Annotated in this window: 57 protein-coding genes (2 of these 57 only partly in view); 17 read left to right on the top strand and 40 right to left on the bottom strand. The window is 69.0% G+C overall.

From position 1 onward, the window contains the following. The 17 genes from ACIBG8_RS18685 to ACIBG8_RS18765 form a co-directional block, all read right to left on the bottom strand. Positions 1–376, bottom strand: partial view of a YifB family Mg chelatase-like AAA ATPase gene (locus ACIBG8_RS18685; protein ID WP_397344078.1) — the 5' portion only. Its footprint begins 1,160 nt before the window's first position; the window shows 376 of its 1,536 coding nt (coding positions 1–376); the start codon lies at positions 374–376; its stop codon lies off the left edge, out of view. Next, positions 377–730, bottom strand: coding sequence for a YraN family protein (locus ACIBG8_RS18690; RefSeq protein WP_397344079.1), 354 nt, complete (start codon positions 728–730; stop codon positions 377–379). 96 nt (positions 731–826) lie between these two features. Then, positions 827–2,317 (bottom strand): amidase, encoded by a 1,491-nt coding sequence (locus ACIBG8_RS18695; protein ID WP_397344080.1) that lies wholly within the window; start codon positions 2,315–2,317, stop codon positions 827–829. Then, a complete protein-coding gene (locus ACIBG8_RS18700) occupies positions 2,317–2,640 on the bottom strand; it encodes a DUF2469 domain-containing protein (RefSeq protein ID WP_397344081.1) in 324 nt (107 codons plus the stop codon). Before ACIBG8_RS18700 ends, ACIBG8_RS18695 begins: the two co-directional genes overlap by 1 nt. A 39-nt stretch (positions 2,641–2,679) precedes the next feature. Beyond that, positions 2,680–3,363 carry a ribonuclease HII gene (locus ACIBG8_RS18705; protein ID WP_397344082.1) on the bottom strand — a complete coding sequence of 228 codons (684 nt, stop codon included), beginning with the start codon at positions 3,361–3,363 and terminating at the stop codon, positions 2,680–2,682. Between the two features lie 632 nt (positions 3,364–3,995). Further along, positions 3,996–4,595, bottom strand: a complete 600-nt coding sequence (gene lepB, locus ACIBG8_RS18710; RefSeq protein ID WP_397344083.1) for a signal peptidase I — start codon at positions 4,593–4,595, stop codon at positions 3,996–3,998. A 5-nt stretch (positions 4,596–4,600) separates the two neighbouring features. Continuing rightward, positions 4,601–5,461, bottom strand: coding sequence for a signal peptidase I (lepB, locus tag ACIBG8_RS18715; protein ID WP_397344084.1), 861 nt, complete (start codon positions 5,459–5,461; stop codon positions 4,601–4,603). 136 nt (positions 5,462–5,597) lie between these two features. Continuing rightward, the gene (gene rplS, locus ACIBG8_RS18720) at positions 5,598–5,951 is read right to left on the bottom strand and encodes a 50S ribosomal protein L19 (protein ID WP_397344085.1); all 354 of its coding nucleotides are present in this window, start codon (positions 5,949–5,951) and stop codon (positions 5,598–5,600) included. Between the two features lie 139 nt (positions 5,952–6,090). Continuing rightward, complete coding sequence (gene trmD / locus ACIBG8_RS18725; RefSeq protein WP_397344086.1) at positions 6,091–6,870, bottom strand: tRNA (guanosine(37)-N1)-methyltransferase TrmD; 780 nt, start codon at positions 6,868–6,870, stop codon at positions 6,091–6,093. Continuing rightward, complete coding sequence (gene rimM / locus ACIBG8_RS18730) at positions 6,870–7,352, bottom strand: ribosome maturation factor RimM (RefSeq protein WP_397344087.1); 483 nt, start codon at positions 7,350–7,352, stop codon at positions 6,870–6,872. Before rimM ends, trmD begins: the two co-directional genes overlap by 1 nt. Positions 7,353–7,424: 72 nt before the next feature. Further along, positions 7,425–7,670, bottom strand: coding sequence for an RNA-binding protein (locus ACIBG8_RS18735; protein ID WP_020546537.1), 246 nt, complete (start codon positions 7,668–7,670; stop codon positions 7,425–7,427). Position 7,671: 1 nt separating this feature from the next. Continuing rightward, positions 7,672–8,184: a 30S ribosomal protein S16 gene (rpsP, locus tag ACIBG8_RS18740; protein WP_397344088.1), complete on the bottom strand. Its 513-nt coding sequence runs from the start codon at positions 8,182–8,184 to the stop codon at positions 7,672–7,674. Positions 8,185–8,579: 395 nt separating this feature from the next. Further along, a complete protein-coding gene (gene ffh, locus ACIBG8_RS18745; RefSeq protein ID WP_397344089.1) occupies positions 8,580–10,145 on the bottom strand; it encodes a signal recognition particle protein in 1,566 nt (521 codons plus the stop codon). Between the two features lie 43 nt (positions 10,146–10,188). Continuing rightward, entirely contained in the window at positions 10,189–10,752 is a 564-nt protein-coding gene (locus ACIBG8_RS18750) for a GTP-binding protein (protein WP_397344090.1), read from the bottom strand. Between the two features lie 7 nt (positions 10,753–10,759). Next, the gene (locus ACIBG8_RS18755) at positions 10,760–11,158 is read right to left on the bottom strand and encodes a DUF742 domain-containing protein (RefSeq protein WP_397344091.1); all 399 of its coding nucleotides are present in this window, start codon (positions 11,156–11,158) and stop codon (positions 10,760–10,762) included. 72 nt (positions 11,159–11,230) lie between these two features. Continuing rightward, positions 11,231–11,653 (bottom strand): roadblock/LC7 domain-containing protein, encoded by a 423-nt coding sequence (locus ACIBG8_RS18760; RefSeq protein WP_397344092.1) that lies wholly within the window; start codon positions 11,651–11,653, stop codon positions 11,231–11,233. Then, positions 11,650–14,358, bottom strand: a complete 2,709-nt coding sequence (locus tag ACIBG8_RS18765) for a nitrate- and nitrite sensing domain-containing protein (RefSeq protein ID WP_397344093.1) — start codon at positions 14,356–14,358, stop codon at positions 11,650–11,652. The genes ACIBG8_RS18760 and ACIBG8_RS18765 overlap by 4 nt, the downstream gene beginning before the upstream one ends. Before the next feature lie 450 nt (positions 14,359–14,808). Here ACIBG8_RS18765 and ACIBG8_RS18770 point away from each other — a divergent pair, with 450 nt between their 5' ends. The 4 genes from ACIBG8_RS18770 to ACIBG8_RS18785 are packed head-to-tail and all read left to right on the top strand — an operon-like array spanning position 14,809 to position 18,352. Next, positions 14,809–15,783, top strand: coding sequence for an ABC transporter substrate-binding protein (locus ACIBG8_RS18770; RefSeq protein WP_397344094.1), 975 nt, complete (start codon positions 14,809–14,811; stop codon positions 15,781–15,783). Continuing rightward, positions 15,780–16,553, top strand: coding sequence for an ABC transporter permease (locus tag ACIBG8_RS18775; protein ID WP_397344095.1), 774 nt, complete (start codon positions 15,780–15,782; stop codon positions 16,551–16,553). The genes ACIBG8_RS18770 and ACIBG8_RS18775 overlap by 4 nt, the downstream gene beginning before the upstream one ends. Then, the gene (locus ACIBG8_RS18780; protein WP_397344096.1) at positions 16,550–17,329 is read left to right on the top strand and encodes an ABC transporter permease; all 780 of its coding nucleotides are present in this window, start codon (positions 16,550–16,552) and stop codon (positions 17,327–17,329) included. The genes ACIBG8_RS18775 and ACIBG8_RS18780 overlap by 4 nt, the downstream gene beginning before the upstream one ends. A gap of 18 nt (positions 17,330–17,347) precedes the next feature. Next, positions 17,348–18,352: a methyltransferase gene (locus ACIBG8_RS18785; protein WP_397344097.1), complete on the top strand. Its 1,005-nt coding sequence runs from the start codon at positions 17,348–17,350 to the stop codon at positions 18,350–18,352. On the opposite strand, the gene ACIBG8_RS18790 is transcribed toward ACIBG8_RS18785, so the two are convergent. Continuing rightward, positions 18,349–19,599, bottom strand: a complete 1,251-nt coding sequence (locus tag ACIBG8_RS18790) for a flavin-dependent oxidoreductase (RefSeq protein WP_397344098.1) — start codon at positions 19,597–19,599, stop codon at positions 18,349–18,351. The genes ACIBG8_RS18785 and ACIBG8_RS18790 overlap by 4 nt on opposite strands. Before the next feature lie 123 nt (positions 19,600–19,722). On the opposite strand from ACIBG8_RS18790, the gene ACIBG8_RS18795 reads away from it, so the two are divergent. From ACIBG8_RS18795 to ACIBG8_RS18810, 4 genes are read left to right on the top strand one after another with little or no spacing between them, the layout of a single operon-like run. After that, the gene (locus tag ACIBG8_RS18795; RefSeq protein WP_397344099.1) at positions 19,723–20,496 is read left to right on the top strand and encodes an ABC transporter ATP-binding protein; all 774 of its coding nucleotides are present in this window, start codon (positions 19,723–19,725) and stop codon (positions 20,494–20,496) included. Continuing rightward, positions 20,493–21,452 (top strand): ABC transporter substrate-binding protein, encoded by a 960-nt coding sequence (locus tag ACIBG8_RS18800; protein WP_397344100.1) that lies wholly within the window; start codon positions 20,493–20,495, stop codon positions 21,450–21,452. The genes ACIBG8_RS18795 and ACIBG8_RS18800 overlap by 4 nt, the downstream gene beginning before the upstream one ends. Beyond that, positions 21,449–22,198 carry an ABC transporter permease gene (locus ACIBG8_RS18805; protein ID WP_397344101.1) on the top strand — a complete coding sequence of 250 codons (750 nt, stop codon included), beginning with the start codon at positions 21,449–21,451 and terminating at the stop codon, positions 22,196–22,198. Before ACIBG8_RS18800 ends, ACIBG8_RS18805 begins: the two co-directional genes overlap by 4 nt. Further along, on the top strand, positions 22,195–22,977 hold the full coding sequence (locus tag ACIBG8_RS18810) for an ABC transporter permease (RefSeq protein WP_397344102.1): 783 nt from the start codon (positions 22,195–22,197) through the stop codon (positions 22,975–22,977). Before ACIBG8_RS18805 ends, ACIBG8_RS18810 begins: the two co-directional genes overlap by 4 nt. Here ACIBG8_RS18810 and ACIBG8_RS18815 read toward each other — a convergent pair. The 10 genes from ACIBG8_RS18815 to ACIBG8_RS18860 all read right to left on the bottom strand — a co-directional run bounded on the left by ACIBG8_RS18815 (position 22,952) and on the right by ACIBG8_RS18860 (position 33,955). Beyond that, positions 22,952–23,953 (bottom strand): nitrilase-related carbon-nitrogen hydrolase, encoded by a 1,002-nt coding sequence (locus ACIBG8_RS18815; RefSeq protein ID WP_397344103.1) that lies wholly within the window; start codon positions 23,951–23,953, stop codon positions 22,952–22,954. The two genes, ACIBG8_RS18810 and ACIBG8_RS18815, sit on opposite strands and share 26 nt — an antisense overlap. Positions 23,954–24,018: 65 nt before the next feature. Beyond that, the gene (locus ACIBG8_RS18820) at positions 24,019–25,278 is read right to left on the bottom strand and encodes an aldehyde dehydrogenase family protein (protein WP_397344104.1); all 1,260 of its coding nucleotides are present in this window, start codon (positions 25,276–25,278) and stop codon (positions 24,019–24,021) included. Positions 25,279–25,403: 125 nt separating this feature from the next. Further along, the gene (locus tag ACIBG8_RS18825) at positions 25,404–25,847 is read right to left on the bottom strand and encodes a hypothetical protein (RefSeq protein ID WP_397344105.1); all 444 of its coding nucleotides are present in this window, start codon (positions 25,845–25,847) and stop codon (positions 25,404–25,406) included. 15 nt (positions 25,848–25,862) lie between these two features. Next, positions 25,863–26,654 carry an SAM-dependent methyltransferase gene (locus ACIBG8_RS18830; protein WP_397344106.1) on the bottom strand — a complete coding sequence of 264 codons (792 nt, stop codon included), beginning with the start codon at positions 26,652–26,654 and terminating at the stop codon, positions 25,863–25,865. 56 nt (positions 26,655–26,710) lie between these two features. Next, entirely contained in the window at positions 26,711–27,289 is a 579-nt protein-coding gene (locus ACIBG8_RS18835; RefSeq protein ID WP_397344107.1) for a GTP-binding protein, read from the bottom strand. Next, the gene (locus tag ACIBG8_RS18840) at positions 27,270–27,674 is read right to left on the bottom strand and encodes a DUF742 domain-containing protein (RefSeq protein WP_397344108.1); all 405 of its coding nucleotides are present in this window, start codon (positions 27,672–27,674) and stop codon (positions 27,270–27,272) included. The genes ACIBG8_RS18835 and ACIBG8_RS18840 overlap by 20 nt, the downstream gene beginning before the upstream one ends. Before the next feature lie 20 nt (positions 27,675–27,694). Then, complete coding sequence (locus ACIBG8_RS18845) at positions 27,695–28,117, bottom strand: roadblock/LC7 domain-containing protein (protein WP_397344109.1); 423 nt, start codon at positions 28,115–28,117, stop codon at positions 27,695–27,697. Further along, complete coding sequence (locus ACIBG8_RS18850; protein WP_397344110.1) at positions 28,114–30,993, bottom strand: nitrate- and nitrite sensing domain-containing protein; 2,880 nt, start codon at positions 30,991–30,993, stop codon at positions 28,114–28,116. The genes ACIBG8_RS18845 and ACIBG8_RS18850 overlap by 4 nt, the downstream gene beginning before the upstream one ends. Before the next feature lie 267 nt (positions 30,994–31,260). Then, entirely contained in the window at positions 31,261–32,658 is a 1,398-nt protein-coding gene (locus ACIBG8_RS18855) for an aminobutyraldehyde dehydrogenase (protein WP_397344111.1), read from the bottom strand. 25 nt (positions 32,659–32,683) lie between these two features. Further along, positions 32,684–33,955 (bottom strand): glycosyltransferase, encoded by a 1,272-nt coding sequence (locus ACIBG8_RS18860; RefSeq protein ID WP_397344112.1) that lies wholly within the window; start codon positions 33,953–33,955, stop codon positions 32,684–32,686. Positions 33,956–34,062: 107 nt separating this feature from the next. Between ACIBG8_RS18860 and ACIBG8_RS18865 the strand changes: the two genes are divergently transcribed. Continuing rightward, on the top strand, positions 34,063–34,665 hold the full coding sequence (locus tag ACIBG8_RS18865) for a TetR/AcrR family transcriptional regulator (protein ID WP_397344113.1): 603 nt from the start codon (positions 34,063–34,065) through the stop codon (positions 34,663–34,665). Here ACIBG8_RS18865 and ACIBG8_RS18870 read toward each other — a convergent pair. The 4 genes from ACIBG8_RS18870 to ACIBG8_RS18885 form a co-directional block, all read right to left on the bottom strand. Then, complete coding sequence (locus ACIBG8_RS18870; RefSeq protein WP_397344114.1) at positions 34,659–35,699, bottom strand: ABC transporter ATP-binding protein; 1,041 nt, start codon at positions 35,697–35,699, stop codon at positions 34,659–34,661. The genes ACIBG8_RS18865 and ACIBG8_RS18870 overlap by 7 nt on opposite strands. Positions 35,700–35,781: 82 nt before the next feature. Then, a complete protein-coding gene (locus tag ACIBG8_RS18875) occupies positions 35,782–36,543 on the bottom strand; it encodes an ABC transporter permease (RefSeq protein WP_397344115.1) in 762 nt (253 codons plus the stop codon). Then, the gene (locus ACIBG8_RS18880; RefSeq protein ID WP_397344116.1) at positions 36,536–37,417 is read right to left on the bottom strand and encodes an ABC transporter permease; all 882 of its coding nucleotides are present in this window, start codon (positions 37,415–37,417) and stop codon (positions 36,536–36,538) included. The genes ACIBG8_RS18875 and ACIBG8_RS18880 overlap by 8 nt, the downstream gene beginning before the upstream one ends. Next, positions 37,414–38,532 carry a spermidine/putrescine ABC transporter substrate-binding protein gene (locus ACIBG8_RS18885; protein WP_397344117.1) on the bottom strand — a complete coding sequence of 373 codons (1,119 nt, stop codon included), beginning with the start codon at positions 38,530–38,532 and terminating at the stop codon, positions 37,414–37,416. Before ACIBG8_RS18885 ends, ACIBG8_RS18880 begins: the two co-directional genes overlap by 4 nt. A 169-nt stretch (positions 38,533–38,701) precedes the next feature. Here ACIBG8_RS18885 and ACIBG8_RS18890 point away from each other — a divergent pair, with 169 nt between their 5' ends. Both ACIBG8_RS18890 and ACIBG8_RS18895 read left to right on the top strand, forming a co-directional pair. Continuing rightward, complete coding sequence (locus ACIBG8_RS18890; protein WP_397344118.1) at positions 38,702–39,721, top strand: phosphotransferase; 1,020 nt, start codon at positions 38,702–38,704, stop codon at positions 39,719–39,721. Then, positions 39,718–40,653 (top strand): SIS domain-containing protein, encoded by a 936-nt coding sequence (locus ACIBG8_RS18895; protein WP_397344119.1) that lies wholly within the window; start codon positions 39,718–39,720, stop codon positions 40,651–40,653. The genes ACIBG8_RS18890 and ACIBG8_RS18895 overlap by 4 nt, the downstream gene beginning before the upstream one ends. Here ACIBG8_RS18895 and ACIBG8_RS18900 read toward each other — a convergent pair. Genes ACIBG8_RS18900 through ACIBG8_RS18915 form a run of 4 tightly spaced genes read right to left on the bottom strand, consistent with a single transcriptional unit; the run spans position 40,647 to position 44,546 of the window. After that, positions 40,647–41,228: a GTP-binding protein gene (locus tag ACIBG8_RS18900; protein ID WP_397344120.1), complete on the bottom strand. Its 582-nt coding sequence runs from the start codon at positions 41,226–41,228 to the stop codon at positions 40,647–40,649. The two genes, ACIBG8_RS18895 and ACIBG8_RS18900, sit on opposite strands and share 7 nt — an antisense overlap. Beyond that, a complete protein-coding gene (locus tag ACIBG8_RS18905) occupies positions 41,209–41,523 on the bottom strand; it encodes a DUF742 domain-containing protein (RefSeq protein WP_397346140.1) in 315 nt (104 codons plus the stop codon). Before ACIBG8_RS18905 ends, ACIBG8_RS18900 begins: the two co-directional genes overlap by 20 nt. Before the next feature lie 60 nt (positions 41,524–41,583). Then, positions 41,584–42,006, bottom strand: a complete 423-nt coding sequence (locus ACIBG8_RS18910) for a roadblock/LC7 domain-containing protein (RefSeq protein WP_397344122.1) — start codon at positions 42,004–42,006, stop codon at positions 41,584–41,586. After that, on the bottom strand, positions 42,003–44,546 hold the full coding sequence (locus ACIBG8_RS18915; RefSeq protein ID WP_397344123.1) for a nitrate- and nitrite sensing domain-containing protein: 2,544 nt from the start codon (positions 44,544–44,546) through the stop codon (positions 42,003–42,005). Before ACIBG8_RS18915 ends, ACIBG8_RS18910 begins: the two co-directional genes overlap by 4 nt. 451 nt (positions 44,547–44,997) lie before the next feature. Between ACIBG8_RS18915 and ACIBG8_RS18920 the strand changes: the two genes are divergently transcribed. The 5 genes from ACIBG8_RS18920 to betA are packed head-to-tail and all read left to right on the top strand — an operon-like array spanning position 44,998 to position 51,426. Then, positions 44,998–45,948: a glycine betaine/L-proline ABC transporter ATP-binding protein gene (locus ACIBG8_RS18920; protein ID WP_397346141.1), complete on the top strand. Its 951-nt coding sequence runs from the start codon at positions 44,998–45,000 to the stop codon at positions 45,946–45,948. Then, the gene (locus ACIBG8_RS18925) at positions 45,945–47,843 is read left to right on the top strand and encodes an ABC transporter permease (protein ID WP_397344124.1); all 1,899 of its coding nucleotides are present in this window, start codon (positions 45,945–45,947) and stop codon (positions 47,841–47,843) included. The genes ACIBG8_RS18920 and ACIBG8_RS18925 overlap by 4 nt, the downstream gene beginning before the upstream one ends. Then, positions 47,840–48,814, top strand: a complete 975-nt coding sequence (locus ACIBG8_RS18930) for an ABC transporter substrate-binding protein (RefSeq protein ID WP_397344125.1) — start codon at positions 47,840–47,842, stop codon at positions 48,812–48,814. Before ACIBG8_RS18925 ends, ACIBG8_RS18930 begins: the two co-directional genes overlap by 4 nt. Before the next feature lie 54 nt (positions 48,815–48,868). Further along, on the top strand, positions 48,869–49,801 hold the full coding sequence (locus tag ACIBG8_RS18935; protein ID WP_397344126.1) for an ABC transporter substrate-binding protein: 933 nt from the start codon (positions 48,869–48,871) through the stop codon (positions 49,799–49,801). Then, positions 49,777–51,426 carry a choline dehydrogenase gene (gene betA, locus ACIBG8_RS18940; protein ID WP_397344127.1) on the top strand — a complete coding sequence of 550 codons (1,650 nt, stop codon included), beginning with the start codon at positions 49,777–49,779 and terminating at the stop codon, positions 51,424–51,426. Before ACIBG8_RS18935 ends, betA begins: the two co-directional genes overlap by 25 nt. Here betA and ACIBG8_RS18945 read toward each other — a convergent pair. Then, on the bottom strand, positions 51,408–52,193 hold the full coding sequence (locus ACIBG8_RS18945; protein WP_397344128.1) for an ABC transporter permease: 786 nt from the start codon (positions 52,191–52,193) through the stop codon (positions 51,408–51,410). The two genes, betA and ACIBG8_RS18945, sit on opposite strands and share 19 nt — an antisense overlap. Next, positions 52,190–53,095 carry an ATP-binding cassette domain-containing protein gene (locus ACIBG8_RS18950; protein ID WP_397344129.1) on the bottom strand — a complete coding sequence of 302 codons (906 nt, stop codon included), beginning with the start codon at positions 53,093–53,095 and terminating at the stop codon, positions 52,190–52,192. The genes ACIBG8_RS18945 and ACIBG8_RS18950 overlap by 4 nt, the downstream gene beginning before the upstream one ends. A 59-nt stretch (positions 53,096–53,154) precedes the next feature. Between ACIBG8_RS18950 and ACIBG8_RS18955 the strand changes: the two genes are divergently transcribed. Further along, complete coding sequence (locus ACIBG8_RS18955) at positions 53,155–53,925, top strand: TetR/AcrR family transcriptional regulator (RefSeq protein WP_397344130.1); 771 nt, start codon at positions 53,155–53,157, stop codon at positions 53,923–53,925. Here ACIBG8_RS18955 and ACIBG8_RS18960 read toward each other — a convergent pair. Continuing rightward, the gene (locus ACIBG8_RS18960) at positions 53,912–54,703 is read right to left on the bottom strand and encodes an SDR family NAD(P)-dependent oxidoreductase (RefSeq protein ID WP_397344131.1); all 792 of its coding nucleotides are present in this window, start codon (positions 54,701–54,703) and stop codon (positions 53,912–53,914) included. The genes ACIBG8_RS18955 and ACIBG8_RS18960 overlap by 14 nt on opposite strands. A gap of 41 nt (positions 54,704–54,744) precedes the next feature. Beyond that, positions 54,745–55,422 carry the 3' portion of an MFS transporter gene (locus ACIBG8_RS18965; protein ID WP_397344132.1) on the bottom strand. Its footprint extends 615 nt past the window's final position, so 678 of the gene's 1,293 nt are visible here — the last part of the coding sequence; the start codon falls outside the window, past its right edge; the stop codon is at positions 54,745–54,747.

Here is a 55,422-nt window from a genome sequence, read left to right on the forward strand (position 1 = left end):
CTGAGGGCAGCACACCGCGGACCGGTCTGAGCTGGCCGTCCAGGCCCAGCTCGCCCAGGAAGTACGGCTCGGCTACGCGCTCGGCGGACACCACGCCCGCGGCGCCCAGGATCGCCACGGCTATGGCCAGGTCGAACTGGCTGCCGCGTTTGGGGAGCGTGGCGGGGAACAGGCTGACCGTGATGCGGGCGTCGGGCCACGGGTAGTGGCTGTTGACCATCGCGGATCTGACGCGGTCGCGCGCCTCGCTCAGTGCGGTGTCGGGGAGGCCGATGAGGTGGATTCCGGCCAGGCCGCTGCCGACGTCGGCCTCGACCTCGACGGTTCTGCCTGCGACGCCGATCAGGGTCACGCTTCTCGTGCGGGCCACGGCCACCTAGATCACGCCCTTGACGTGCTCGAGGCTGAAGGTTGCTCCGAAGCGTTCGAGCGCGACCACGTCGATCCTGATCGTGGGGAAGCTGCGTGGCTGGTCGGCCAGCCATTTGGCGGCGAGCATGCGCAACCGCGCCACTTTGGCTGGCCGTACGGACTCCAGGGCTGAGCCGTGGGAGCGGCTCGATCGGGTCTTCACCTCCACCACGACGAGGGAGGGGCCGTCTTCTGCCAGTACGTCGATCTCGCCGTATTTGCATCGCCAGTTGCGGGCGACGATGTGCATGCCTTGGGTGCGCAGATAGTCGACGGCCAGCTGTTCGCCGTGTCTGCCTAGCTCGTTCTTCGTGGGCATGCCTGAGAGGGTCGCGGAGGCGGGGTGGGGGGATCGTGGCCGAGCGCGGTTCTGTGGATGGGCGTGCGGTGGGGCGGTGGGGCTGTGGAAAAGGTGTCAGTGGCGGGCGGGTGACACGTGGGATTCGAACCATTCGGCCAGGGCCAGGCACAGGGCGTCTTCGCCGCGTCTGGTGATGATCTGGACGTTCACCGGGAGGCCGTCGATCTCGCAGAACGGCACGCTGGCCACGGGGAGACCGGCCATGCTGAAGGGGACCAGCAGGGTGAGCAGGCTGGGGCGGAGCAGCGCTGGGCCGGATTCCAGGTCGATGTGGGTGGTTCCGCGAGGGGGCGCTACTACGGGGGCGGCGGGCATGATCAGCGCGTCCACCTCTCGTAGGGCTTCGTTGAGGGTGGCGGTTAGTTGTCTGCGTTGTTCGGCGGCGCTTTGCCGTACTTCGGGCGAGACGTCGCGGCCGCGGAGGAGGGCTTCGAGGATCACGGGGGAAAAGCCGCCCGTTGTCTCGGGTGAGGGCATATGCCCTTGGGACGGGGCTGGGGTCCCGGATGCAGGCGAAGGTCCAGATGGGGCTGGGGTCCTTGGAAAAGCGAGCGTCTCAGAAACAGGCGAGGGACGGGAGAGGGCTGAGGTCCCTGGCAGGGTGGGCGCGGTGGAACCAGGCGAAGGGTGGGAGGTGGCCAGGGAGCCGACGCTGAGCGAGGCGTGTGGAGGGACAGAAGGCTCTCCACGAAGCAGGGCGTTCAGGGAGGTTTCGTGGATCTGGGCGGATTCGGGCCAGCCCACCTCGATCTGCAGGCGCGACGCATCCTCCAGAACGGGGAACGCCACCTCTTTCACCCGCAACCCGGCCAAGAGTGCCAGGAACGCCTGCCGTACCCCCTGAGAGAGGCGGCCTTCCAGGTACGGCAGAGCGGTGCCGAAAAGGGGGTTCGAGGGCGCCGCCACGCGCAAGGGGGTGCCGAGGAGGACCTCGGCAACTCGGCGGGCGTCCTCGACCGTTCTGGCCAGGGGGCCGGCTGTGTCCAGGCTTGGGGACAGTGCCAGGGCGCCGGTCAGCGGGACCCGGCCGTGTGTCGGGCGGAAGCCTACGACGCCGCAGAAACTTGCTGGAAGCCGGATGGATCCGGCGGTATCGGTGCCCAGCGACACCACGCCCGCGCCCATGCGCACCGCCGCCGCCGAACCGCTGGAGCTCCCGCCGGACATTCTCGCCGGATCAATGGGATTGCGGACGTCGCCCGTCCACGGGTTCTCGCCGGTGATGCCCAGGGCGATCTCGTGCATGTTCGTCTTGCCGATGACCACGGCACCGGCCGCTCTGAGCCTGGTCACGGCGGCGGCCTCCGGTGGCCACAACGCGGGCAGGCTGGCGCGGGTGCCCGCGACGGTCGGCAGGCCGTACACGTTGAAAAGGTCTTTGATCGTGACGGGCAGGCCGTGCAGCGGCCCGCGCTCGCCGGGCGGAAGCCGGTCGAGCACCGCGGCGTCGGCAAGCGCCTGCGACGCGGACAGCGCGGCGAAGGCGTTGCACGTGTCGGCCTGTGCGATGGCCAGGTGCTGCTCGACCAGCTCCGTGATCGTCACTAGTTGGAGAAGCCCTCCTTCGGCATCTCGAGGTCGGCCTTGGCCAGCTCCTCCACGTTCACGTCCTTGAACGTCACAACTCGCACATTCTTTACGAAACGCGCCGGTCTGTACATGTCCCAGACCCAGGCATCCTGCATCTTCACATCGAAAAAGACATCGCCGTTCTCAGCCGTACGCACATCCAGGTCCACCGAGTTGGTCAGGTAAAAGCGCCGTTCCGTCTCGACGACGTAGGTGAACAGGCCGACGACGTCCCGGTATTCGCGGTAAAGCTGCAGCTCCATCTCGGTTTCGTACTTTTCGAGATCCTCTGCGCTCATCGCGCTCCTCCTGTCGCACCCGTTCTCCGGCCTGCCAGATCAGGCAACACCGGCCCCCATCTCATTGTCGCCCATCTCCCTGGCCCACTCGTGCCGTGCCACCGTGACGAACGAGAAGCGATGGTGCTCGCACGGACCGTGCTTCTCCAGCGCCAGGCGGTGTCCGGCGGTCGTATAACCCTTGTGTACGGCGAAGCCGTACGCGGGAAATTTCTCGTCCAGCGAAGTCATCATCCGATCTCGGGTCACCTTGGCAACAATGGAGGCCGCAGCGACGCACGCGGCCACCTGGTCACCCTTCCACACGGCCAGCGACGGCGCGGGCAGCCCCGGCACGGGGAAGCCATCGGTGAGTATGTATTCAGGGACAAACGACAACCGCGCGACGGCTCTGCGCATTCCTTCGATGTTGCATCTGTGCAGGCCGCGTGCGTCGATCTCGTCGGGTGGGATGACGACGACCGCTGTGTGGGCGGCTTTGGCGATCTGGTCGTACAGCTTCTCACGGGTGGCGGGGGTGAGGAGCTTGGAGTCGGCCAGGCCGTCGATCTCGCGGCGTAAGACGACTGCGGCTACCACCAGGGGGCCGGCGCACGCGCCTCTTCCGGCCTCGTCGACCCCGGCGATCGGGGTGAGGCCGCGGCGTGCCAGCGCCCGTTCGTAGGCGTACAGGCCGGAGTCCCGTCGGACAACGCTGGGTCGGGGGCGGAACGCAACTGTCATGACAGAGGCAGCGTACGCCGTTCGGCGAATGTTATCGATTCACTTCTCGATTCCCTCTTCACCGGAGATGCCAGGAACCCTACGGATTGCCCCCACCCACCCCGGTCGGCGGGCGCTGGGAGGCGGTTGTGCCCACGCTGTGGCGCCTAGGCCCCCAGAGGCGGCGCGCGAGGGGGATGGGCCTAGTGGGGTGGTGCGGGGTGTTCGAAGAATCCCGGAGGCGTGCCCGCCCTCGGGGGCGTGGGACCCGGCGCTGGCCCGGGGACGTGGGCTTGGCGGGGGCATGTGCTCCCCGACCCCGGGTGTGCCCGAGGCGGGGGTTCGGGCGCGTGTCCGGCGGTGTGGGGCCAGGGCTGGGGCCTGGCGGCGGCCTGGCGGGGTGGGCCGTATGGCTGGCTGGCCAGGTGTGGGCCTTGAGGAGTGGGCCCGGCGCTCGAGTCGGGCGACGGCCCCTCGTCGTGGGCTGTGGGCCTGGCCGGGAGTGGGCCTTGAGAAGGAGTGGGCCCGGCCAAGGCCCGAGGGCGGTGGCGTGGGGCTCAGAGGCGTGGGCCCCCGCGATGGCCCATGGGCGGGGGCTTGGGGGCCTGGCCCCGGCGATGGGCCGGGGTGAGGCGTGTGGGCTAACGCTGGGGCTACTGGAGTTTGTTGAAGGTGTCTGGGCGGGGGAAGACGGTTAGGCGGTTGAAGGGCCAGTACAGCAGCATCGCCGTACCGATCACGTCGCTCTCCGCGATGAAGCCCTTACCGGGCTCCTGCATGTGGGATCGCGCGTCCGCAGAGTACGACCGGTGGTCCCCCATCAGCCACAACTTGCCCGCCGGTACCGTCACCGAGAACTTCTCCCCCGAAGGAAAGTCGTCCGGATACAAGTAAGGCTTCTCGTCCAGCGCCACCCCGTTGACCGTCACCGGCTTCTCGGATCCCGCGCAGGCGACCTTGTCCCCACCGATGCCGATCACCCGCTTGATGGTGTCCTGACCGTCCCAGCCCTTGAACACCACCACGTCCCCACGCTGGATCTTCCCGTGGAGCTTGTTCACGAACACCCGGTCGTTCACCAGCAGCGTGTTCTCCATCGACTCAGAAGGGATGTAGAACGACCCCACCACGAACGCCTGCAGCAGCATCGCGATGCCCACCCCCAGCACTAACAGCATGAGGGTTTCGCGGATCCCGCCCTTCTTCTTGGGCTTCTTCGAAGAAGAAGAGGAAGAGGAAGTCTCGTCCTTCACGGCCATCAACGCCTCCGAGCCAGCCAGCGACGACGAACGAAGACGAGTGGTACGGCTCCAGCGAGTCCGAGCAGCAGCGGCGTTGCGTCGCCGAGCGCCGCGAGCCCGGGCTGGGAGAACGTCTCGGGGATGTCCAGCGATCCGGCGCGCGAGAACGGCCAGACGATCACGAAGGCCCGGCCGATGACCTGGCCCTCGGGGATCGAGCCGCCGCCCGGGTCACCGGTGTGCGAGCGGGAGTCGAGCGACACCGAACGGTGGTCGCCCATCACCCACAGCCTGCCCGGCGGGACGGTGGTCTCGAAGTAGCTCTGGGACGGCACGTTGCCCGGGTAGAGGTAGCTCTCCTCGTTCAGCGCGACGCCGTTGACGGTGATGCGCCCCTTGGGGTCGCAGCACTTGACCTTGTCGCCGCCGATGCCGATGACGCGCTTGATGTAGTCCTTCTCGCCGGGGACGACGCCGAACGCCGTGCCCACCCAGCGGAAGAAGGCCGCGATCGGGTTGGCGGGCTCTTCGTACTCGATCTCGCCGTCCCAGGAGTCGACGCCGGAGAAGACCACGACGTCGCCGCGCTCGATGTCGCGCGTGTGGTAGACGAGCTTGTTGACCAGCACCCGGTCGTTCTTGAGGAGGGTGTTCTCCATCGACTCCGACGGGATGTAGAAGGCCTGGATCACGAAGGTCTTAATGATCAGTGCCAGGACCAGCGCCACGACGACCAGAACGGGAAGCTCTTTCCAGAAAGAGCCCTTCTTCTCTGGTTTGTCGCCCTTTGCTGGCTTCTGGGTGTCTTCCGCGACCACGTCCACCTCGTCCTCGACAGGGCGGCGCATGGCGCCGTTCTCCTGGCTCTCGCTAGTCATCGCTGAAGAGCCTAGATGATGCATGAGCTCTACAAGCCTCGACCGACGGTACACCCGCCCACGGGTTGCTCCACATAAAGGAAATGGCCCCGCAAAGCACGAAGGCCCGCACCGGAGTGCGGGCCTTCGCTGACGACTACTTGGCGTCGCGCTTCTCGCGGATGCGGGCAGCCTTGCCGCGCAGGTCACGCATGTAGTAGAGCTTCGCACGGCGCACGTCGCCGCGGGTCACGAGGACGATCTTCTCGATGACCGGGCTGTGCACCGGGAAGGTGCGCTCGACGCCGACGCTGTAGCTGACCTTGCGGACCGTGAAGGTCTCGCGGGCGCCACTGCCCTGGCGGCGGAGCACGAAGCCCTTGAAGACCTGGATACGCGACCGGTTGCCTTCAACGACTCGGACGTGGACCTCGAGCGTGTCACCGGGACGGAAGTCCGGGACGTCGCTGCGCAGGGTCGCCTTCTCGAGCTCCTGGATCTTCGTGTGCATAACGGCAATTCCTCAAAGTTTGTGAAGCCCGCGGAGGTCCCACCCGGCCGCGCACGGCAACGCAGGGGACACGCTTGCTGTCTCTTGCTCCGGCAGCCCCGGAGCATGCGAAACCCACCACTCTTAGCGATGGGTCGATTCAGTTTGCCACATCTTCCGAGCCGACGCGAAACGACAGCTCATCCAGCAGCCGCCGATCGTGCTTGTCCAGCGTCGCCGGATCGAGCGAGGCCAGCAGCTCGGGGCGCACCGACAGGGTACGGCGAAGCGCCTCATCCCTGCGCCACCGCGCCACTTTCCCATGATTTCCGGACATGAGGACTGGGGGCACCTCGTGCGACCGCCACACCGGCGGCTTGGTGAAAACCGGCCCTTCGAGCAGATTCTGCATCGCGCCGGGAGCGAAGGAGTCGTCGACCACCGAGCACGCGTTGCCCAGCACCCCGGGCAGCAGCCGCCCGATCGCCTCGGCCATGACCAGCACCGCGACCTCTCCCCCGGCCAGCACGTAGTCGCCGATGCTGACCTCGTCGACCCGCAGGCGCGAGCCGTACTCCGCCATGACGCGCGAGTCGATGCCCTCGTAACGCCCGCAGCAGAAAAGCAGCCACTCCTCCGCCGCCAGCTCCTGGGCCAGCTCCTGCGTGAACGGCCGCCCGCTGGGCGTCGGCACGACCATCCGCGGCGACCCGTCCGCGAGCAAGGAATCGATCGCGGCCCCCCACGGCTCTGGCTTCATCACCATGCCGGGGCCGCCCCCGTAAGGGGTGTCGTCCACGGTCCTGTGCACGTCGTTCGCCCAGTCGCGGAGCTGGTGCAGCCGCACGTCGAGGGTGCCGCGCTCGCGCGCCTTGCCGATCAGCGAGACGTCGAGCGGCGCGAAGTACTCAGGGAAGATCGAGATGATGTCGATGCGCATCAGAGCAGGCCCTCCGGCGGATCGACCACCAGGCGCCCGCCGTCGAGGTCGACCTCGGGCACGAGCGCCTTCACGAACGGGATGTAGACGTCGGAACCCACCACGAGCAGGTCCTGGCCGTGGTGGAGGACGTCGGTGACCTCGCCCACGAAGTCGCCGCCGACGGTGAAGACCTGGAGCCCGATGAGCTGGTGGTCGTGGAACTCGTCCGGGTCGTCGAGCGGCTCCACGGCGGAGGAGTCGATCACCATCATGGTGTTGCGCAGCTCCTCGGCGTCCTCGCGCGAGGTGACGCCCACGAAGCGCAGCAGCAGGGTGCCCTGGTGCCAGCGCTTGCTCTCGATCTCCAGCGACCCTCCGGTGGAGGTGGCGATCGAGGTGCCGGGCGCGAAGCGCAGGTCGGGGTCGTCGGTGCGCACCTCGACGGTGACGTCTCCGCGCACCCCGTGCGGGCGTCCGATCCGGCCGACGACTAGCTCCACGACTACACCTTTCCTATGGACAAGAACGCCCCCACCGGCACGAGACCGGTGGGGGCGCTGAGAACGGGGCGGCTAACGGACCGCTTCGTCCAGGTCGAGCAGGTCGACCCGGACGTACTTTCCGTCGGCCAGAGCGTTCACGACAGTGCGCAACGCCTTGGCCGTTCGGCCGCCACGGCCGATGACCTTGCCGAGGTCCTCGGGGTGGACCCGAACCTCGAGCACGCGCCCGCTGCGAATGCGGCGGGCACGGACCCGGACATCGTCAGGATGCTCGACGATGCCCTTAACGAGGTGTTCGAGTGCCTCCTCGAGCACCTCAGGCCTCGCCTTCCGTCTTGGTCTCGGCCGAAGCCTCAGCCGGGGTCTCGACGACGGCGGGCGCCTCGGCGGGAGCCTCAGCCGCCGGAGCGGCCTCGGTGGTCTCCTCGACCTTGGCGGCCTTCTTGGGCTTGCGAGCCGTGGTGGCGGACGCGCCGGTGTCGCCACCGGACAGGGCCTCCTTGGCAGCGGCCTCGTAGATCGCGTGCCGGTCCGCCTTGGGCTCGGCGACCTGCAGAGGTGCGGGGGCGGGCTCGCCCTTGAACTTCTGCCAGTCACCGGTCAGCTTGAGCAGCTTGAGAACCGGCTCGGTCGGCTGCGCGCCGACACCGAGCCAGTAGGCCGCACGCTCGGCGTTGACCTCGATGCGCGAAGGGTTCTCCTTCGGGTGGTACAGGCCGATCTCTTCGATCGCCCGGCCGTCACGCTTGGTGCGGCTGTCGGCGATGACGATGCGGTACTGCGGGTTGCGGATCATGCCGAGCCGCTTGAGCTTGATCTTGACTGCCACGGGTGTGGTCTCTCCTGCATTAGAGCGTGGGTGAACGGCATCCCACCGAGTGGGGCACGATGCGATGGACGTTCCAGGGACAGGCGCGACCTGTGGGAGTGAGAGGGCACCCACCTGGTCACGGTGTTCCAACATGTCATTGTGCCAGATCCGGGGGGCTGCTCATGCCACCGACTCACTTTTTCTGAGGGGTACGGCGGAGCCGGGAGATGCGCCACCCGCCGCACGTGGCTGAGCCCTCTGGGAGGGTGACGCTCACCGAGCGGACATGGTCGGCCGCCGCAACGGCGCCCAGGACGCCCCTCCCGGCGAAAGCCACACGACACGAGGAGCGAAAGCCGTACAACGCGAAAGAACGGCCGCGCACCTGAGCGCGCGGCCGTCCCCAAAAAGCGCTACTTCTCCGGCGGCAAGTTCAGCTTCGACGGGTCGAACCCCGGGGGAAGCTGCATGCCCGGCGGCAGCTTGGGAGCCCCGCCGCCGAGGTTGCCGAGCAGCCCGCCCTTCTTGGGCTGTGCAGCCTCCTCCTCAGCGGCCGCCTTGCCCAGAGCCGCCTTACGCGGGTCACCGCTGACCCTGCGCCCCTTCTTGCCCTTCTTCGCGGCGGCAGCGGCCTTGGCCGACTTGCCACGCCCGCCGGGCATCCCGGGAATCCCCATCCCCCCGGCAACCCGCTTCATCATCTTCTGCGCCTCGAAGAACCGGATGACCAGGTTGTTGACCGCCGACACCTCGACCCCGGACCCGCGCGCGATCCTCGCCCGGCGCGAGCCGTTGATCATCTTCGGGTCCTGCCGCTCGCCCGGCGTCATCGAGCGGATGATCGCCGCGATGCGGTCGAGGTCGCGGTCGTCGATGGAGTTGAGCTGGTCGCGCATCTGCCCCATGCCGGGCATCATGCCGAGCAGGTTCTTGATGGGCCCCATCTTCTGGACCATCATCATCTGCTCGAGGAAGTCGTCGAGCGTGAAGTTCTCGCCCGAGGTCAGCTTGCCCGCCATCTTGGCGGCCTGGTCCTCGTCGAACGTCTTCTGCGCCTGCTCGATCAGGGTGAGGATGTCACCCATGTCGAGGATGCGGGAGGCCATGCGGTCGGGGTGGAACGCGTCGAAGTCCTCGAGCTTCTCACCCGTCGACGCGAACATGATCGGCCGGCCGGTGATGTGCCGCACCGACAGGGCGGCGCCGCCGCGGGCGTCGCCGTCGAGCTTGGTGAGCACCACGCCGTCGAAGCCGACGCCCTCCATGAAGGCCTGGGCCGTGGTCACGGCGTCCTGACCGATCATGGCGTCGACCACGAACAGGACCTCGTCGGGCGAGACCGCGTCGCGGATGTCGGCGGCCTGCTTCATCAGCTCCTGGTCGATGCCCAGGCGGCCGGCGGTGTCGATGATGACGATGTCGTGCTGCTGGCGCTTGGCGTGCTCGATCGACTGCCGGGCCGCGTCGACGGGGTCACCGACGCCGTTGCCCGCATAAGGGGCGAACGAGGCGACACCTGCGCGCTGGGCCATGACCTCCAGCTGCTGCACGGCGTTCGGCCTCTGCAGGTCGGCGGCCACCAGCAGCGGCACGTGGCCCTGGTCGCGCAGCCACTTGGCCAGCTTGCCCGCCAGGGTCGTCTTACCGGCACCCTGAAGACCGGCCAGCATGATCACGCTGGGTGGCGTCTTGGCGTAGCGGAGCCTGCGGGTCTCCCCGCCCAGGATCGTGATCAGCTCGTCATTGACGATCTTGACGACCTGCTGGGCCGGGTTGAGCGCCTGGGAGACCTCGGCGCCGCGCGCCCGCTCCTTGACCTGGGCGACGAACGCCTTGACCACAGGAAGCGCGACGTCGGCCTCCAGCAGCGCGATGCGGATCTCGCGGCAGGTGGCGTCGATGTCGGCGTCGGACAGCCGACCCTTGGATCGGAGGGAGGAGAAGACCGATGTCAGGCGGTCGGAAAGCGTCTCGAACACGTGGCAGACCAGTCCTCGAAGCGGATATACGTGGTTCTCCAGCCTATCCGCTGCTCCAGCCGGGCACGGCCATGCGGACGGTGAGAGCATGCTCGACCAGGTTGATCAGCGTGCTCTTCACCGAATCCTTGGAGCGGGCGTCCAGCCGGACGATCGGAATGTGCGGTGCGAGGGTCAGCGCGTCGCGCACCTCGCCCTCGCTGTGGGGGTATTGACCGTCCCACCCGTTGACGCCCACGACGAACGGCAGCTGCGCCTCTTCGAAGTAGTCGATCGCCGGGAAGCTGTCGGCCAGGCGGCGCGTGTCCACCAGCACCACGGCGCCGATCGCACCGCGCACCAGGTCGTCCCACATGAACCAGAAGCGATGCTGACCCGGCGTGCCGAACAGGTAGAGGATCAGGTCGCGGTCCAGCGACACGCGGCCGAAGTCCATCGCCACGGTGGTGGTGGACTTGAGCGGCGTCATCCCGAGGTCGTCGATGCCCACGGACGCGTCGGTCATGACGGCCTCCGTGGTCAGCGGCATGATCTCGGAAACCGCTCCGACGAAGGTCGTCTTGCCCACGCCGAATCCACCGGCGACGACGATTTTCGTCGACGTCAAGCCGGGGCTAGAGCCTGCGTAGTCCACTAAGCACCCTTTCGAGCAGGTTGACGTCTGGCCTTCCCGCTTCCAGCGCCGGCTGGTGCACGCGGACCAGACCTTCCGCCGCCATGTCGGCGATCAGCACCCTGATCACGCCGAGCGGGATGCGCAGCAGCGCGGAGACCTCGGCGACCGACCTGACCTGCCTGCACAGGTGGCTGATCGCCTGGTACTCGGGCGTCATGTGGGAGAACTCCCGCTGCTCGGCCGTGGCCGACGACACGAGGGCCTCCATGGCCAGCTTGATCCGCGGCGCCGTCCGCCCGCCGGTCACGGCGTAGGGACGGACCGGAGAGGCCGGGTCCGAGGGTTGCGGCTGCTGAGGCTGCCAGCCGCCACCGTTGTTCCATCTGGGGTCCGTCACAAGGCCTCCTTCGTCGGCCTTGCGACGGAGAAGCTGTGTCTACTGGTTCCCTCGCTGCGCTCGGTCACGGAATCACCTGGTCTGGGTCGCGCGTAGTTCCGCGCGCACGGCCGGAGTGAGGACCTGTCCAGCGCGGTCGACCATGAGCGTCATCTGGTAGGCGACCAGCCCCATGTCGCACTCGGGGGCGGCGAGCACCGCCAGGCACGAGCCGTCGCTGATCGACATGATCAGCATCAGCCCGCGCTGCATCTCGACGATCGTCTGGTTCACGACCCCGCCCTCGAACACCCTGGCGGCGCCCTGGGTCAGGCTGATGAGCCCCGATGCGATGGCGGCGAGCTGGTCGGCACGGTCGGCTGGGAACCCGGAAGAGGCCGCCAATGGTAAGCCGTCCGACGAGACGACCACCGCGTGCGCGACACCGGGAACGGTGCTCACGAAGTCGGTGATCAGCCAGTCGACCCCGCGGGCCGCGTGGCTCAGATCGTTCATTCGCCCTCCTCCCTGCTATCAACGTTCCTCGGGCCCGAGGGATACGCCTTGCCCTCTGTCAGATCCTCGCGCGCGGCCCTGAAGCCCTGCTGGAAGCTCGACAGCCTGCTGCGTACCCGGTCGGGCGAGATCTGCGGCATCGGCTCGACGCCCTTGGGCGCGGTGACGGTGTCAGCCGAGCCGGGCACGAGGTTGGCCTTGGGCACCCGCTTGGGCAGGCCGGCCTGCGTGGCCCCGTCCCTGACCGGCTCGCGCGCGGCTTCGGCCGCCGTCCATCCGGCGTCGGCCTTCGTCGTCCCCCAGGACAGGGAGCTGCCCTCGGAGTGCTCGAACCAGGCCGACTCCACCGAGGCGAAGATCGGCAGGAACTCATCGCCCGAGGACGGCGCGCCGACCACCGGGATGGGCCCGGTCGCCGTCGACTCCGTCTCGGGGAAGTCGTAGGAGGGCGGCTTGCGGTCGCCGAAGGTCCAGGTGGACGCCTCTTCCGGGGCGGGGCGCGACGGGGTCCTGGACGGCATCCAGGTGTCCGCCGTGTCGAACGCGCCCGAGGCCACCGCGCGTTGCGGGTCGGACGGCCAGGCGGGCTCGGACGGCCAGACCGGCATGGACGGCCACGAACCACCCGGCGTGTCCGGCGGGAACTGCGCCCCCACGGGGGCACTCTGCCAGGCAGGAGCCGACGGGGGCCCGTCGAAGGAGGGGTGCGAACCGGCGAAAGGAGCCTGGGGACCGGCGAAGGGAGCCTGCGGCCCGGAGAACGGCTGCGCGGTGAAGGGGTCGGGCACGGCCGGAGTACCGGCGAAGGCGGCGGGCTGCGCGCCCAGGAGCGCCTCGGGGACCAGGACCATGGCGGTGAGCCCGCCGGAGCCGTGCGGACGCAACTGCACCCTGATGCCGTGCCGGTGGGCGAGGCGGGCGACCACGAACAGGCCCATGCGCCGCGACACGGAAACGTCCACGGTCGGCGCGTCGGTGAGCCGCTCGTTGGCCTGGACGAGTTCCTCCTGCGTCATGCCGATGCCGGAGTCGGTGATCGACAGCATGACGCCGCCGCCGTCGATCCTGCTGCCGGACACGGTGACCCTGGTCTCGCGCGGGGAGAACGACAGGGCGTTCTCCACGAGCTCGGCCAGCAGGTGGATGACGTCGTTGACGGCCTGTCCCGCCACGGCGACGTTGTCGGGCACCTGGAGGGAGACGCGCTCGTAGTTCTCGACCTCGGACAGCGAGGCGCGGGCGACGTCGACGAGCTTGACCGGCTGGCTCCAGCGGCGCGGCGGGTCCTGTCCGGCGAGGACCAGAAGGTTCTCGCTGTTACGCCGCATGCGGGTGGCCAGGTGGTCGAGCTTGAACAGGTTGGCCAGTCGCGCCTCGTCCTGCTCGCCCTGCTCCAGGCCGTCGATGAGGGTGATCTGCCGCTCGACGAGCGTCTGGGACCTGCGCGAGAGGTTGACGAACATGGCGTTGACGTTGGAGCGGAGCCTGGACTCCTCACCGGCCAGCCGTACGGCTTCGCGGTGGACCTCGTCGAAGGCGCGGGCGACTTCCCCGACCTCGTCCTCGGAGTCGACGCCGATGGGCTCGACCCTGACGGTCTCGGTGTCGCCGGACTCGCGGAGCCTGCGGACGAGGGAGGGCAGCGCGTTGCCCGCCACGTCGAGGGCGCCGCTGCGCAGCTGGCGCAGGGGGCGGACGAGCGAGCGCGCCATGATCGTGGTGACGATCATGATGAGGACGAGGAGAACGAGGACGAGCGCGGCGCTGATGAGGGCCGCGCGCTGCTCGGCGCCCTGGACCTCGGTGGTGCGCAGCGTGATCGACTCGGCGAGCTTCTTCTCGACCTCGTTGACCCGGTCGGTGGTCTCGGTGCTGGACTTCATCCAGCGTTCCATGTCGTCGGTTTCCTGCGGTTCGAGCCTGCGCAGGGAGACGCCCTCGTTGGTCAGCAGGATGGCGCGGGCGACGTAGAGCTCGCTGCGGCCGATCTGCAGGCCGGACACGGTGTCGTCGAACAGCTGGCGCTGTTCGGGGGTGGCGACGATGCGGAAGGAGTCGCGCTCGCTGCCCTTGCGTGACTTGGCCGACTGGAAGGCCTCGAACTCCGAGCTCTCGAAGCGGCCGCGCACCAGGCCGATGGCCAGCAGGCCGCGCTGCTTGGAGATCTCGTTCTGCATGCGGGCCAGCGCGCCGACGGCGGCGGCCGTGGAGATCAGCTCTTCGTCGCCGGTGCCCTGGGCGGCCTCGTCGTAGATCGTGAGCAGGTCGCTCATGACCTCGGAGTATTTCTCCAGCGTGGGCAGGGCGGGCTGGAGCGACTTGGTGACGGTCAGGCGCAGGTCCTTCAGTCCGCGCAGGCGGTCCTGGAGCCGCTGGAGCTTGCGCTGTCCGAGTTCGGACAGGTCGCCCTCGATCTGCTGGGCCTGGGCGATCACCTTGGCCGCCGCGTTGTCGACGAGGCTCTGCTGGCGCTCGAGCTCGCCGAGGTCGCCCTCGTTGCGCCCGGAGGCGACGAACTTGGTGGACATGTCGCGTTCCGCGCCGAGGACGTGGCCGAGCGCGCCCAGGTTCGTGATCAGGACGGCGACGTCGCTGACCCGCTGGTATTCGCCCGCGCTGCTGATCGAGGTGGTGACGCGCAGGCCACCGAGAATGACGGCGACAAGGGTCGGGATGAGGATCAGGGCCAGGAGCCTCGAGCGCACGCGCCAGTTACGCAACCGCCACTTACCGCGGGATCCAGAAGCGGGGACTTCAGGGGCGCCTGACTGTTCTGGCGATAAACCGCGACCATTCTCGGTCGATGCTGTCCTCACTGGTCGCAAACCTCTCAGGGGACGCCTTGTCGAGGAAAATGTAAAGACCCGCACCGTGAGTCACGAGGCGAGTACCGGGACAATTGGAGCATAAAGCTTCCCGCGTGACCAGCCGAGTCAGCAACTCGTGGAACGCTCCAGAATCAATCAAATCTTCAATCTTGCCGTGAAACCGCCCAAACCCCCCTCGGGTCCTAAATTCGGACATACTGCCGACTTTTGCGATATATGCCCTATATCTACAGCCAAGATGAATTCATTCCGGTACGCTTCACGCCCGTCGCCTCCGGCCCTGGCCGTCGACGCCCCCCTCCGCTTTCTTCTTCCCCCGGAGATCACATGACATCCACGTTCCGTGGCGGAGCCATTGCCGTCGGCCTTCTGGCCGCGCTCGTGCTCAGCGCCTGTGGCGGCACCGGCTCCACCGGCTCCTCCAGCGGCGGGCTCGAGAAGACCACCATCAAGGTGGGCGCTCTCCCCATCCCCGACCCGGCTCCGCTCTACATCGCCAGCGCGAAGGGCTTCTTCAAGGAAGAGGGCCTCACCGTCGAGCCGGTGATCATCCAGGGTGGCGCCGCGGCACTTCCGCAGATCAAGAGCGGAGCGCTCGACATCTCGCAGACGAACTACGTTTCGACGTTCCTGGCCGCGAGCAAGGGCGAGAAGGTCAAGGTGATCGGCGACCTCTACCAGGCCACGCCGAACAGCTTCAACATCATGGTCACCAAGGACTCGCCGATCCAGACGGTCGCCGACCTCAAGGGCAAGACCATCCTGGTCAACACCTTCAGGAACATCGGCACGCTGACCATCGAGGCCACGCTCAAGGTCGCCGGCCTGACCGCCGCCGACGTGAAGTTCGTCGAGAAGCCCTTCCCCGACATGGCTGCGGCGCTCACCGGCGGCCAGGCGGACGCCGGCTGGATGCCCGAGCCGTTCATCACCGCCACGCAGAGCGGCGCCGGCTTCCGCAAGATCGCCGACACCATGTCCGGTGAGACGGAGAACATGGCGATCGCGGCCTGGATGGCCACCGACGACTGGGCGAAGAAGAACCCCAAGACCCTCGCCGCCTTCCAGCGGGCCATGGCCAAGGCGCAGGCCCTGGCCGCCAAGGACCGCAAGGAGGTCGAGGCCGTCCTGCCGACCTACACGAAGATCGACGCCAAGACCGCGTCCGTCATCACGCTCGGCTCCTACCCGACGACGATGAACGAGAGCCGCCTCCAGCGCGTGGCCGACCTCATGCTCGCGTACAAGTACATCGAGAACCCGCTGAACGTGAAGGACCTCCTGGTGGGCTCGACCGGATGATCGCTGCACGACTGCTCCGCGGCGCCCTCGGCGTCGCGGGGCTGCTTGTCGTCGGCGAGCTCGTCGTCCGTTTCGCCTTTCCCGCCGACGCGATGTTCCCCGCTCCCTCCACGGTCCTGTGGGAGGCGCTGAAGCTGTTCGCCGACGCCGAGTTCCTGGGCGGCGTCCTGGTGACCATGGGCAACTGGCTCGTGGGGCTGATCGTGGCCGTCGTCGTGGCCGTGCCGTTCGGCGTGCTGCTGGGAGCGATCCCAGCCGTGGAGCGCGCGGTCAGGCCGCTGCTGGAGTTCCTGCGCCCCATCCCCTCCGTGGCGATCATCCCGCTGGCCATCCTGCTGATCCCCGACGACTCGACGATGAAGGTCGCGGTCATCCTGTACGCGTGCATGTGGCCGGTGCTGATCAACACGTTGTACGGCATGCAGGACGTCGACCCGCTCGCCAAGGACTCGCTGCGCAGCTTCGGCTTCGGCCAGCTCGCCGTACTGCGCCGGGTCAGCCTGCCCAGCGCAGCGCCGTTCATCGCCGCCGGGGTCCGGATCGCCGCGGGCATCGCGCTGATCCTGGCCGTCAGCGCCGAGCTCGTCGCGGGCGGCACCGGCGGGATCGGCGTGTACGTCATCAAAGCCTCCAGCGGCAACAGGTCCGACCTCGTCCTGGCGGCCACCCTGTGGGCGGGAGTCCTCGGCCTGCTGGTCAACCTCGCCATGGTGAGCCTTGAACGGCGCATGTTCGGCTGGCACACGTCCAAGGCGGGAGTGGCCCCATGAGGACGATCGGCAGGCTCTGGCTCATCCCGGTCACGGTGGCGGTCTGGGAGATCGTCACGCGGCTGATGGACGACATCGACTTCCCCGCCCCGTCGCTGATCGTCGCCGCCATGTACAAGCTGTGGTTCTCCGGCCCGGTGAGCCACCTGTTCCTCACCGACGCCGCGCTCGACAACATCCTGCCGAGCCTCGGCCGGCTGTTCGCGGGCTGGGCGCTGGCCGCGGTCTTCGGCGTGCTGGCCGGCGTGGCGATCGGCAGGTCGAAGTCGGCCGTCGACTACGTGGACCCGCTCATCCAGCTCGGCAGGGCGGTGCCTCCCCCGCTGCTGGTGCCGCTGTTCGCGCTGGTGTTCAGGGACCCGCTGACCACGCAGCTCGCCACCATCGTGTTCGGCGTGGTGTGGCCGGTGCTGCTGAACTCCATCGAGGGCGCCAGAGCCGTCGAGCCGATCCACATCGAGACGGCCACCGTCTTCGGCCTGACGAGGGGCCAGCGGTTCCGCCGGATCATGATCCCGGCCGCAGCGCCGAAGGTCTTCGCCGGGCTGCGCCTGTCGCTGTCGCTGGCGCTGATCCTCATGGTCATCTCCGAGGTCTTCGGCGGCACGGACGGCATCGGCTACCAGCTGCTGCAGGCGCAGCGCGGGTTCGAGACCCCGGTCGTCTGGGGGGCCATCGTGCTGCTCGGCGTCCTCGGCTACCTGATCAATGTCCTTTTCGTGCTCGCGGAGAACCGGCTGCTGGTGTGGCACAGGCACGCGACGCGCGCACTCTGAGTTCCATCTGGAGGATCGATGTCCCACCCGACCGGCCCCGTCTGGGATGCCATCTGCGGGATCTCCCGCTTCGCCGCGCTGTCCACGATGGCGGAGCTGGGGTGCGCCGACGAGCTGGCCGACGGGCCGCTGGGCGCTGAGGAGCTGGCGGTCCGGTGCGGCGCGCACGCGCCGTCGCTGCGCCGGGTGATGCGCGAGCTGGCGAGCATGGGCATCGTGCGGTCGGTCGGCGCGGACTCCTTCGAGCTGACCGAGCACGGCAGGACGATGCGCTCGGACGTGCCGGACTCGGTCCGCTCCGCCGTACGGATGATCGCCGAAGGCGGGTTCTGGTATGCCATGGGCAACCTGCCGGAGACGGTCAGGCAGGGCCGTTCCGCGTTCGTGGAGAAGCACGGGCACCTGTACGAGTACCTGGCGGCCAACCCGGACTCCAGCAGGACCTTCGACGACTACATGACGGCCAGGGCGACGCCGTTCGCCTCAGCGGTGGCGGAGCGCTACGACTTCTCGCAGGTCGCCACCATGGTCGACGTCGCCGGCGGCAAGGGGCACATCCTGGCCGAGGTGCTGCGCGCCCACCCGGGCACCCGCGGCGTCCTGTTCGACATGGAGCACGTGGTCGGCGGCGCCGTCGAGTACTTCGCCGCGCAGGGGCTGGCCGAGCGGTGCGAGGTGGTGGCCGGCGACTTCTTCGGCGAGATCCCGCAGAACGCCGACGCCTACCTGCTGGCCAGCATCCTGCACAACTGGGACGACAACGACAGCGTCCGCATCCTGCGCAACATCCGCGAGGCGATCAGCGAGGACGGCAGGCTGCTCATCCTGGAGATGGTCCTCCCGGACGAGGACGTGCCGCACATCGGCAAGGACGTCGACATGCGCATGCTGGCCATCTTCGACGGCGGCGCCGAGCGGACCAGGGCCGAGTACGCGGCGCTCCTGGAGAAGGCGGGCTTCACGCTCAACCAGGTCATCCCCCTGACCGCCGGGGCGAGCCTCGTGGAGGCACTCCCCGCTTAGACCGACCACGAGGCCCGGTGGTTGAGCTCGTCGACGTCGATGTCGGTGATCCGCCGCTGGGCCTCGGCCATGTCCGCCAGTTCCTGCGGCGTCAGCACGCGCGCGATGTCGTCGAACCCGCCGGGCGCGCGCTCGGTGACGAGCCTGATCGTCGCCTCCATCGGCAGCGTACGGTGACCCAGCACGAGCGCGTTGGTCACCTCCCTGCGCTCCGCCTCGTACCGCGCGAGCCCGTCAGAAGGGGTGTCCGCCGTGGCCAGGCACCTGGCCAGCACTCTGGCGTCGAGCACGGCCTGCGACCCGCCGTTGGACCCGATCGGGTAGACCGGGTGCGCCGCGTCCCCGAGCAGCGTCACCCGCCCCTCGCCCCAGGAGTCCAGCGGGTCCTTGTCCACCATCGGGTAGGACAGGATGCGCTCGGTGCCCTCGATCACGGCCGGGATGTCGAGGAGCGCGTGCTTCCACCCGGCGAAGTGCCCGATGACGTCGCCGAGCCTGCCCTGCCTGTCCCAGTCCGCGTCGCGCACCGGGCCCGGCTCCCCCACCTTGACCTCGGCCACCCAGTTGATCAGCGCCTTGCCGCGCGCCCGCGCCCGCGCCGAGATCGGGTAGGCGACGAACTTGGCGGTGGCGTTGGACCCGGCGACGAGCACGGTGCCGTCGTCCATGAACGGCTCGCCCTCCACCGCGCCGCGCCACATGTGGATGCCGCACCCCTGAAGATCGTTGCGTGCGGGGTGGAGGCGGGCGCGCACCGCGGAGTGGATCCCGTCGGCCCCGATGAGGACGTCGAACCGCTCGTGTGTCATCTCGCCGCCGGAGCAGAGCTCGACTGTCACGCCTTCGGCGTCCTGGATGAAGCCCTGGAAGGTGACACCGGTCCTGACGGAAGGAGCTCCCATCCTGTCGAGGACCGCCTCCAGGAGCAGCGCCTGGAGTTCGCCCCGATGGATGGAGTACTGCGGCCACAGGTACCCGGCCGACCGCCCCCTGGGCAGCGCGATGATCACGCCGCCGAACCGGTCGGTGAACGTCATGAAGCTGGTCGGGATGCCCGTCGCGGCGAGCTCGTCACCCAGTCCGAGCTCGGTAAGCTCGCGTACCGCATGGGGTTGCAGGTTGATTCCGACCCCGAGCGGTCGGAGGCTGGAGGCCGCCTCGACGATCTGACCGTCGAGGCCGGCGGCGTGCAGGCTGAGCGCCGCGGTGAGCCCGCCGATCCCGCCGCCGACGATGAGAGCACGCATGAGAACTCCTTCCCCGAAGGGGATGCGAAGTGATCATAACGTGTCAAATCATGACAGGGCGGCGGGACAAAACCCGATAGAGTCCACCAGAACGTGAGGCTGCTCGAAGCTAGGACCCCCGACTTGCTTGAGATCACGAACCTGACGCACACCTATGGCACCGGGCCCACGGCCCACCACGCCATCGACGGACTCGACCTGAGCGTCGCGGACGGTGAGCTCCTGTGCATCGTCGGCCCGTCGGGCGCCGGCAAGTCCACCCTCCTGCGCTCCATCGCCGGGCTCATCAGGCCCACCGGCGGGCAGGTGCGCATCGACGGCGTCGCCGTCGACAGGACCCCTGACAACCTGGCGGTCGTGTTCCAGGACTACAGCCGCTCGCTGTTCCCCTGGATGTCGGTCGAGGACAACGTGGCCCTGCCGCTGCGCCGTAAGAGCATGGACAAGGCCCAGCGCAAGGCGGCCGCCGCCGAGGCCCTGGAGTCCGTGGGACTGACCGGCGCCGGCAAGAAGTACCCCTTCCAGCTGTCCGGCGGCATGCAGCAGCGGGTGGCCATCGCCCGCGCGCTCGCCTACCGCCCCTCCCTCATGCTCATGGACGAGCCCTTCGGCTCGGTCGACGCCCAGACCCGCGAGGACCTCGAGGACCTCGTGCTCCAGGTGCGCGGCCACCACAGGATGACCATCGTCCTGATCACGCACGACATCGACGAGAGCGTGTACGTGGGCGACCGCGTCGTCGTGCTCTCGAAAGCCCCCGCCCACGTCGTCGGCGACCTCAAGGTCGATCTCCCAGGTCCCCGCGACCAGATCAGCACGCGCGAGCACCCCGACTTCGTCCATCTGCGCGCCGAGGTCGGTCGCCTCGTCCGCGGTGTCGAAAGGACCAACGTATGAAGCTGCCCGCCGCCCTCTTAGTTCTGGCCCTCGCGCTGACCGCGTGCGGCTCGGGCGGGTCCACGGCGACCGGCAATGACAAAGGCCTGGAGAAGACCACGCTGACGGTGGGCGTCGTGCCCGTGCCGTCCGCCGCCTCCCTGTTCATCGCGGAGCAGAAGGGCTTCTTCAAGGAGGAGGGCCTGACGGTCAAGACGGAGATCATCCAGGCTCCGCAGGCCGTGATGCCGAAGATCCTCAACGGCAGCATGGACGCCTTCGTCACCAGCTACGTCTCGCTGCTGTCCATCCAGGACCAGGGGACCGTCAAGCTCAAGTTGTTCCAGCACGTCCAGACGGGCGCGCCGGGCATCGCCAGCGTCGTGGTGCCCAAGGACTCCCCCATCAAGACGCCCGCCGACCTCAAGGGCAAGACGATCGCGGTCAACGTGCTCAAGGCGCTCGGCCAGACCGTCACCAACGCCCACCTCCAGGAGGCCGGGCTCACCCCCGACGACGCCAAGTACGTCGCCATCCCCTTCGCCGACCAGCTCACCGCGCTGTCGTCGAAGAAGGTCGACGCCGCCTGGCTGGTCGAGCCGTTCCTGTCAGCGGCCAAGGCGCAGGGCGCCGTCGAGGTGATCGACACGACCAGCGGGCCGACGGCGGGCATCCCGATCGACGCCTGGGGCGTGTCCGAGGACTGGCTGGCCAAGAACCCGAAGACGGCGGCCGCCTTCCACCGGGCGCTGGCCAAGGCGCAGCAGATCGCCAGCTCCGACCGCAACGCCATCAACGCGGTGATCCCGACGTACACCAAGATCCCCGCTGACGTGGCCGCCAAGATGAAGCTCGGCGTGTTCTCCATGGACGTCGACACCGCCGCCTTCCAGAAGCTCGCCGACCTCCTGGCCGGGTACGGATACCTCAAGACCAAGCCGGACGTCACGCAGCTGATCCCCGCCAAGATCGAATGACCAGGAGGCTCCTCCTCGGCGCGTCCGGGGTGGTCGCCTTCCTGATCCTGGCCGAGCTGGCCGGACGCCTGGGCGACTTCCCCCGGGCCTCAGAGGTGCTCGTGGCAGCCGCCGGGCTCGCCGTCGACGGGCCGTTCCTGGCCAACGTCGGGGCGACGCTGACCGCCTGCCTGACCGGGCTGCTCATCGCCATCGCCGTCGCCGTGCCCGCGGGGCTCCTGCTGGGCACGGTGCCGGCGATCGAGCGGTCGGTGCGGCCGCTGGTGGAGTTCCTGCGCCCGATCCCCTCGCTGTCGCTCATCCCGCTGGCGATGTTCCTGTGGACCGACAGCCAGGACGCCAAGACCGCGCTGATCGTCTACACGTGCTCGTGGCCGCTGCTCATCAACACGATGTACGGCCTGGGCGACGTCGATCCGCTCGCCAAGGACTCGATGCGGGCCTTCGGCTTCGGGCCGTTCGCGGTGCTCATGCGGGTGTCGCTGCCGAGCACGGCGCCCTTCATCGTGACCGGGGTGCGCATCGCGGTGTCCGTCACGCTCATCGTCGCGGTCAGCGTCGAGCTGATCGCGGGCGGGTCGGGCGGGCTGGGCACGTTCCTGGTCGAGGCGGGCAGCGCCAACCGGCGCGAGCTCGTCCTGGCGGGCACGTTGTGGGCCGGGGTCATCGGCGTGGTGGCCAACATGCTGTTCACCGCGGCGGAGCGCCGGCTGTTCCGCTGGCACCACGTGAGGAACGCCGAATGACCCGGGTTGTGCAGTGGCTGGTGTGGATCTTCGTCCCGCTGCTGGCGATCGCGGGCTGGCAGATCGCCTCCACCTCGGCGCGGGCCGTGTACTTCCCGCCGCCGTCGGTCATCGTGGGCCGGATGCACGAGATGTGGTTCGCCGGTCCGCTCTCGCAGGTGTTCCTCACCGACGAGGCGCTGCGCGACCTGATCCCGAGCCTGGCCAGGCTCGGCGCGGGATGGGCGGTGGCCGTCTCGGCCGGGATCGCGCTGGGCGTCGCGCTCGGCCGCTCGGCCACGCTGTCGGCGCTGGTGGACCCGCTGGTGCACTTCGGCAGGTCGGTGCCGCCCGCCGCTCTGCTGCCGGTCTTCCTGCTGTTCTTCCAGGTGGGCACGCCCATGCAGCTCGCCGCGATCGTGTACGGCGTGGTGTGGCCGGTGCTGATCAACGCCATCGACGGCGCCCGCTACGTGGACGTCCAGTACCTGGAGACCGGGCGCGTCTTCCAGCTCGGCGCTGCCCAGCGGCTGACCCGCATCATCCTGCCGGCCGCCGCTCCCAAGATCTTCGCCGGGCTCCGGCTCAGCGTCTCGCTGGCGCTGATCATGATGGTGATCTCGGAGCTGTACGCGAGCAGCGAGGGCATCGGCCACCGCATGCGCGAGGCGGAGGGCTCGTTCGACATCCCGGCCATGTGGGCGGGCATCGTCCTGCTGGGCCTGCTCGGCGTCCTGCTCAACGCCGTCTTCCTCGCCGTGGAGCGACGCACGCTCAGGTGGCACCGTACAGCCGCTTGATGGCGTCCCTTTGGCGCTGGACGAAGAACGCGCGGCCCGGGGCCGCGCCGTCCAGCCCGTTGGGACGTTCCACGTCGTGGCGGGCGTACTCCTCGGCCCACAGGCCGGGCTTGACGCGGGACAGCAGGTTGGGCATGCCGGGGCGGGTCCTGTAGCGGCGCAACGCGGTCAGGTCGAGCTCGGCCGAGGCCACCAGCGAGTCGCCTGGACCGGCGGCGGCGAGCCGCCGCCCCTCGTAGTCGATCAGCTCGGAGCCGCCGTTCGTCGAGTCGCCGGGGATGGCGATGCCGGACAGGCCGCCCGAGTTCGCGGACACCACGTAGGCGAGGTTCTCGATGGCCCGCGCCCGCCGTCCGATCGCCTTCTGCGTCAGGTCGGGTGAGGCGATCTCCGACGTGGGGTGGCAGAAGACCTCGGCGCCGCGCAGCGCGAGCGCCCTGGCCAGCTCCGGGTAGAGGATCTCCTCCGAGGCGATCACCGCGAGGTTGCCCAGCTCGGTGGCCGCCACGGGCAGGACCGCGTCCATGCCGTAGACGTCGACGTAGCGCTCCCACACGTCGTACGGCGTGGGCGAGAACATCGAGTGCAGCCGCCGGTAGCGCAGCACGATCTCACCCGACGGGTCGAAGATCAGCGAACCCTGGAAGAAGAGGTCGGGGAAGTGCTCGTCGCGCTCGTAGGCGTTGACGCACAGGTACACGCCGTGCCCGGTGGCGACCTTGGCCAGCGCCTGGTAGCACAGGTCGTCCAGCGTCGCCTTGTCGCGCCACTCGGCCACGCTCTCGCCGAGCGGGAACCCGGTCAGCACGTACTCGGGCAGCACCACGAGCCTCAGGTCGGCGCCGATCCACGCCTTCGCGCCGCCGACGCGGGCGTTGACCCGCTCGATGGCGGCGCGGATCTCGGCGCGCGGGTCGGCCGCGCCGTTGATCGCGACGGTCGGAACCTGCAGCGCCAGCGCGCGATATGCGGTCATGAGCCCTCCTTCGTCGGTCTCATGACCCAAGGCGCTGTGCTTTTTGATGCCCTCACTTCGTTCGGTCATGCTGTCCACCAGGGGTCCGCAGCGGTCGAGCGGCTGATCAGGTGTGTCCGGCGCCGGACGAAGCGGGCGATCGACGCCTTGCCCATCCGCGAGCCGCCGAGTCCGGACTGCTTGAAGGAGTTCTTCTCCCCCTCGTGCACCAGCGCGGTGAGCGAGGCGTCGTTGACGCTGACCGCCCCTGCCTCCAGCCGTACGGCGACCGCCCTGGCGTCCTGCTCCGAGGCGGCGAAGACGGCGGCGGAGAGCCCGTACGGCGAGTCGTTCGCCAGCGTGACCGCCTCGTCCGCGCCGGAGACCGCCATGACGGGCAGGATCGGGCCGAACGTCTCCTCGGTCATCACCAGCATCGAGTGGTCGACGCCGGACAGGACCGTGGGGCGGCACCAGAGGCCGCCGCCGTGCTCCTCGATCTTGCCGCCGGTGTGCACGACCGCGCCGCGGGCCACCGCGTCGGCCAGGTGCCTGGCGATGACGTCGGCCTGGGCCGCGTCGATGATCGGGCCGATCGGGCCGCCCTCGCAGGTGAGGCCCACCCCGGCCGCCTTGTCGACCAGGATGCCCAGGAAGTCCTGGTAGGCGTCCTGTTCGACGTAGACGCGCTCGATCGACTGGCACGACTGGCCCGCGTTGGCCGTGCCGCCCCACAGGATCGCGGAAGCGGCCCTGGCGAGGTCGCTGCCGTCCAGCACGATCGCCGGGTCCTTGCCGCCGAGCTCCAGGAAGGCGGGGATGAACGCCCTGGCGGCCGCTTCCGCTACCTTCCGTCCTGTGGGAACGCTCCCGGTGAAGACGAGCGCGTCGACCAGCCCGACGAGGTCCGCGCCCGTCCGGCCGTCGCCCTCGACCACGCGCAGGGGCAGGTCGTCGGGGATGAGGCGCATGAGGGGCTCGATGAAGCGGGGGGTGACCTCGCTGGGCTTCACGATCACCGCGCAACCGGCGGCGAGGGCGGGGACGGCGTCGATGAGGCCGAGCAGCAGGGGGAAGTTCCACGGGCTGATCACCCCGACCAGCCCGTACGGCACGGCCTCGCCGCCGATCACGATGCCGGGCATGGAGGCGGGCTCGTCGGGGGGCGGGGCCAGCAGGGCGGGCGCCTGCCGTACCCAGCGGTCGATCATGGCGGCGACGATCTGACGTTCGAGCACGGACTCGCCGACCCTGCCCGTATCGGCGACCAGCGCCTCCAGCAGGTCCTCCGAGGAAGCGACAGCGGCCCCGAAGCGCGAAAGAGCGGCCAGCGGTGCGCGCGGCATGGCACGCAGCTCACCCGCCACCGTGGCGAGTTCTTCTCGGGAGAGAGGCGAGAGAGGGCGGCCCTGAGCACCCGTGAGGGGGTCGCGGAGAAAGGCCGTGGCACGCGGCGATGGAGGTGTCGTCATCAGGCGACGCGCTTCTCGTTGATGAGGGTGCGCTTGACGCAGACGCCGTCCTTGATCCACTGCCACGTCCGGCTCTTGTGCTCCCCGTCGTCACTCAGCACGATCAGCTCGAACAACCGCAGATCCTGGTCGTCGGCCTTGTAGGTCCAGCTCAGGTAGATCGTCGACGCGTCCGGCTCCCAGAACTCGCCCCTGATCCGCTCGGTGTCGAACCCGCACCGCCCGCCCCCCAGATACGTGCCGGGGAACTCGATGAGCTCCTCGCGCCCGTCGTCCCAGGTGTAGCGGTTGACCTGGTGGTAGGTCGTGCCGTCCACGATCGTGCAGGTCAGGTGCGACCGGTGCCTGTCGATCACGTTGCCGTCGGCGTCGGTGTGGAGGTAGACCCCCTCCCACTGGCCCTCCGCGCGGGCGAGGACGGGCATGTCTTCACGTAGCCCCATGGGTCACCTCGGGGTTCAGGGCTTGCGCGCCACCCCGGCCAGCGCGAGCTGGAGCACGGGGTGGTCGTCGAGCACGGCCAGTTCCGGGTCCGGTCGCCATTCGGGCACCGGGACGAGTCCGGGTTCGACCAGGTCGAGCCCGGTGAAGAAGCGGGAGATCTCCTCGTAGGTGCGGTAGCGGCTGCGCTCCAGCGCCTGCAGCGCGGCGCTCTGCTCGTCGCCGCGGTCGAACAGGTGGTGGACGAAGACGTAGCTGCCGGGCGCCAGCGCGGACACGAGCTTGGCCGTGGGGCTCCAGGGGTCGTCCTGGATGTGGTGCAGGATCCCGCACAGGATGAGGCCGACCGGCTCGCTCAGGTCGATGTGGCCGTCCAGTGAGGTCAGCAGGGCGGCGGGCTCGTTCAGGTCGCCCTCGACGACCAGGGTGTCGTCGTCGGTGGCGAGCAGCGCTCTGGCGTGGCTGAGCACGATCGGGTCGTTGTCGACGTAGGCCACGCGCACACCCTGGGCGACCGACCTGGCCACCTGGTGCACGTTGTCCGCGGTGGGCAGGCCGGTGCCGATGTCGACGAGCTGCCTGAGCCCGACCTCGCGCACCAGGAACCTGACCACCCTGCCGAGCACGGCGCGCTGCGCCTGGACGCCGAGGTGGGCGCCGGGCATCCTGGCCTTGATCCGCTCGCCGGCCTCGCGGTCGATCGCGAAGTTGTCCTTCCCGCCGAGCAGGTAGTCGTAGACCCGTGCCGAACTGGCCTTGGTGAGGTCGAGCCCTCGCGGAGGCCAGTCGTCGTCGTGGGACCGGGACACAGAACCCCCAGAGCGCGCCGTTAGATCATTACCGACAATAGTGGCTCATATCCCCGTCAGGCGTGGGAAACCGAAGACGTGAGGGCATGTTCCACCAGGCGGATCAGCGTGCTCTTCACCGACTCGCGCGACCGCGCGTCCAGGCGGACGATCGGGATGCCCGGGTTGAGGGTGAGCGCCTCCCTGACGTCCTCCTCGCCGTGCGCGAAGTCGCCGTCCCACCCGTTGACGCCCACGACGAAGGGCAGCTTGGCCTCTTCGAAGTAGTCGATCGCCGGGAAGCTGTCGGCCAGGCGGCGCGTGTCCACCAGCACGACAGCGCCGATCGCGCCGCGCACCAGGTCGTCCCACATGAACCAGAAGCGGTGCTGACCCGGCGTGCCGAACAGGTAGAGGATCAGGTCGCGGTCCAGCGACACGCGGCCGAAGTCCATCGCGACCGTGGTCGTGGTCTTGTTCGGCGTGAGGGAGAGGTCGTCGACGCCCGCCGAGGCGTCCGTCATCACCGCCTCCGTCGTCAGGGGGAGGATCTCCGACACCGCACCCACGAACGTCGTCTTGCCGACGCCGAACCCGCCCGCGACGACGATCTTCGTCGAGGTGAGCCCGCCGCCACTAGAGCCTGCGAAGTCCACTGAGCACCCTTTCGAGCAAGTTGAGGTCCGGCTTGCCCTCGTCCAGCTGAGGCTGGTGCACGCGGATCAGGCCCTCGGACGCCATGTCAGCGATCAGCACGCGAACGACTCCGAGCGGCTGGCGTAACAGGGCGGAGATCTCCGCGACCGACCGGACGTTCCTGGTCAGCCTAATGATCGCCTGATACTCCGGACTAAGTAGGGATAAATCTTCATGTTCCGATGTGATGGACGACACAAGGGCCTCCATCGCGAACTTCATCCGGGGCGCCGTCCGCCCTCCGGTCACGGCGTATGGCCGCACCAGAGAGCTCGGCTTCTGCCCCCGCGCAGCCGCCGGGTGCGGCGGAGTGTTATCACCAGCCCAACCCTGACCTGACACCATCGTCTCCCGTCGTCACCCCACTAGCGGGGGCGAGCCGCCTGCAGTTCAGCGCGTACGGCAGGCGTGAGCACCTGCCCCGCACGCTCCACGAGCAGCGTCATCTGGTAGGCCACCAGGCCCATGTCGCAGTCAGGAGCGGCGAGCACGGCCAGGCAGGACCCGTCGCTGATCGACATGATCATCAAGAGCCCCCGCTGCATCTCGATGACGGTCTGCGAAACCTGACCGCCCTCGAAGACCCGCGCGGCGCCCTGCGTCAGGCTGATCACTCCCGAGGCGACAGCCGCCAGCTGGTCGGCTCTATCCTTGGGGAAACCTTCCGAGAAGGCCAGGGGCAGACCGTCCGACGAGACCACCACCGTGTGCGCGACACCGGGGACGTTGTTGACGAAGTCAGTGATCAGCCAGCTGATGCCACGCGCGCCCTGGCTCAGTTCTCTCATTGCTCCTCCATAGGTTCTTCATCTCCGCGGGTGAACGCACGGCCCTGCCGTACTCCCTGCTGGAAGCTCGTGAGCCTGCTCCTGAGCCGGTCGGGTGAGACCGGAGGGGCGGGCGGCGGCGGCGAGGCCGCGCTGAGGTCGCCAGCGGTGCCCGGCACCAGGTTGGCCTTGGGCACCCGCCTGGGCAGCCCGGAGGACGTCACGCCGCCCATGACCGGGTCGGCGGCGGCCGAGGCCGCCTGCCAGCCCGCGTCGGCCGGCGAGGCCCACAGGTCCGTCTTGGGAGCCTCAGGCTCCTGCATGGACGCGGCGGGCCTGCGCTGCGGCAGCGGCATGCGCTCCGTCGAGGCGACGGGCTCGGCCGAAGCGGCGGGCGCGGGCGAAGGAGCGGGCGCGGGAGCGGCGGCGGGCGGCGGGGTGGGCGGCTGCGACTTCAGCGGGTCGGGGTCCGGCCTGCGGAACCAGTCGGAGCCGACCGCGGAGAAGATCGGCAGATACTCCTCCTTGGCCTCCTCGAACGGCGAGTCCACGACGGCGGGCAGCGGGCCGGTCAGCTCGTGCGCGCTGTAGTCGGTGCTGGCGAACGCGTCGAAGGTGCTCGACGGCGTCGAGGGAGCCGCAGGCTGGGACGACCAGCTGCTCTCCCAGCTCGACTCGTCCACGACCGGCGGCGGCACCGCCACGTCGCCGAACGACGCGAACGAGTTGTACGTCGGCTGCTCGGTGTAGGTCGGCTCGCTCCGGTACGGGAGCGGGTCGTTGTAGGAGGCGGGCTGCTCGCCGTACACCGGCTGCTCGCCGAAGGACGGCCAGCTCCCCTGGCTGCCGGGCGGCGGCAGGGAGCCGGGCCACGGCGTGTTCACCGGCGGCCCGTCGAACCCGCGCACGTCCTGGGTGTCCGTGCCGTACGGCGCGGCCATGGCGGGCGCGTCGAAGGAGGAGGAGAAGCTCTCGAACGGGTTGTGCCGGTCGGGAGCAGGGGCGGACACCGGCGCGACGAGCGACGGCGGCAGCAGCACCAGCGCGCTGAGCCCGCCGGTCTCCCGCATGCGCAGCTGCACCCTGATGCCGTGGCGCAGCGCCAGGCGGCCGACCACGAACAGGCCCATGCGGCGGGACACGGAGACGTCCACGACGGGCGGGTTGGCCAGGCGCCAGTTGGCCTGCTCCAGCTCCTCGCCCTGCATGCCGATGCCCAGGTCGCTGATCGTCACCAGCACGCCGCCCTCGGCCGCGGTGCTGGTCACGACGACCTTGCTCTCGCGCGGCGAGAAGGAGATGGCGTTCTCGATGAGCTCGGCCAGCAGGTGGACGGCGTCGGTGACGGCCGGGCCGACGACCGAGACGGTCGAGGGGATCTGGATGTTGACCCGCTCGTAGTTCTCGACCTCCGACAGCGAGGCGCGGGCGATGTCGACCAGCGGCACCGGCTCGCTCCACTTGCGCGCCGCCTCCTGACCGGCGAGGACCAGGAGGTTCTCGGAGTTGCGCCGCATGCGGGTGGCCAGGTGGTCGAGGCGGAACAGGTTGCTGAGCCGGCTCTCGTCCTCCTCGCCCTGCTCCAGACCCTCGATGAGCTGGAGCTGGCGCTCGACGAGCGTCTGCGACCTGCGCGAGAGGTTGACGAACATGGCGTTGACGTTGGCACGCAGCTTGGCCTCGTCACCGGCCAGCCGTACGGCTTCGCGGTGGACCTCGTCGAAGGCGCGGGCGACTTCCCCGATCTCGTCCCTGGTGTTGACGCCGATGGACGGCACGGGCGGCACGGACGCCGCGTCGCCGGACTCCCGCAGCAGGCGGACGGTCTCGGGCAGCCGGGCGCCGGCGACCTCCAGGGCCTCGGCGCGCAGCCTGCGCAGGGGGCGGACCAGCGAACCGGCCACGCGGGTGGTGATGATCAGCACGAGGAGCAGCAGGGCGAGGATGACGCCGCCGGAGATGTAGGCGCTGCGCTCCTCGGTGTCGCTCAACTCGCGGGACTTGGCCACGATCGAGGTGGCCAGGCCCTCCTCGACCTCGCGCATGGCGTCGACGGTCCTGGTGGTGGAGTCGAACCAGAGCGTCAGGTCGCGCTTGGTGGTGTTGTCCAGGTCCTTGATGACCTGGTACTGGCGCAGCTGGGCCAGGGCGCGCTGGCGCATGGCGTCGGCGCGGTCGACGGACTGGCCGCGTACCGTCTTGGCGTACTGCGCGGCCTCCTTGGCCGAGGCCTCCTGGTCGAAGGTGGCCAGCTCGGTCTGCTGGCGGTTCCACGAGCCCAGGAAGTCGGACAGGTCGTCGTAGTCGAGGCGGCGCTCGACGAGGGCGACGACGAGGATGACCTGCTGCCGGGAAACCTCCTCCTTGGCCCTGTGGAGGGCGGCGAAGGCGGCGGCGTCACCGAGGAGCTGGTCGTCGTCACCGACGGTGCCCAGCTCGTCCTGGAGGCCTTCCAGGACGTCGATGAGGCTGGAGTAGGTGCGCACGGCGGCTCGGGCGGGCACGCTCGGGCCGGTGATCGAGCCGCGCAGCCCGTCGAGGCCCTTCAGCCACCGGGTCATCTGCTCGACCTCGTGCTGCACGCGGGGGCCGTAGGCGACGTCGATCTTGGAGGCGAGGTCGAGGACCTTCGCCTTGTCGCCGTTGACGACCTCGCGCTGCTGCTTCAGCTGCGTGAGCCGCCCGGCGCGCCGGTGGTCGGCGATGTACCACGCGGTGAGGGACCGTTCCTTGCCGAGCTCGTGCGAGAGCCCGCCGAGTCGCTGGACCAGCTCGGCCACCTGGGTCAGGCGGCGGTACTCCGCGCTCGTCCCGACGGCGTCGGCCAGCTGGATGCCGGCGAGTAACACGCCGACGATCGTCGGGATGAGGATGAGCGCCACCAGGCGCGAGCGCACGCGCCAGTTCCCCAGCTGGAACCGTCCACCTGTGTACTCCCCTGGCCCCTCCGAACGCTGGGCATGCCTGGGGTTCTCTGTCCTCACTTGCTTACGCAACCTCTCGCCAACGTGCTCCGAAGAACTCGAAAATCTGACACGCATGTGGCGCATGGGGTTCCGCGGGCGTGGGTAATTGGAACACAACCCGTACCAGATCGGCCAACCGAACATTCCCCATCAAATGCGACTTAACGTGTCATTTGGTCGCATTTCGCCGTGCTCATTTCAGGCTGGACGGAAGGAGTCACGCTCCTCCGACACGGCATGTTTGATCATGAGATGGCGGGTCACCGAGTACTCCTGGACCGCCTCCTGACTCATGTCCTTGCCGAATCCGCTGCCCTTGACGCCGCCGTGCGGCGCCTCGCTGGCGATGGGCAGATGGTCGTTGACCCAGGTCACACCCACATCGAGGCGGTGCGAGACGCGCATGGCCCGAGCGACGTCGCGCGACCAGACCGAGGAGGCCAGGCCGTACGGAGTGTCGTTGGCGAGCCGCACCGCCTCGTCCTCCCCGTCGAACGGGAGGACGACGAGCACCGGTCCGAAAAGTTCTCCCTGGACGATCTCGCTCTCCTGGCGTGCACCGGCGATCAGCGTGGGCTGGTAATAGAAGCCAGGCCCGTCGATCGGCGCGCCACCGAAGATCACTTCAGCGCCGGCGCGCGTCACGAAGCCGTGCACCCGGTCCCGGTGCGCGGCCGAGATCAGCGGCCCGATGTCCGTGGTGGGGTCCCACGGGTCGCCGACCTTGATTCCTGACAGACTAGCGCGAAAGGCGTCAAGTGCGTCAGTGTAAATCGAGCGGTCCACGTAGACGCGGGTGGCCGCCGTGCAGTCCTGGCCGGTGTTGTACGTCGCGCCCATCGTGATGCCGCGCGCCGCCTCGGCCAGGTCGGCGTCGGCGAACAGCAGCGCCGGCGCCTTGCCGCCCAGCTCCAGGTGCACCCGCTTGAGCGACTGCGCCGCCCCGCTCATCACCGCGCGGCCTGTCGCGGTCGAGCCGGTGACGCTGACCATGTCCACGCCCGGGTCGGTGACCAGGGCCTCGCCGACCTCGGCGTCGCCGAGCACCACCTGGACGAGGCCCTCGGGGGCGCCCGCCTTGGCGATCAGCTCGGCCAGCCGGAGCGTGGTGCGCGGCGTCTGCGGGGCCGGCTTGATGACCACGGCGTTGCCCGCCGCGATCGCCGGTCCCAGCTTCCAGACGGCCATGACGAAGGGGAAGTTCCACGGCGCGATCGACCCGACCACCCCGACGGGCCTGCGCAGCAGCACCGAGGTGTAACCGGCGCTGAACACCCCGGCGCCGGAGCCGTCCGTCGAGCGGGCGGCTCCGGCGAAGAAGCGGATGTTGTCCGCGGCGAAGGGCAGCTCGCCGTCCCTGAAGACGGCGGCGGGCTTGCCCGTCTCCTCGACCTCCAGCCGGGTCAGCTCCTCGGCGTCGGCCTCCACGAGGTCGGCCAGGCGCAGCAGCACCCTGGCCCGCTCGGCCGGGGTGGTCTGCGACCACTCCTGGAAGGCCTGACGGGCTCGGCGTACGGCTGCCGCCACACCCTCGACGGGCGTGTCGGCGAGCTCGGCGAAGGCCTGGCCGGTCGCCGGGTTGATCAGTTGACGCATGATGTGGTTCCCCCCACGGGAAGTGCTAGAGCTGCTCGATGAGGTCGGCCGCCCTGCGCAGGCCGTCCCGCTCGCGGATCTCGGCGCCGGCGGCGTCCAGGCGCGCGCGCAGCTCGGTGTCGCCGAGCAGGCGCTCGACCGCGCCCTTCAGCTCGTCGTCGGTGAAGGTGTAGGTCGACAGGCGCACGCCGTAGCCGAGCTCGTCGACGCGCTGGGCGTTGTCGTACTGGTCCCAGAAGAGCGGCAGCAGGATCATCGGCTTGCCGAAGTGCAGCGCCTCGGTGGTGGTGTTGTTGCCGCCGTGCGTGATCACCAGGTCGACCAGTGGGATGATCTTCGTCTGCGGCAGGAACTCCGCGCCCCACATGTTCTCCGCCAGCTTGATCTCGGCGTGCAGCGGACCCTTGGAGACGATGAACTGGTGCTCCGTCGTGCCCAGCACGTCGATGACGCGCTGCATGAGCTCCACGTCGGAGGAGCCGAGCGAGCCGAGCGAGAAGTACACCAGCCCGGCGCCCTCCTTGCGCTCGAAGGGCAGCTCGAAGGCGTCGTCGGTCTCGCGCACCGAGGAGTCGAGACGGCTCCACGACGGGCCAAGCGGGCGGGCCTCGGTGTAGTCGAGGATCTCGGGGTAGACGTAGAGGTTCAGGTCGCCCTCGTGGATGAAGTCGAGGTCGGGCAGCGGCTCGGTGCCCTGCTCGACGCACCACTCGTTGAAGGCGGTCCAGACCTCGCGGTGGGTGCGGTCGTACTCGGCGCGGAAGGCGTCCCACTCGCCGCGGTGGTCGGCGGGCAGACCCGAGAAGACCGGCGCGATGTCGTCGCCGCGCACCTCCAGCGGGTTGCAGGAGACGATGCGGACGAACTTGGCGCCGCTGGTGAGCAGCGCGGGGAAGGTGATGACGTTGTCCTCGACGATGACGTCCGGCTTCACCCGCTCGATGATCGCCTTGAGCTGCGGCTCGCAGTACTTCACGCCGTCGATCAGGGAGTCCCAGATCGGCTTGGTGACGGTCGCGAGCTGCTCCAGCGTGGTCTTGCGGTACTCCGGAGCGGTCTCGCGGATGAAGTCCTTCCAGAACTGGCCCGGGTCCTGCTCCTCGTCCGCGCCCTCGGCGGGCGGCGCGAGGTCGACGAGGTCCTCCTCGAAGCCGAGCGCCTCGAGCTTGCCCTTCCACGACGCTTCAGCAGCGAAGACGACGCGGTGGCCGCGGCGGCGCAGCACGTCGCCGATGCCGATGCTGTTGTTCGTCGGCCCGTAGGCGCTTTCCGGCATGAACAGGATGGTGAGTGACATCTTTACTCCGGGGGGACGTTCAGTCTGAATGGCGATTCAAATACTCATCTAGCGCAATGGTCAACTTCAGGGCACTATGGTCAACGGCCAATTGACGGGGGGTGAAGGTGACACAGCGAAAGAGCCGGATCGATCGGCGTATCGACCTGATCGAGGCAGCGCGCCGGGCGATCATCCGGCACGGCATCGACGGCGTCCAGCTCACGCACGTGGCCGAGGAGGCGGGCCTGACCTCCGGCGCGGTGCTCTACCACTACCCCGACATCAGCGAGCTCCTGGTCGAGGCGCAGCAGGCCGGGATGGAGCGCTTCTACGAGCAGCGCATGCGCCAGATCGGCGCCATCGGCGACCCGGCGGAGAAGCTGGTCAGGACCATCCGCTCCGGCCTGCCCACCGGGCCGGCCGACCCCGAGGTGCGGCTGCTCAACGAGCTGGGCGGGGCCGCGGGGCGCAACAGGATGTACGGCCTGCTGCTCACCACGCTCTACGACCGCCAGGTGTCGATGTACCAGTCGATCCTGGACACCGGCGCGGCGCTCGGGGTGTTCACCCTGGCAGCGGACTCCCTGTCGATCTCGCGCAACCTGGTGGCCCTGGAGGACGCGTACGGCTACCGCATCACCGCCAGGCACCCGGTGATCGGCCCGGCCGAGGCGGCCGAGCTGATCCTCTCCTACGCCCGCACCGTGACGGGCTGCGACCTTCACTGATCCCTCGCGACGAGGACCGCGTCCTGCGTGTCCCAGCTGAGGACGACCTTCTCCCCAGGCTCGACCCTGCTGGCGCCCTGGACGGCCACCAGGACCGGCTTGGGCTGCCTGGGCACCTCGACCGAGATGTGCGAGATGCCGCCGTAGAAGCTGACGTCGACCACGGTGCCCTTGAGCCCGCGCTCGCCGTCCGCCGCCAGCCTGACCTTCTCTGGGCGTACGGCCAGCAGGGCAGAGGTGCCCTCCCGCACGTCGCCCGTGGCGGGGAGCATGCCGAACAGCTCGGACTTCAGCGATCCCGAGCCGCTCGCCGTACCCTCGAACAGGTTGTTGGCGCCGACGAAGTCGGCGACGAACGGGGTGCGCGGCCGCTCGTAGAGGGCGATCGGCGCGTCCACCTGGCAGACCCGGCCGCTGTCGAACACCGCGATGCGGTCGGCCAGCGACATGGCCTCCTCCTGGTCGTGGGTGACCACGACGAAGGTGATGCCGACCTCGTGCTGCAGCCGCTTGAGCTCCAGCTGCATGCCCGCGCGGACCTTCTTGTCGAGCGCGGACAGCGGCTCGTCGAGGAGCAGCAGGCGGGGGCGCTTGACGATCGCGCGGGCCAGGGCCACGCGCTGGCGCTGGCCGCCGGACAGCTGGGTGGGCTTGCGCGAGCCGTGCGCCGACAGGCCCACGGTCTCCAGCACCTCGCCGACGCGGCGCTTGATCTCGCCGCGGTCCAACCGCTCCTGCTCCAGGCCGTAGGCGACGTTCTTGGCGACCGACATGTGCGGGAAGAGCGCGTAGGACTGGAACATCAGGTTGATCGGCCGCCGGTTGGGCGCCTTGGACAGCAGGTCGTCGCCGTCGAGCGTGACCGAGCCGCCGTCCGGGGTCTCGAACCCGGCCAGGATGCGCAGCAACGTCGTCTTGCCGCAGCCGGAGGGGCCCAGGAGGGCGAAGAACTCGCCCTGCCTGATCTCCAGCGACACCTCGTCGAGCGCCGTGACGTCGCCGAACCTGCGGCTGACCTTCTCAATCGCCAGCACGGCTGTTCTCCGTCCTATTGGTCGAGTCCGTTTCACCTTGCACCTTGAGGTCTGTACAGGGTTCTCCAGGTGTCCGGTTCAACTACCTCTCCCCGATCTTCGTTATACGCTGCCCGACGATCACAGCCGTGAAGCTGATCAGGAGGAGCACCGAGGCAAGGGCGTTGACCTCGGGCTTCACCCCGACGCGGAGCATGGAGTAGATGACGACCGGCAAGGTCTGCTCGACCGGGCCGATCGTGAAGTAGGCGATCACGTACTCGTCGATGGAGAGCGTGAACGCCAGCAGCGCCCCGGCGATGATGCCCGGCGCGAGCTGCGGAAGCGTGATCCTCATGAAGGTGCGCACGGCTCCGGCGCCCAGGTCGCGCGACGCCTCCTCCAGCGAGGGGTCGGCGTGCGTGAGCCTGGTGCGCACCACGGCGGCCACGAACGCCATCGAGAAGACCGCGTGCGACAACATCACCGACCAGGTGCCGAGCGTGACCTTGAACAGGCTGTAGAAGATCAGCAGCCCGATGCCGATCACCAGGTCGGGCAGGATCGCCGGCATCAGCGCGATGGCGTCGAGGATCTTGGACCTGGTGTAGCGGGCCAGCCCGACGGCCAGCAGCGTGCCGAGGACCGTGGCGATCACCGTGGAGCCGGCCGCGACGATGGCGGTGTTGACCAGGCCCTCGCGGATGCGCTCGTTCTCCGACAGCACGCCGTACCACTTGAAGCTGAAGCCCTTGTACACGTACGGCGAGGAGCCCGCGTTGAACGACATCACCACGAGCACGACGATCGGGATGTACAGGAAGGCGTAGGTCAGCCAGAACGGGATGAGACGCAACCTATGCACGGCGCGCCACCCGGGACTGGACCACCAGCAGCACGAGCAGCACCAGGATCAGCGCGAGCGCCAGCGTCGCGCCGAAGGGGAAGTCGCGCTCCTTGAGGAAGGCGTTGTTGATCAGGTTGCCGACCATGATGCTGCGGCCGCCGCCGAGCAGGTCGGGGATGACGAAGTTGGCGAAGCTCGGCACGAACACGAACAGGGACCCGGTCATCACCCCCGGCAGCGTCAGCGGGAAGGTGACGCGGCGGAACGTGGTGAACCCGGAGGCCCCCAGGTTGGCCGAGGCCTCGTGCAGTTGCGGGTCGAGGCGGTCGATCGCGCTGTAGAGGGGCAGCACCATGAGCGGCAGGTAGGAGTAGAGCAGGCCGGTGACGATCGCGCCCTGGTTGTAGAGCAGCTCCAGCTCGGTGCCGAACAGCGAGTTGATCAGCCCGGGGCCACTCATGAGGATCGTCAGCGCGTAGATGCGGATGATGAAGCTCGTCCAGAACGGCAGCACGATCGCGATCAGCGCGACCGTCTTCCACCTGCGCGGCAACCGCGCGATCACGTACGCCGTCGGGTAGCCGACCAGCAGCGCGAGCAGCGTGGTGATCGTGGCGATCTTCAGCGAGCTGACGACGACGTCGAGGTAGAGCGGGTCGAAGAGGCGGGCGAAGTTCTCGGTGGTGAACTCGTAGACGATCCCGCCGAAGCGGCCGCGCTGCAGCACCGTGTAGAAGAGCAGCATCCCCAGGGGCACGAGCATGAGGGCGGTCAGGTAGACCAGGCCCGGCCCCAGAAACGCCGAAGCGGCGAGCGCCCGTGCGCGCCCGCCGGCCTTGGTGCGCCCCGCCCCGCGCCGGGTGGGCGCGGGGCGGAGGTCCGTCTGGGTCATTGCTGCGCCGCGACCTCGGCCGACAGGCGGGAGTACTTCTTGGAAGCCTCACCCAGGTCGATGATCGACTCACCCTGCAGGAGGTCGGCCGGGGTGATGCCGAGCAGCGAGCCCTCGGTCACCTTCACCTTGTCCATGGCGGCCTTGTTCGGCACCTTGTAGCCGATGTTCTCCGCCGCCCAGCTGTGGATCTCCGGGCTCAGGATGTAGTTGATCAGGGCGTGGGCGGCCTCCTTGTTCTTGGAGGTCTTCATGATCACCATGGTGTCCACCCAGAGGTCGCTGCCCTCCTTCGGCACGGCCCAGCCGATGTTCTTCTCGGAGGTGGGGCACCAGCCGTCCCAGGCCTCGACCATGACGGCCTCGCCGGTCTTCAGCTTCTCGCCGAACGTGGTGTCGTCGTAGCCGAGCAGGTGCGGCTTGGCCTTGACCAGCAGCTCCTTGGCCTTGGCGATCTCCTCGTCCTTGTCGGTGTTGACCGAGTAGCCGAGCATCTTCAGGGCGGGCAGGGCCAGCCAGCGCTCGGTGGTCATCATCGTGACCTTCTTCTCGGCCTCGGCCGGCGGGCTGAGGATGTCGTTCCAGCTCGTCGGGGCCGTCTTGAGGAGGTCCTTGCGGTAGCAGATGCCCGTCGTGCCCCAGGTGTAGGGGACGGAGAACTTGTTGCCCTTGTCGTAGGACAGCTGGGTGGCCTCGGGGTAGAGGTTGGCCAGGTTCGGGATCAGCTCGGGGTGGATCGGCTCCAGCAGGCCCTGCTGGGCCAGCGCCTGGGCGTACTGGCCGGAGACGAACGCGACGTCGATGCCGCTGTCGGCGGAGGCCGTCAGCTTGGCGATCGCCTTCTCGTTGGTCTCGTGCAGACCGATCTTGATGTCCGAGATCTTCAGCGCCGCCTTGGCCTTCTCGGCCAGCTCCTTGGGCGTGTAACCGTCCCAGACCGTGATGTTCACGCTCTGCTTGGACAGGTCGGCCTGGGCGTTGAGCTGCGCGGCTGCGGTCTGCGCCGGCGCGGCGCCGGTCGACGACTCGCCACCACCGCATGCCGCTGCGGCGAGCGCGAGACCGGCCACCGCGACGGCGGCCGGAAGACGACGGGTGAACCGGGTACGGAACACGGCCGCTACTCCTTCTGGAATTCCGATGTGGGGGGTCTTCGCAGCCATCCGGGCACGGCAGACCAAGGTAGGAGTGTTGCAGCATGCATCAACATGAGCAAGACTTTTCCGGACATTCCCACCTGGAAGTTTGATCTGGCTCTTGAACGCGAATTCAATTTGGCAGCGGTTGCTGTCTCTGGGTGAGAATCCCCTTACCGAACGCGGCCTCGCGTCCGGGCTGGTCGGCGCGCTCTCCGGCGACGTGCCGCCGCCGTTCGCCGTGCGACTCTTCCAGCCGCTCCCGACCTTCGAGGGGTACGGCGAGCGGACGTTCGACGTCGACCAGACGAACCACTCGGTGGTCGTGGACGAGCGCGTCGTGGTCAAGTGGCTCACGCCGCCGCCGCCCATGCCCCAGCCGGCGCCCGAGGTCTTCGCCCACCTCACCTCGGCGGGCTTCCACGAGACGGCTCCGCCGTACGCCGCGCTCACGCGCGCCGCACCGGACGGGACCGAGCTCCTGCTCGCCCTGGTGACGGGGTATCTTCCCGGGGCCAGGGACGGGTGGGAGTGGTGCGTCGACGAGGCAGAGGCGGGCAGGACCGCCTTCGCGACGGACCTCGGCCACCTGGCCGCCAACCTACACGCCGCACTGTCCACTTTCCCAGTCGCGGGTGCCTCTACGGACGATCTCTTCACAAGGGCGGAAGGTGCACTGAGGGAAGCCCTCGAACTCACGGACGGCGAGGACGGAGAGTGGCTGGCCTCTCGTGAGGAGACCTTGCGCCAGGAGTTCCTGCCGCTGACAACAGGCGCCCGGAATGTCATCAGGATCCACGGTGACTTCCACGTCGGCCAGATCCTCCAGTGGGACGGTGGCTACGCGGTCATCGACTTCGACGGCAACCCCACCGTCTCCGGGAGCCAGCTCGTCCAGCCAGCCGCCAGAGACGTAGCCCAGCTGACCACCAGCCTCGAACACGTCGCCCAGGTGGCGATCAGACGCCGCGGCACCCCACCGGCCGAAGCGGCCCGCTGGGCGGCCGAGGCCAAAGCCAACCTCCTGGCCGCCTACGGCCCGCTCGACCCAGCCCTGCTCCGCCCGTTCGAGGTCGAGCAGGAGTGCAGGGAGCTCATCTACGCCGCCCGCCACCTGCCCCGCTGGCGCTACGCCCCGATGGGCGTGCTCAGAAAGGACTACCTGTGAACCCCGACCTGTTCCTCGCCGACCTGGAGGCCAAGCCGTCCGCGCTGGAGGACCTGGCCGCCTACCTGGAGACCGACCCGTTCCAGGCGCTCCCCGACGGCATCAGGCGGGTGGTCTTCCTCGGCATGGGCAGCTCGCGCTACGCCGCCAACGTGGCCGCGCTCCGCCTGCGCGCCAGGGGCTTCGACGCCTACGCCGAGTACGGCTCGGCCCGCGCAGCCTTCCCCCAGAGCGAGGGCACCCTGGTCGTGCCCATCTCCGCGACCGGCGGCAGCCTGGAGACCCTCGACGCCGCCGCCCGCTACAGCGACGTCGTCGCGATCACCAACCGGCCCGGCTCGAAGATCGCCGAGGGCGCCCGGCTCGTGGTGCCGATGATGGCCGGCGAGGAGCGCGGCGGGGTGGCCTGCCGTACCTTCCAGCACACGCTGGCGCTGCTGCTCGCCCTGGAGGCGCACCTCACCGGCGCTCCCCTCCCTCCCGTACGGCAGGCGGCAGAGGCCACCCAGGACCTGCTCGACCGCCGGGGACAGTGGCTCGACCAGGCGCTCGACCTGCTGGACGGCCCGCACGGCGTGTACACGATCGCACCGGCGGAGCGGCTGTCGTCGGCCGAGCAGTCGGCGCTGATGTTCCGCGAGGGGCCGCGCAGGCAGGCGGACGCGTGCGAGTCAGGCGACTGGTCGCACGTGGACGTCTACCTGACCAAGACCTACGACTACCGCGCGATCCTCTTCCCGGGCTCGGCCTACGACGCCCAGGCCATGGACTGGATCACCCAGCGCGGCTCGACCGTCCTCACGGTGGGCGCCGAGGTGGCGGGCGCAAAGGGCGCGATCAGGTACCTGCACGACGGCGCGCGGGACGTGGCCCTGCTGACCGAGACGCTGGTCGCGGAGCTCGTGGCCGCCCACTGGTGGGGGGCTCAGTAGTAGGCGGTCGCCGTACGTGCCTTGAGCGCGTGCTCGACGAGCGTGATCAGGGTGAGCTTCACGGCGTCCCTGGAGCGGGCGTCCGTGCGGACGATCGGGATGTGCGGCGACAGGGTCAGTGCCTCACGCACCTCGTTCTCCATGTGCGGGAAGTGCCCGTTCCAGCCGTTGAGCCCGATGACGAACGGCAGCCGCGCCTCCTCGAAGTAGTCGATCGCCGGGAAGCTGTCGGCCAGCCGCCGCGTGTCCACCAGCACCACGGCGCCGATCGCGCCGCGCACCAGGTCGTCCCACATGAACCAGAACCGGTGCTGTCCTGGCGTGCCGAACAGGTAGAGGATCAGGTCGCGGTCCAGCGACACGCGGCCGAAGTCCATCGCGACCGTGGTGGTCGTCTTGCCCGGCGTCAGCGTGAGGTCGTCGACCCCGGCGGACGCGTCGGTCATCACCGCCTCCGTGGTCAGCGGCATGATCTCCGAGACCGCGCCCACGAAGGTCGTCTTGCCCACCCCGAACCCGCCCGCCACCACGATCTTGGTGGAGGTGAGCCCTGGGCTAGAGCCTGCGAAGTCCACTGAGCACCCTTTCAAGCAGGTTGGTGTCCGGCTGGCCAGAGTTCAGCTGAGGGTGGTAGACCCTTACGAGCCCCTCAGCCTCCATGTCGGCCACCAGCACCCTGGCCACTCCCAGCGGGATGGCCAGCAGTGCCGAGATCTCGGCCACCGACCTCACCTGCCTGCACAGCTCACTGATCGCACGGTGTTCGCGGGCGTAGGACATGCCCACGTGCCCCGACGTGGCCGAGGAGACGAGCGCCTCCATGGCCAGGTCGGTGCGCGGCGTCGTGCGGCCGCCCGTAACGGCGTACATCCGCACGAGCGAGGGACGCTCCTCCGGCGGTTCATGCCACGATCCCACGATCTACTCCCATCACCAGGGGCGCACGGACGACAACTCCGCCCGGACGGCCGGTGTGAGCACCTGCCCTGCGCGCTCAACGAGTACGGTCATCTGGTAGGCCACCAACCCCATGTCGCAGTCGGGCGCGGCTAGTACGGCGAGGCAGGACCCGTCGCTGATCGACATGACCAGCAGCAGTCCCCTCTGCATCTCCACGATGGTCTGCACGACGGTGCCGCCCTCGAAGACCCGCGCCGCCCCCTGGGTCAGGCTGATCAACCCGGCCGCGATGGCGGCGAGCTGGTCGGCCCTGTCCTTGGGGAAGCCGCGGGAGAAGGCCATCGGCAGCCCGTCGGTCGAGACGACGACGGCGTGCGCGACGCCGGGCACCTCCTCCACGAAGCCACTGACCAGCCAGTTCACATCCCTGGCCGCCTGGCTCAAATCTTTCATGACGGATCCTCCTCACGGCCGAGCTCCACGCGGCCCTTCCTGACACCCTGCTGGTAGCTCTCGAGGCGGCTGCGCAGGTGATCGGGGGAGACAGGGGGGCCAGGCGGCATCGGGGGCGGCTGCGCCGCCGTGCCCGGCACCAGGTTCGCCCTCGGCGTGCGTTTGGGCAGGCCCGACAGCGTCTGGCCCTCACGCGCCGGCTCGTTGACGGCCGCTGCCGCCTGCCAGCCGTTGTCGGCCACCGACGGCCAGGGGTCCTGCGCCGGCGCCGCCGGGGCCTTGGTGAACCAGCTGCTCGACTCCACCGACTCGAAGATCGGCAGGAACTCCTCCTGAGGGGGTTCCACACGCGGCATCGGGCGGGTGTGGTCGGGGTGGTCCAGCGAGGGAATGTCGACGGACGGCGGGCCGAACCACGAGGTCGACGTCTCGGTGGGGGCCGGCGTGCCGTACGAGGTGGGGGCCGGCGTGCCGTACGAGGCGGGGGCCGGCGTGCCGTACGAGGGGGGCGGGGCGTAGGCGGGAGGTGCTGTGGGCAGCGGCGTGCCGTACGACATCTGGGCGGGGACGGCGGCCACCTGCGGCACCGGGGCAGCGGGGGCCATGATCTGCACCAGGAGCTGCTCGGGCACGAGCACCATCGCGGTGAGGCCGCCCACGTCGCCCTTGCGTAACTGGACCCGGATGTTGTGCCGCAGCGCCAGGCGGCCGACCACGAACAGGCCCATGCGCCGGGAGACGGACACGTCCACGACCGGCGGGTTGGCCAGGCGCCAGTTGGCCTGCGCCAGCTCCTCGTGGTTCATGGCGATGCCCTGGTCGGCGACCGCGACCATCACGCCGCCGCCGTCGATGCGGCTGCTGGAGATGACGACCTTGGTGTCGTGGCGGGAGAACGACACCGCGTTCTCCACCAGCTCGGCCAGCAGGTGGACCACGTCGCTGACCGCCTGACCTGCGACGGCGACCTCCGACTGCATCTGGATGCTGACCCGGTCGTAGTTCTCCACCTCGCCGAGCGCGGCGCGGACGATGTCCATGAGCTCGACCGGCTCGCTCCACTTGCGCGCCGCCTCGGTGCCGGCGAGGACCAGGAGGTTCTCGCTGTTGCGCCGCATGCGGGTGGCCAGGTGGTCGAGCTTGAACAGGTCGCCGAGCTTGCCGTCGTCGCGCTCGCCGCGCTCCAGCCGCTCGATCAGGGTGAGCTGCCGCTCGACGAGCGTCTGCGACCTGCGGGAGAGGTTGACGAACATGGCGTTGACGTTGGAGCGCAGCTTGGCCTCGTCACCGGCCAGCCGTACGGCTTCGCGGTGGACCTCGTCGAAGGCGCGCGCCACCTCGCCGACCTCGTCGCGCGAGGAGATGCCGATGGGCGGCACCTCCGCCTCGACGGAGCCGTCGCGCGACTCGCGCAGCTTCTGCACGAAGTCGGGCAGCCTGCGCCCGGCCACCTCCAGCGCCTCGCTGCGCAGCCTCCGCAGCGGGCGGACCAGCGACCTGGCCACGCCTGTGGTGATCAGCAGGACGGCCACCAGCAGGGCGAGCACGGCGGCGGCGATCACGTAGGCGCGCTGGCGCTCGGCCGAGCTGAGCTCCTCGCTTCTGGTGACGATGCCGACCGACTGGCGCTGCTCGACCTTGCGCATCGCGTCGACGATGACGCCGCTGGCGGTGAACCACTCCCCCGCGTCGTCGTTCCTGGTGCGGTCGAGCCCGCGCAGCGGCGCTCCTGAGGAGACCCGGTCGAGGACCATCTCGCGCAGGAACAGCGCCTGGTCGGCGGCGCGCACGTTGACCGTCTCGTCGAACAGCTTGCGCTCGTCGGCCGTCGCCTCGTCGGCGAAGGCCTTGCGCTGGTTCTGCTCGTTGGAGACCTCGCCCAGGAAGCGCTTCAGCTGCTCCTGGTCGAAGCCGCCCGCGACGAGGGCGACGGTGAGCAGCGCCTGCTGGCGCGAGACGCTCTCCTTGGCCCTGGCCAGCGCGTCGAGCACGCGCGACTGGCGGAACAGCGCGTCGTCGTCGGTGCCCTTGCTCAGCTCGTCGTGGATCGACAGCAGGTCGCGGATGATCGTGGTGTAGAGCTCGACGGAGGCGGCGGGCAGCAGGTCCGACTTGAGCGCCTGCTCGCGCAGGTCGTCGAGGTCGTCGAGCCGGTTGATCATGGCTTCGATCTCGTCGGCGGTGCGGCCCTCGACGTCGTCGCCGAGCACCTTGGCGCTCTGCCGTACCCGGGCGACCGCGCCGTCCACGGCTTCCATCTGCTTCTGTACGGCGGGCAGCGCGCTCTCCGGCCGGCCGCGGGCGATGTAGGAGGAGGTGCGCGCCCGCTCGCCGGACAGCTCGTGGGTCAGCGCGCCGACCTCGCTGGAGAGCCTGGCGAGCTGGTTGGTCCTGCCGTAGTCGGCCGCGGCGCTGGTGGAGGTGAAGACCTGCACGCCGCCCAGAAGAACGGCGGCGGCGGTGGGAACGAGGATGAGAGCAACAAGACGCGCGCGGACACGCCAGTTACGCAGACGCCATCTGCTCTCGTCTGTGCTCACCGAACGCAACCTCTCGCCCGACAACGGCGCATATGAGACCCCTGGGAAAATCCAGCAAGTGCCGGTAATTGGAACACATCACTACCTGAACGGCCAATCGAACATAACGCGACAAAAGTAGGCTCGTGTGACTCAAGCACAGAGAAGCTGGGGCTCCAAATCCGCCGGAAATCAGATGAGAAACGGTTTCATGTCCCTTTTAGGGCCTTTGGTGCGTTCCAATGCCATAACACGCGAGAAGCGGACAGGTCTCCGGAAGGTCACGACATTGTGATTCGCACTATTCAGGCCATATGTTGAGCCCCGTCACGCCTACCTTCGACACCCTCGGACCGCACCAACTGCTTGGAGGAAGACAGTGGCAGCAGCCGAGCAGATTCTGGCTCACGACAGTGCGGCCATCCAGGTCAGCGGGCTGTGGAAGATCTTCGGCCCCACCGCGGACCGGGTGATGGGCTGCGACGACCGCTTCCTCCCCCCGGAAGAGCTCAGGCAGAAGACCGGATGCACCGGAGCGGTCAGAGACGTCAGCTTCGAGGTGCGTCCCGGCGAGGTCTTCGTCGTCATGGGACTGTCCGGCAGCGGCAAGTCCACCCTCGTGCGCTGCCTCACCCGGCTCATCGAACCCTCGGGCGGCGAGATCAGGATCGGCGACGAGGACGTCATCAAGGCCTCCCCCGCTCGCCTGCGCGCCCTGCGCCGCAACGAGGTCAGCATGGTCTTCCAGCACTTCGGCCTGCTGCCGCACCGCCGCGTCATCGACAACGTCGCCTACGGCCTGGAGATCCAGGGCATGGCCAAGGGACGCAGGCACGCCAAGGCGCGCGAGATCCTCTCCCTGGTCGGCCTCGAAGGACACGGCGACTCCTACCCCGACCAGCTGTCCGGCGGCATGCAGCAGCGCGTCGGCCTGGCCCGCGCCCTGGCCGTCGACCCCGGCGTGATGCTCTTCGACGAGCCGTTCAGCGCCCTCGACCCGCTGATCCGCCGCGACATGCAGGCCGAGATCTGCAGGCTGCACAGGGAGGTGGGAAAGACCATGGTCTTCATCACCCACGACCTGTCCGAGGCGCTCAGGGTGGGCGAGCGCATCGCCATCATGCGCGACGGCGCCATCGTGCAGCTCGGCACCCCGGAGGAGCTCGTGGGCGCCCCGGCCGACGACTACGTGGCCGACTTCGTCCGCGACGTGCCCAAGAGCCACGTCTTATCCCTGCGCTGGATCTGCCGCGAGCCCGAGGAGGGCGAGCACCTCGACGGGCCGGAACTGCCGGCGGACACCATCATCAAGGACGCGGTCCCGGCCGCCACCACCTCGGCCAGGCCGATCAGGGTCGTGGCTGACGGCAAGCTCGTGGGCGTCGTGGACAGGGTCGACATCCTCTCGGCGATGGCGGCATGACCACGACAGCCGCGCCGGTGACCGCCCCAGCATTCCGCCTGCCGCGCTGGGCAGCACCGGCGGGCATCGCCGTTGCCTTCGTCGCCGGGTACCTGGTCTTCCGCGGCACCGGGACGCTGCCGCACGACGACGACTCTGCGCAGTTCTCCGCGCTGACCGACGTGCGCGAGTGGGTGGACACCAACAAGAACTCCAGCCCGCTCTTCCTCTACTTCATCAACTACATCCGGCTGTTCATCGCCGCCGTCTTCGACGTCTTCCAGGCCGTGCTGCAGAGCCTGGGCTGGCCAGGCCTGATCGGCGTGATGGGCGGGCTCGGCTGGCTGGCCGGAGGGTGGCGCATCGGGCTGCTGGCCGTGGCCGGGTTCGGCTCGTTCGGCGTGCTGGGGTTGTGGAAGATGAGCGTGGACACGCTCGCCCTGGTCGGCGCGGCCGTCCTGCTGTCGCTGCTGATCGGGCTGCCGCTGGGCGTCTGGGCCGGGCGCTCGCCGCGGCTGCGCAGGGCGATCACGCCGGTGCTCGACTTCATGCAGATCATGCCGACGTTCGCCTACCTCGCGCCGATGGTGATGTTCTTCCAGATCGGCGCGCCCGCCGGTGCGGCGGCGACGATGATCTACTCGATCCCGCCCGCGATCCGCATCACCGCGCTGGCCATCGAGCAGGTGTCGCCCACCACCGTCGAGGCCTCCACCTCGATCGGCGCGACCCGCTGGCAGACGCTCTTCAAGGTCTACCTGCCACTGGCCAGGTCGACGATGCTGCTGGGCGTCAACCAGACGATCATGATGGCGCTGTCGATGGTGGTCATCGCCAACCTCATCGCCGCCCCCGGGCTGGGTTCCGACATCATCCGCGGCCTGTCGCAGGAGAACGTCGGCATCATGCTCCCCGCCGGCCTGGCCATCGTGGTCATGGCGGTGGTCCTGGACCGGATGACGACCGCCGCGGCCCGCGCCAGGCTGACCCGCCTTCGCCTGATCCCCGCCGTGGTGATCGCCGCCGCGGGGGTCGTCCTCACGTTCGTGCTCCCCGCCGACTTCCCGTGGAAGGTCAGCTTCGCCAAGCCGGTCAACGACGCCGTCGGGTGGGCGGAGACCAACTGGTACGGCGCCACCGAGGCGATCAAGAACGAGACCAGCGCCTGGCTGCTCAACCCGCTGCAGAACCTGCTCACCTCGGCCCCCTGGTGGCTGATCGCCGCCGCGGTCGTGGCCCTGGCCTGGTGGTGGAGCGGCGTACGGCGGGCCGCCACCGCCCTCGGCTGCCTGGCCGCGATCGCCGCGCTCGGCCTGTGGGAGCACAGCATGGAGACGCTGACCATGGTCATCGTCGCCGTCGCCGCCACGCTCGCCGTCGGGCTGCTCATGGGCATCGCGGCGGCCAGGTCCCCGCGCTACTCGGCGATCCAGCGCCCGCTGCTCGACGCGGCGCAGACGCTGCCCGCCTTCGTCTACCTGCTGCCCGCGCTCGCGCTGTTCGGCGCGACCAGGTTCACCGCCATCTTCGCCACCGTGATCTACGCGGTGCCGCCGGTGGTGCGCCTGGTCGAGGACGGCATCCGGGGCGTGCCCGCCACCGTGGTCGAGGCGGCCGAGTCCGCCGGGTCCACGCGCGGGCAGCTCCTGTGGAAGGTGCAGCTGCCGATGGCGCGCAAGGCCATCCTGCTGGCCGCCAACCAGGGCATCGTGATGACGCTGGCCATGGTGGTGCTCGGCGCGCTGGTCGGCGGCGGGGCCCTCGGATACGACGTCGTGGTCGGCTTCTCCCAGCGGCCCGACTTCGGCATGGGCTTCGCCGCGGGTGTGGCGATCGTCCTGCTCGGGATCATGCTCGACAGAATCACGCAAGGCCGCCCTGTGCGCCCTTCCCCCCACAAAAGAGGATCAGTATGAAGATTCGCCTGCTTGCAGGCCTTCTCGCTCTTGGATTGGCCGCCGGGTGCGGTGGCGCCAAGGTGGAGGACCCCACAGCGTCAGCTGCTGCTCCGCAGCCGAGCTCGTCAGGTTCCGCCGCCGCGGGCGGGACCGTCAAGATCGCGATCAACCCCTGGGTCGGCTATGCCGCCAGCGCCAACGTCGTGGCCTACCTCCTGAAGAAGGAGCTCGGCTACACCGTCGAGCTGCCGGAGATCAAGGAGCAGCTCTCCTGGGAGGGCTTCGAGAACGGCACCGTCGACGTCATCATCGAGAACTGGGGCCACCCGGACCTCAAGAAGAAGTTCATCGAGGAGAAGGGCGTCGCCGTCGAGGCCGGCTCGACCGGCAACATGGGCGTCATCGGCTGGTACGTGCCCAAGTGGATGTCCGAGAAGTACCCGGACATCGTCGACTCCAAGAACCTCAACAAGTACGCCGACCTGTTCAAGACCTCCGAGTCCGGCGACAAGGGCCAGCTGCTCGACGGCGACCCGTCCTACGTCACCAACGACGTGGCGCTGGTCAAGAACCTCGGGCTCAACTACAAGGTCGTCACCGGCGGCAGCGAGGCCGCGCTGATCAAGTCGGCCACGCAGGCGCAGGCGCAGAAGAAGCCGCTGCTGTTCTACTTCTGGGACCCGCACTGGCTGCACAACAAGGTCGAGCTGACCCGCATCAACCTGCCCAAGTGGACCGAGGGCTGCGACGCCGACCCCAAGAAGGTCAACTGCGACTACCCGGACATGGACCTCGACAAGATCGTGTCCAAGAAGTTCGCCGACACCGGCGGCAAGGCCTACGAGCTGGTCAAGAACTTCAAGTGGACCAACGAGGACCAGAACGCCGTCTCCGACGACATCACGAACAACGGCATGTCCGCCGAGGACGCCGCCAAGAAGTGGGTCGAGGCCAACACCGCCAAGTGGCAGGCCTGGATGCCCAAGTAACCCCATGACCGTGGCCCTCGCTGAAGGGGGCCACGGTCTCGGAGGACACACGACATGAAAACCAAGATCGCCGGGCTCCTGGCCACCGCGCTGCTCCTGACCGCCTGCTCCTCGGGCGAGCCGACCACGAGCGCCACCCCCTCGTACGTCGTCAAGATCGACGTGCACGGCTGGACCGGCTACGAGGCGGCAGCCGCCGTCGTGACGTACCTGCTGGAGCACGAGCTCGGCTACAAGGTGGAACGGCGTAAGACCACGGAGGACAAGTCCTGGCCGGACTTCGAGACCGGCAAGGTCGACGTCATCCTGGAGAACTGGGGCCATCCTGCCGAGAAAAAGGAATTCATCGAGAAGAAGAAGGTCGCCCTGTCGGCCGGTCTCCTCGGCAGCAAGGGGATCATTGGCTGGTACGTCCCCAAATGGATGACGCAGAAGTATCCGGGGATCACCAACTGGCGCAATCTGAACAAATACGCACACTTGTTCAGAACCAAGGAGTCAGGCGACAAGGGGCAACTGCTCGACGGCGACCCCAGTTACGTCACCAACGACGTCGCGCTGGTCAAGAACCTCAATCTCGACTTCAAGGTCGTCGTGGGCGGAAGCGAGGCCGCGCTGCTCAAGTCGGCCATCCAGGCGCAGGAACAGAAGCAGCCGCTGCTGTTCTACTTCTGGGACCCGCACTGGGCCTACAACAAGCTCGAACTCACCAGGATCACGCTGCCGCCGTACGCCATCGGCTGTGACGACGACGCGGCCAAGGTCGCCTGCGACTACCCGCCGTACCTCCTGGACAAGATCGTCAGCACGCGCTTCGCCAAGGATGGCGGCAAGGCCTACGAGCTGATCCGTAACTTCAACTGGACCAACGACCAGCAGAACGCCGTGGCGGCCGACATCGTCAACGGCAAGATGACCGCCGACGAGGCGGCCAAGAAGTGGATCGACGAGAACAAGATCGTGTGGAAGGACTGGATCCCGCGTTGAGCACTTGGGATTTTGTGATCGTGGGTGGGGGCTCGGCCGGTTGCGCGCTGGCCAACCGGCTGAGCGCCGACCCTTCGACGTCGGTGCTGGTACTCGAGGCCGGACGGCCCGACTACCTGTGGGACGTGTTCATCCACATGCCCGCCGCGCTGATGTTCCCCATCGGCAGCAAGTTCTACGACTGGAAGTACGAGTCGGAGCCCGAGCCGCACATGAACGGGCGGAAGATCTATCACGCCCGCGGCAAGGTGCTCGGCGGCTCCAGCAGCATCAACGGCATGATCTTCCAGCGCGGCAACCCGCTCGACTACGAGCGCTGGGCGGCCGACCCCGGGATGAAGCAGTGGGACTACGCGCACTGCCTGCCGTACTTCAAGCGCATGGAGAACTGCCTGGCCGATCCGGACTCGGAGTTCCGTGGTTCTGACGGGCCGCTCAAGCTGGAGCGCGGGCCGTCCAAGGGCCCGCTGTTCGACGCGTTCTTCAAGGCCGTGCAGGAGGCGGGCCACCCGCTGACCGACGACGTGAACGGCTTCCGCCAGGAGGGTTTCGCGGCCTTCGACCGCAACCTGCACCGAGGGCGCAGGCTCAGCGCCGCCAGGGCATACCTCCACCCGGTACGGCACCGCAAGAACCTCACCGTGCGCACCAGAGCCTTCGTGGAGAAGGTCGTCTTCGACGGCAAGAAGGCCGTCGGCGTGATCTGCGACGGCGAGCGCATCGACGCCCGGGAGATCATCCTCTGCGGCGGCGCGATCAACTCGCCGCAGATCCTGCAGCTGTCCGGCATCGGCTCGAGAGAACACCTGGAGCCGCTGGGCATCGAGGTCGTGCACGAGCTGCCAGGCGTCGGCGAGAACCTCCAGGACCACCTCGAGGTCTACGTGCAGCACGCCTGCCTGAAGCCGGTCTCGCAGCAGCCGTCCCTGCAGATGTGGCGCAGGCCCTTCATCGGGGCCAACTGGCTGTTCCTCCGCAAGGGGCCGGGGGCGACCAACCACTTCGAGGCGGGCGGGTTCATCCGCTCCAACGACGACGTGACCTACCCGAACCTGATGTTCCACTTCCTGCCGATCGCCGTGCGCTACGACGGCTCGGCTCCGGCGGGCGGACACGGCTACCAGGTCCACATCGGGCCCATGTACTCCGACGCCCGCGGCTCCGTGAAGATCAAGTCGGCCGACCCCCGCGAGAAGCCCGCGCTGACCTTCAACTACCTGTCCACCGACCAGGACAGGCGCGAGTGGGTCGAGGCGATCAGGCACGCACGCGCCATCCTCGCGCAGCCCGCGTGGGAGGGGCTCGACGGCGGCGAGATCTCCCCTGGCCCGTCGGTCGAGACCGACGAGGAGATCCTCGACTGGGTGCGCAAGGACGGCGAGACGGCGTTGCACCCGTCCTGCACGTGCCGGATGGGCGTGGACGAGATGGCGGTGCTCGACCCGGAGACGATGCGGGTGCACGGGGTGGAGGGGCTGCGCGTGGTGGACGCCTCGGCCATGCCGTACGTCACCAACGGCAACATCTACGCGCCGGTCATGATGCTCGCGGAGAAGGCGGCCGACCTCATCCTCGGCACGTCGCTCCCCGCCGACCCCGTGGAGTTCTACCGGTCCAAGCGCTGATAGGCGCGCACCGACAGGGTGAAGAAGACCGCGGTGAGCGCCACCGGCCAGACCACCGCCATCAGGACGGCGTGCTGGGCCACCCACGAGTCGCCGCCCCAGCCGGGGTTGCCGAACAGCTCCCTGGCAGCGGCGACCGTGGACGACAGCGGGTTCCACTCGGCGATCGCGCCCAGCCACCCCGGCATCGTGTCCGGCGCCACGAAGGCGTTGGACAGGAACCCGACGGGGAACTCCAGCGTCTGCACCGCCACGACCGCGCCCGGGTCCTTGACCGCCAGCCCGAGGTAGATCCCCGCCCAGAGCAGGGCGAAGCGCAGCAGGAGCAGCACTCCCACAGCGCCGAGCGCCCCGCCGACCCCGCCGGTCGGTCGCCAACCGACCGCGAGCCCGCACCCCAGCATCACCGCGAGCAGCACGGCCGAGAACAGCATGTCGGCGATGCTGCGCCCGATCAGCACCCCGGACTGAGCCATCGGCATCGAGCGGAACCGGTCGGTGACCCCCTTGGACGCGTCGGTGCTGACGGCCACCATGGTCGCGCCGAGCCCGAAGAGCATCGTCATGCCGAACATGCCCGGCATGAGGAAGTCGAAGTAGCCCGCACCGGGCGGCACGGCGACCGCGCCGCCGAACAGGTAGCCGAACGCCAGCGTGATCATGACGGGGAAGACCAGGCCGAACACCACGGTGGCCGGTTGCGCCACCCAGTGCAGCAGGTCCCGCCGCGCCACGGTCCATCCGTCGGTCAACGCGTGCACGCTCATGCGGCCTCCTTCTCGGTGAGGCGCAGGAAGACCTCGTCGAGGGTGGGCCTGCGCAGCCCGATGTCCTCCACGTCGATCCCGGCGGCGGCCAGCGCGGAGACGGCCCCGGTCAGGGCCGCCACCCGGTCGCCGACCGGGGCGCTGATCCGCCTGCTGTCCTGGTCGACGGAGGGCGCGCCGATGATCGACGCCGCCTCGGCCACCCGGTCCTGGTCGTGGACGACGACGTCGAGCCGGTCGCCGCCGAAACGCGACTTGAGCTCCCCGGGGGTGCCCTCGGCGACCACCCGCCCGGCGTCGATCACCGAGATCCGGTCGGCGAGCTGGTCGGCCTCCTCCAGATACTGCGTGGTCAGCAGCACCGTGGTGCCGCCCGCCACGAGGGAGCGGACCGCCTTCCACACGTCGCTCCTGCCGCGCGGGTCGAGCCCGGTGGTCGGCTCGTCGAGGAACAGCACGGGCGGGGAGAGGATCAGGCTCGCGGCGAGGTCGAGCCTGCGCCGCATGCCGCCCGAGTAGTCCTTGACCGGCTTGCCCCCGGTGTCCTCCAGGCCGAACCGCTCCAGCAGCTCGGCCGCCCTGGCGCGAGCCTGGCGCGCCGGCAGGTGGTAGAGGCGGCCGAACAGTTCGAGGTTCTGCCTGCCGCTGATGATCTCGTCGACCGCGGCGTGCTGGCCGACCAGGCCGATGCTCTGCCGTACCTGCCCGGCCTGGGTGACCACGTCGTATCCGGCCACCTGCGCGCGGCCGCTGTCCGGGCGCAGGAGCGTGGTGAGGATGCGGACCGCGGTCGTCTTGCCTGCGCCGTTCTGCCCGAGCAGGCCGCACACCGTGCCCTTGGCGACGTCCAGCTCGAAGCCGTGTACTCCGTACGCCTTGTGGAGGTTCTCGGCATGAATCATACGGTGTACCGTACAGCATACGGTTCGATCTGCCAACCGTACGGTGTACCGTACGGAAGGTGACCATCGAGTACACCGGCAAGGGCGATCCCGCGCGGAGCCTCGCGCTGCTCTGGCGGACCAGCGAGAAGCCCAGCCGCAAGGGCAAGCCCGACCTCAGCGTCAAGCGCATCGTGGGCGCGGCCATCGAGGTCGCCGACACCGAGGGCCTGGCCGCGCTGTCGATGCGCCGCGTCGCCGAGCGGCTCGGCGTGGGCACGATGTCGCTCTACACCTACGTCCCGGGCAAGCCGGAGCTGCTCGACGTCATGCTCGACACCGTGTACGGCGAGACCGGGCAGGGCGAGGAGGCGGGCGAGGGCTGGCGGGCCGCGCTGGCCGAGATCGCCCGCGACAACTGGGCCCTCTACCTGCGCCACCCGTGGCTGCTCCAGGTCGCCACCAGCCGCCCGGTGCTCGGCCCCAACGCGATCGCCAAGTACGAGCGCGAGCTGCGCGCCATCGACGGCATCGGCCTGACCGACGTCGAGATGGACTCGGTGCTGACGCTGATCACCGGGTTCGTCCACGGCACCGCGCGCGGCGCCGTGGAGTCCCGGCAGGCGGAGAGCGCGACCGGGCTGAGCGACGAGCAGTGGTGGGCGGCGCACGCGCCCTTCCTCGGCCTCATCGCCGACCCAGAGCGCTTCCCCGTGGCGGCCCGCGTCGGCCAGACCGCGGGCCAGGAGCACGGCGCCGCCTACGCTCCCGAGCACGCCTTCGAGTTCGGGCTGCAGCGCGTCCTCGACGGCATCGAGATGCTCGTCGCCGGACGGCTCACAGCTCCTTGAGCTGGCCGGAGTCGACCACGAACTCCGCGCCCGTGGTGCTGCCCGAGCGCGGCGAGGCGAGCAGCGCGACCATGTCGGCGATCTCCTGCGGCTCGACGAACCGCGGGATGCTCAGGTTGAGCATCTGCGGCACCATCTCGTCCATGACGACGTCGCGGGCCACGCCCGCCTGAGCGGCGAACTGGTCAGCCACGCCGCCCTCGTCCAGCCACCACGCCGTACGGACCACGCCGGGCGAGACGGTGTTGACCCTGATGCCCTGCGGCCCGTACTCGGCCGACAGCACCTTGGTCAGGTTGTTCATCGCCGCCTTCGCCGTCCCGTAGTCGGCGGTCATCGGCGTCGGCTGGCGCGCGTTGCCCGACGACACGTTGACGATCGAACCGGCCCCGCGAGCCAGCATGTGCGGGATCGCGGCCCTGATGGCGCGCACGGCGGAGAACAGGTTGAACTCGTACATCAGCCGCCACTCCTCGTCGGTGGCGTCCATGAACGACGAGCGCGGCAGCGAGACGCCGGGCGGCGGGCCACCGGCGTTGTTGACCAGCACGTCCAGCCCCCCGAACTCGGCCACAGCGCGCTCAATCGCCTGGCCGGGAGCCTCCGGGTCCATCAGGTCGACGGCCACGTGCACGGCGCCTTCAAGACCGGGGGCGAACTTGCGCGAGACGGCCACCACATGAGCGCCCTCGGCCAGCAGGGTGCGGGTGATCGAGAGGCCGATGCCCTTGGAGGCACCGGTGACGACAGCTACTTTTCCGTTCAGGTTCAGATCCATAACCATGAACGTAGTCGCAGGTCAGGGAGGTGGACTGGCGGTCATCGGACCTGTCTTTCCGCCTCCTCGTGCGGGGTGACGCGCCGCCGTACGGCCAGCCCGAAGAGCACCACCAGCACCCCGCACGCACCGGAAAGGGCGAACGGCGCGGCCGGTCGCCACAGGTCGTAGAGCCAGCCACCCACCCCGGAGACGATGAAGATCCCGACCGCCCCGCACAGGAGCTGCACGCCGAACGACGAGCCCCGGTACCGCGCCGGCACCTGCTGGGCGAGCAGCGGTCCAGCCGTCGTGATGACGCCGATCTCGCCGAGCCCGATGAACGCGGCGACCAGCATCATGCCCGGCCCGAGCGGGTCGCTGACCAGCAACGTCGACAGGTAGGCCGCCGCCGCGACCGCCTGGGCCAGGATGACGACGTTCTCCCGCCGCATCCGGTCGCCGAGCCAGCCGAACAGCGGCGCGCCGACCACGATCACGGTGTAGGCGATGCCGACGATGGCCCCGCTCTTGGCCAGCGCCTCGGTGGCGGACATCCCGCGCACCGCCTTGGCGTAGTCGACGATCCACAGCGACAGGAAGCTCGCCACGAGCGCCAGGTCGGCCCTGGCCACGAAGGACGCGGCGTAGGACAGCGCCACGCCCGGGTCGCGGGCCAGCCGCACCCCCTCGGCGATCAGCTGCGGCAGCGGGGTGCGCGGCGTCTCGTCGACCCCCCA

It is taken from the genome of Nonomuraea sp. NPDC050556, from assembly GCF_044457355.1.
Lineage (GTDB): Bacteria > Actinomycetota > Actinomycetes > Streptosporangiales > Streptosporangiaceae > Nonomuraea.

What these genes read in the sequence shown, in the direction of transcription:
- ACIBG8_RS18690 (WP_397344079.1), bottom strand. Translation starts at nt 730, where the DNA reads ATGCCCACGAAGAACGAGCTAGGCAGACACGGCGAACAGCTGGCCGTC.
- ACIBG8_RS18700 (WP_397344081.1), bottom strand. Translation starts at nt 2,640, where the DNA reads ATGAGCGCAGAGGATCTCGAAAAGTACGAAACCGAGATGGAGCTGCAG.
- ACIBG8_RS18705 (WP_397344082.1), bottom strand. Translation starts at nt 3,363, where the DNA reads ATGACAGTTGCGTTCCGCCCCCGACCCAGCGTTGTCCGACGGGACTCC.
- lepB (WP_397344084.1), bottom strand. Translation starts at nt 5,461, where the DNA reads ATGACTAGCGAGAGCCAGGAGAACGGCGCCATGCGCCGCCCTGTCGAG.
- rplS (WP_397344085.1), bottom strand. Translation starts at nt 5,951, where the DNA reads ATGCACACGAAGATCCAGGAGCTCGAGAAGGCGACCCTGCGCAGCGAC.
- trmD (WP_397344086.1), bottom strand. Translation starts at nt 6,870, where the DNA reads ATGCGCATCGACATCATCTCGATCTTCCCTGAGTACTTCGCGCCGCTC.
- ACIBG8_RS18760 (WP_397344092.1), bottom strand. Translation starts at nt 11,653, where the DNA reads ATGAACGATCTGAGCCACGCGGCCCGCGGGGTCGACTGGCTGATCACC.
- ACIBG8_RS18770 (WP_397344094.1), top strand. Translation starts at nt 14,809, where the DNA reads ATGACATCCACGTTCCGTGGCGGAGCCATTGCCGTCGGCCTTCTGGCC.
- ACIBG8_RS18775 (WP_397344095.1), top strand. Translation starts at nt 15,780, where the DNA reads ATGATCGCTGCACGACTGCTCCGCGGCGCCCTCGGCGTCGCGGGGCTG.
- ACIBG8_RS18780 (WP_397344096.1), top strand. Translation starts at nt 16,550, where the DNA reads ATGAGGACGATCGGCAGGCTCTGGCTCATCCCGGTCACGGTGGCGGTC.
- ACIBG8_RS18785 (WP_397344097.1), top strand. Translation starts at nt 17,348, where the DNA reads ATGTCCCACCCGACCGGCCCCGTCTGGGATGCCATCTGCGGGATCTCC.
- ACIBG8_RS18790 (WP_397344098.1), bottom strand. Translation starts at nt 19,599, where the DNA reads ATGCGTGCTCTCATCGTCGGCGGCGGGATCGGCGGGCTCACCGCGGCG.
- ACIBG8_RS18800 (WP_397344100.1), top strand. Translation starts at nt 20,493, where the DNA reads ATGAAGCTGCCCGCCGCCCTCTTAGTTCTGGCCCTCGCGCTGACCGCG.
- ACIBG8_RS18805 (WP_397344101.1), top strand. Translation starts at nt 21,449, where the DNA reads ATGACCAGGAGGCTCCTCCTCGGCGCGTCCGGGGTGGTCGCCTTCCTG.
- ACIBG8_RS18810 (WP_397344102.1), top strand. Translation starts at nt 22,195, where the DNA reads ATGACCCGGGTTGTGCAGTGGCTGGTGTGGATCTTCGTCCCGCTGCTG.
- ACIBG8_RS18815 (WP_397344103.1), bottom strand. Translation starts at nt 23,953, where the DNA reads ATGACCGCATATCGCGCGCTGGCGCTGCAGGTTCCGACCGTCGCGATC.
- ACIBG8_RS18820 (WP_397344104.1), bottom strand. Translation starts at nt 25,278, where the DNA reads ATGCCGCGCGCACCGCTGGCCGCTCTTTCGCGCTTCGGGGCCGCTGTC.
- ACIBG8_RS18825 (WP_397344105.1), bottom strand. Translation starts at nt 25,847, where the DNA reads ATGGGGCTACGTGAAGACATGCCCGTCCTCGCCCGCGCGGAGGGCCAG.
- ACIBG8_RS18840 (WP_397344108.1), bottom strand. Translation starts at nt 27,674, where the DNA reads ATGGTGTCAGGTCAGGGTTGGGCTGGTGATAACACTCCGCCGCACCCG.
- ACIBG8_RS18845 (WP_397344109.1), bottom strand. Translation starts at nt 28,117, where the DNA reads ATGAGAGAACTGAGCCAGGGCGCGCGTGGCATCAGCTGGCTGATCACT.
- ACIBG8_RS18855 (WP_397344111.1), bottom strand. Translation starts at nt 32,658, where the DNA reads ATGCGTCAACTGATCAACCCGGCGACCGGCCAGGCCTTCGCCGAGCTC.
- ACIBG8_RS18860 (WP_397344112.1), bottom strand. Translation starts at nt 33,955, where the DNA reads ATGTCACTCACCATCCTGTTCATGCCGGAAAGCGCCTACGGGCCGACG.
- ACIBG8_RS18880 (WP_397344116.1), bottom strand. Translation starts at nt 37,417, where the DNA reads ATGACCCAGACGGACCTCCGCCCCGCGCCCACCCGGCGCGGGGCGGGG.
- ACIBG8_RS18905 (WP_397346140.1), bottom strand. Translation starts at nt 41,523, where the DNA reads ATGTACGCCGTTACGGGCGGCCGCACGACGCCGCGCACCGACCTGGCC.
- ACIBG8_RS18910 (WP_397344122.1), bottom strand. Translation starts at nt 42,006, where the DNA reads ATGAAAGATTTGAGCCAGGCGGCCAGGGATGTGAACTGGCTGGTCAGT.
- ACIBG8_RS18920 (WP_397346141.1), top strand. Translation starts at nt 44,998, where the DNA reads ATGGGCTGCGACGACCGCTTCCTCCCCCCGGAAGAGCTCAGGCAGAAG.
- ACIBG8_RS18925 (WP_397344124.1), top strand. Translation starts at nt 45,945, where the DNA reads ATGACCACGACAGCCGCGCCGGTGACCGCCCCAGCATTCCGCCTGCCG.
- ACIBG8_RS18930 (WP_397344125.1), top strand. Translation starts at nt 47,840, where the DNA reads ATGAAGATTCGCCTGCTTGCAGGCCTTCTCGCTCTTGGATTGGCCGCC.
- ACIBG8_RS18935 (WP_397344126.1), top strand. Translation starts at nt 48,869, where the DNA reads ATGAAAACCAAGATCGCCGGGCTCCTGGCCACCGCGCTGCTCCTGACC.
- ACIBG8_RS18945 (WP_397344128.1), bottom strand. Translation starts at nt 52,193, where the DNA reads ATGAGCGTGCACGCGTTGACCGACGGATGGACCGTGGCGCGGCGGGAC.
- ACIBG8_RS18950 (WP_397344129.1), bottom strand. Translation starts at nt 53,095, where the DNA reads ATGATTCATGCCGAGAACCTCCACAAGGCGTACGGAGTACACGGCTTC.
- ACIBG8_RS18960 (WP_397344131.1), bottom strand. Translation starts at nt 54,703, where the DNA reads ATGGATCTGAACCTGAACGGAAAAGTAGCTGTCGTCACCGGTGCCTCC.